This is a genomic window from Streptomyces sp. NPDC101393 (assembly GCF_044767385.1).
Taxonomy (GTDB): domain Bacteria; phylum Actinomycetota; class Actinomycetes; order Streptomycetales; family Streptomycetaceae; genus Streptomyces.
The window spans coordinates 169,330-225,571 of sequence record NZ_JBIWNU010000011.1; the positions used below are offsets into that span (position 1 = coordinate 169,330).

Consider the following 56,242-nt stretch of genomic DNA (forward strand, 5'->3'; position numbering starts at 1 on the left):
CGGCCGGTCCGCGCACCCTCGGTCTCCATGACTGGCTCCCCTCGCGGTCGCGTCTCGTCTCTCACTGCGACGAGGCGGAGGCTAACGGCTCGTCCCCCGGGGCGCGACCGAATTCCTCGCCCATGAAGCACCCGTGAAGCTGAACCTCGACACGCGGCTCCTCATTCGGCGGCCAGGCACTCCCCCCTCAGGCACAGCTCATTCGCCACGCGCTCCCTCACTCACCGAGCGTCCGGCGAGCATCAACGACACGAGAGGCGTGACGGGTAGTCAGTCCGCCAGTCATCTCCGCGTGAGTGAGTGAGTGAGTGAGTGCACCCGCCTCGCATCGGACCGTGATTCCGCAGCTGGATGTTCACGACGAGCGGGCGTGACGCAGGCAGGACGCGACGACCACGAACGGCCACAGGGACTGAGCGGTCGTCAGGACGCGTTCAGCGACACCGGCGGCTCCGTGCCCCTGCAGCTCGATCAAGAAACTCGCCGCACCCAGCCCCATCAGCGCAGTCGCCGTGATCGACGCCGCGGGCCGCAGTGCCCACGGCGGGCCTTTGGCGCGGGTTGCGGCCAGGACCGGCCATACCGCCAGGAGCGTGAAGCCGACCCCCACCACGAAACCGTGCCGGAGGGAGCCACCGCTGGTGGGTTCCGGCGACAGGGCCACCACGATGGCCGCCAGGCCACCGGCCCCCAACGCCAGACGCCCGGCGAGTGAAGCTGCCCGCAGCCCCCAAGCGGTGACCAGATGACAGACACCGAGGGCGATCAGCGCGCCGTTCAGGACCCACTGTCCGCCGGCGCCGTCGGCCCCCAGCAGGCTGATGGTTTGCGTGACGGGCTCGTAGCCGGGCCCGTGGAGCTGCTCCGCGATCATCCAGGCACCGACCAGGACGACCGGAGCGCACCCCGACGACAACAAGGCCCACCAGGGAACAATCCACATCAAGACACCATAAACCACCTGCTCCTGCGTCCTCCCCTGCACACGCAGTGAGCGGCCACAAGGTCAGCTGTCGGCGGCGAGCCGCGGCCCGCCGCGTGCAGGGCGCGGCGGCGTGCCCGTCGTCCGTGAGATCGGCGACGGTCAGGCTGCGTGGACTGCCGGGACGCGGAGGCTCCCGTACCCCAACTCGTCGGCGGACAGCAGGCAGCGGGCCGCAGACGACGGAGATCTCGGGCACCCCGGACATCAGGGGTGTATCGCGGCCCCGCTCGTGGGGCGCCGGTTCGTGGCCGGTTCCCGGTCGCTAGACTTGCTAGGTACAAGCAATATGTTTATCGGGTGACCGGACGGAAGTATGGGGGAACACGTCGATGGGCGACGGCACAGCCCGTCCCTGTGAGCGGACGGGGCCGCAGATCACGGCCGCGTCGGGGCTGGACGAGGCGGCCGCGGGGCTGGGTACGGAGATCGTGCGCTTCGCGCGGCTGATAGCGGCGTGGAAGCAGCGCACCAAGAGGGACACCGGGGCGGCCGACCGGGTGTTGCTGGCCAGGCTCGTGGTGGGCGGTGACCGACGGGCGACCGATCTGGCCGCCGACGCGTTCCTGGATCTCTCGACGGTCAGCCGGCAGGTGCGCTCGCTCGTGGAGCGGGGTCTGGTGGCCCGGCGGCCGGATCCGGAGGACCGTCGCGGGACGCTGCTGACCGCCACCGCCGCGGGACGCGCCGCCTTCGCGAGCTACCGGCGTCAGCGCGACGCCGAACTGGCCGCCCTTCTGGAGCTGTGGCCGCCGCAGGACCGGGCCGATCTGATCCGGCTGCTGGGCCGGCTCAACGAGGACTTGGCAGAACAACACGCACGGCAGATCCCCGGGGGCGACCAGGGCGCCGCCGGGGAGCAGGGAGACACACACGTATGAGCGCATCCACGTCGCCGCCCGCGGCGGAATCCAAGGAGATAGCCGGGTCGGGCGGGCTGACACACCGCCAGATCCTCACCATCCTCAGCGGCCTGATGCTGGGGATGTTTCTTGCGGCCCTCGACCAGACCATCGTCAGCACCTCGATCCGCACCATCGCCGACGATCTGCACGGCCTGAGCGAGCAGGCGTGGGCCACCACGGCCTACCTGATCACCTCGACGATCGCCACGCCGCTGTACGGCAAGCTGTCCGACCTGCACGGCCGCAAGCCGTACTATCTCGCCGCGATCACCATCTTCGTGGCGGGGTCCGTGCTGTGCACCTTCTCCACCTCGATGACCGAGCTGGCCTCGTTCCGCGCGGTGCAGGGGCTGGGTGCCGGTGGTCTGATGTCGCTGGCGCTGGCGATCATCGGTGACATCGTCCCGCCGCGCGAACGTGCCCGCTATCAGGGCTACATGCTCGGTACGTTCGCCACCTCCAGCGTGGCCGGACCGCTGATCGGCGGTGCCCTGGCCGGCCAGGACCAGATCCTGGGCATCACCGGCTGGCGCTGGGTCTTCCTCGTCAACGTGCCGATCGGCATCATCGCGCTCTTCGTCGTCGCCAAGGTGCTCAACATTCCGCACACCCGGCGCGATCACCGCATCGACTGGTGGGGCGCGCTCACCATCGCCGTCGGTGTCGTGCCGCTGCTGCTCGTCGCGGAGCAGGGGCGCGAATGGGGCTGGGGCTCGACCGAGTCCATCGTCTGTTATGCCGTCGGCGCGGTCGGCGTCATCGCCTGGATCTTCGTCGAGCGGTGGATCGGCGATGACGCGCTCATCCCGATGCGGCTGTTCCGCAACGGCACCTTCAGCATGACGAGCCTGCTGTCCGTGCTGATCGGTATGGGCATGTTCGGCGGGATGCTGATGATCCCGCAGTACCTCCAGATCGTGAAGGGCGCCAGCCCCACCAAGTCGGGTCTGGAAATGCTGCCGTTGATGGCGGGCATGATGATCTCCTCCATCGCCTCGGGGCAGATCACCGCCAAGACCGGCCGCTACAAGATCTTCCCGATCATCGGCACCGCGCTGATGGTCGGCGCGATGCTGCTGTTCCACTTCCGTGTCCAGTGGGACACCCCGCTGTGGGAAACCATGATCTACATGCTCGTCTTCGGCCTCGGCCTGGGCGGTTGTATGCAGACTCTGGTGCTGGCGGTGCAGAACGCGGTGCCGCCGCGGGACATGGGTGTGGCGACCGCCTCCTCCACCTTCTTCCGGCAGATGGGTGCCACCGCCGGTACCGCGATCTTCCTGTCGGTGCTCTTCAGCACGGTCGGAGACAAGATCGGCTCGGCGTTCAAGGACGCCGCGAAGACCGAACGTTTCCAAGCGGCCCTGCACGATCCTTCGGTGCTGCACGACCCGGCGAGCAAGCCGGTGCTGAGCATGCTCAAGGGGTCCGGCGGCGGCAGCTCCTCCGGGGTGCTCAGCGACTCGTCCTTCATCCAGCAGCTCGACCCGCGGCTGGCCGAGCCCTTCAAGCGCGGCTTCGCCGATTCGATGCACACCGTCTTCCTGATGGGTGCGCTCGTCGTCGCGCTGGCCTTCCTGCTGGTGCTGTTCGTCAAGGAGGTGCCGCTGCGGCAGATCTCCGGTCTGCAGGCGCGTGAGCAGGCGGACGCGGAAGCGAAGGCGGACGCGGAAGCGAAGGCGGGGGCGGACGGCAGCGCGTCGGGTGCGGAGCGCGCCGACGTACCGGCCGCCGACGCCGCGGCCGGTGACACCGCTGCGCAGGCTCCCCTGGACGCGGTCCCGGTGGTCCCCGCCGGTGGGGTCCCGGGCGGCCCGGCGGTGCACGGATCCGTACGGGACGGCAACGGCAGTCCGGTGGCGCAGGCCGTGGTCACCCTGATCGATGTCGGCGGCCGGCAGCTCGGCCGGGCCTCGACCACCGCCGACGGCGGCTACGAGCTACCCGTTCCGGGCGCCGGCACCTATGTGCTGATCGGCTCCGCGGGTTCCCGGCAGCCGCAGGCGGCGACCGTCGTCGTGGCGGACGAGCCGGTGCGTTTCGAGCTGACGCTGAGCGGGTCGGCGGGGCTGTCCGGCGAGGTGCGCGAGGCCAAGGGCGATGATCCGGTGCCCGGCGCGCTGGTCGTGGCCACCGATGTGCGGGGCGAGGTCGTGGCCTCGGGACTGGCCGGCCAGGACGGCGGATTCAGCTTCGGCGAACTGGCCCCGGGCAGCTACACGCTGGCCGTCAGCGCCGAGAGCCACCGCCCCTCCGCCCTCCAGGTGGAGGTCGTCTCCGGCAGCCGTAACTGGTACGAGGTCCGGCTGCGGCACGGCGCGCGGGTGCGCGGTGTGGTCCGTGCGGCGAGCGGCGGTCCGGTCGAGGACGCCCGGGTGACCCTGCTCGACCCGGCCGGCAATGTCGTCGGCTCGGCCACCACCGGCCGTGACGGCGAGTACGTCTTCACCGACCTCGACGGCGGTGAGTTCACGGTGATCGCCAGCGGCTATCCGCCGGCCGCCCGACCGCTGCGTCTGGACGGCGCGGGGCACAACGGGTTCGACATCGAGCTCGGGCACGATCCGGTGAACTGACGGTTCCTGTGTGAGCAGCGGAGCGCCCGGCCGGGGATTCCCGGCCGGGCGCTCCGCTGTCGGCGGCCGGTGCGGGGAGGATCCCGGCGTCCGGACATCGCCGTGCGCACAGCACACCTCCCGCGTGAACACGCTGGCCATGTTGACTTCGCCCGCGCACACCGCCCGGCCGCCATGGTCACCTCGTCCACCGGGACCGCCGCCGCACCGGGACCGATACGGCGGCGGTCGTCGCGGCTCAGTCGTCCGAGAGCTTGAGGTTCGGTACGCGCCAGGCGGCGATCGCGACGGCGATCATGGTGACGACCGCGCCGGCGAGAAAGACGACCTGCATCGCGCTGACGTAGCCCTCCAGGAAGGGCCGCGCGAGCCGGGCGTCGAGGGTGTGCAGGAAGGCGGAGTCCTCCACGTTCACGGTGCCGTCCGGGGCCAGCACCCCCTTCAACGCGTCCGCGTTGCGGCCCTGTTGGGCGAGGTCGCGCAGCTGCGGCTGCTGGAGCACGGTGGCCAGTCGTTCGCTGATGCGTGAGCCGGCGAGGGAGAAGAGGACGGAGAGGAAGGCGGCGGCGCCGACGGTTCCGCCGTTGGAACGGAAGAAGTTCACCGCGGCGGTGGCGGCGCCCATGTCGCGACCGGGGACCTCCGACTGGGCCAGCGTGGTCATGGTCTGCATCGACGCGCCGAGCCCCGCGCCCATAAAGAGCATGCCGATGGAGACGTGCCACATGGGGCTGTCGGCGCGCAGGGTGGCGTACGCCAGCATGGCGGCCGTGATGCAGACGACGCCGGTCACCAGATGGACCTTGAAGTTGCCGGTGCGGGATATGAGGCGGCCGACGACCAGGGTGACCGCGACGTTCGCCGCCATGGTGGGCAGCATGGCGAACCCGGCGGTCATGGGGCTCATCCCCTGCACCAGCTGGAGGTAGAGCGGCAGCGTCGTCATGGCGCCGAACATGCCGATACCGACGAGGAAGTGGAGCACGGTGCCGAGCCGGAAGGATCGGGTGCGGAACAACCGGAGCGGCAGCAGCGCGGCCTCCCCCATCCGGCGTTCGACCAGGAAGAACACGACGAGCCCGACGGCTCCGACGGCGTACGTCGTCAGCGCGGGCGCCGAGCCCCAGCCCCAGCTGCGGCCCTGTTCGGCGACGGTCAGCAGGGGGACGACGCCGAGGGCGAGCGCGGCGGCGCCGCCGTAGTCGAGTCGGTGCCGCACGGGCTGGTGCGGTACGCGGCGCAGCACCCGCATGATGACGGTGAGGGCAATGGCCGCCATCGGCAGGTTGATCAGGAAGATCCATCGCCAGCCGTCGGTGCCCAGCAGGGTGGCGTGGCCCGCGAACACCCCGCCGACCACCGGCCCCACGATGCTGGATCCGGCGAACACGGCCATGAACCAGCCCTGGTAGCGGCCGCGTTCGCGAGGGGAGGTGATGTCGGCGATGATCGTCATGGCCAGCGACATCAGACCGCCTCCGCCCAGCCCCTGCACCGCCCGGAAGGCGGCCAGCTGGTGGATGGATCCGGCGAAGCCGCACAGCAACGACCCGGCGGCGAAGAAGAGGATCGCGACGAGGTAGATGATGCGGCGCCCGTAAATGTCGGACAGCTTGCCGTACAGCGGTGTGGCGATGGTGCCGGTGACCAGGTACGCGGTGGTCACCCACGCCTGCGCGGTCAGGCCGTGCAGGTCGTCGGCGATGGTGCGGAGCGCCGAGGAGACCACGGTCTGGTCGAGCGCGCCGAGGAACATGCCGAGCATCAGACCGGACAGCACCACGGTGATCTGCCGGTGGGTGAGCCGGGCGGTGCGGCCGGTGTCGGCGGGTGGGGTGGCCGCTGGCTCGCGTGCGAGCGCGTCCGATGACGTCACGTCGGTTCCTTGGGTTGCTGGGGTGAGCGCTTGGCCGTCCGTCCGGTCCCGGCTCCGAGAGACGGGGGATGCAGGCGCGCCGCTCAACACCCTTACTGGATACGGGTGTTGAGCGGCACAACGCGCGACGTCGGGCCGGGAGGGCGGACGAGAGCCCCCGGCCCCGGAGGCCGGAGCCGCGGTTACGGTCCGGCCCCCGAGCGGTCCGGGGAGCGGGTTCAGCCCGCCAGTTTCTCCAGATCGGTGACGGCGCTCTCGACCTCGGGAAGGGCCAGCATCGCCAGCCGGGCCCGGCGCGTCCGCGCATGGATGGCGGTGTCGGCGAGCACGTCACGGCACACGGCGGCGATGCCCTCGGGGGAACGGTCGGTGATCTGCCGGCCGAGGCCCAGCTCCTGGGTCCGACGCGCGTTCAGGAACTGGTCGCCGAACTGCGGCAGCACGGCCGTGGGCGTGGCGGTACGCAGCGACTCGCGCACGCTGTTGAAGCCGCCGTGGGTGAGGAAGACGTCGACGGCCTCCAGCAGGATGGGCTGCGGGAGCCGCTCGGTGAGGTGGACGTGCGGCGGCAGTCCGGTGCCGTCGACCGGCATGCCGGCGGTCGCGACGACGACGGTGCAGTCATCGAGCTCTGCCGCGGCCTCGGTGATCGTCTTCAGCGTCTCGGTGGGGTCGGGGGCGTGCACGGGCAACTTGGCGGACGGGCCGCCGCCCGCCATCCGCTTGTGCATCTCGGGAAGCGCGGTCCCCATCGCCGCGAACACCAGGGGCCGGTCGGTGGGCAACTCGGCCACCCACCGCGGGAGTACGGAGGTGCGTTCCACGTTGACCGTCTGCCGGTACGCCAGGGCGCCGGGCAGGTGGTGGGCGTAGGAGAAGGCCGGGGGTACGTAGTCGATGCGTCCGTGCGCGGCGATCGCCAGGGGATCGTCGATGACGGGCAGCGAGAGTTCCCCGCGCAGGGTGTTGAGTCCTTCCACGGTGTACGCGGGGTCGAGGGTGTTGCTGGCGCCGGACGGCGTCGGCAGCTGGGGTATGCCGAGCTTCTCGGCCATCAGGACGGTGCCGAGGTCCATACCGTCGCGGAGCGCGAGGTCGGGGCGGAAGTCCTCCGCCACGGGGAAGAGCACGTCCAGCAGCTTCCTGGCCAGCGGGCCGGAGAGGATCTCCGCCATGAGGCGCTGCATCAGCTCGTGACGCTGCCCGTCGTCGAGGTCGGTGCGCTCCATGAGTTCGGCCATGCCGGTCCCGAAGGTGCTGGGAGTGAAGTCCGGCAAGGACGGCAGGACGCGGACGTCGTCGTGCTGGAACACCGCGGCGAGGCTCGGGGTGGTGACGACAAGGACGTCGTGCCCGGCGGCGGCGAGCGCCCGGAGTACGGGCAGTTGGGCGCGCCCGTGCGAGGGGCTGCCGATGGTGGTGCACAGAACCCGCATGAGGGGACCTTCCTGTTCGGTCATCGAGGGTGGAGGTGGTACGGCGGGTCGCGTCACGTACGGCGTGAGGCGACTCCGAGGGGAGGCGGGGGCGTAGCGGCGGGTGAGCCGGTCAGCCCCGGTCAGCCGGTCAGCCGGTCATGCTGAGGGTGCGGCCTATGCCCTGCCAGGCCAGTCCGGCGGCAGCGAGCCGGCCGGGGTCGAGGAAGTTGCGGAAGTCGTAGACGACGGGGCTGTGCAGTTGCCGCGCGATGGCGTTCCAGTCCAGGTCGTGGAACTGGGGCCACTCGGTGAGGACGACGCACCCGGCCGCACCCGTGGCGGCCTCCGCCGGATCGTCGACGAGCGTGAGCAGGTCGCTGAGGTCGGGCCGGGTTTCACAGAGGGCCGGGTCGTAGGCGTACAACTCGGCTCCCCGTTCGCGCAGTTGGCGGGCCAGGGCGAGGGCCGGGGAGTCCCGCAGGTCGGAGGTGCCCGCCTTGAAGGCGAGGCCGAGCAGGGCGAGGCGCACTCCGCGCAGTGATCCGTCCGGGCCGGCGCAGCCCGCCGCGACGCGCTCGACGAGCTGCCGCTGGTGCTCGACATTGGTCTCGATGGTGGCGCGCAGCAGCGGGAACTCCACGCCCGCCTGCTCGCAGACGGTCAGCAGCGCGTGGGTGTCCTTGGGCAGGCAGGAGCCGCCCCAGCCGGGTCCTGCCTGGAGGAACGCGCCGCCGATACGGGGGTCGTGGCCGATGCCGACGGTGACGGCTTCGATGTCGGCGTCGAGGCGTTCGCACACGGTGGCCAGGTTGTTGGCGAAGGACAGCTTCATCGCGAGGAAGAAGTTCGCCGCGTACTTGGTGAGTTCGGCGCTGGCGGTGTCGGTGCGCACCACCGGCGCGTCGAGCGCGGCGTAGAGTCCGGCGACCCGCTCCGCGGCGTCCGGGTCGTCGGCGCCGATCACGATGCGGTCGGGGTGCAGGAAGTCGTGGACGGCGCGGCCTTCACGGAGGAACTCCGGGTTGCTGACGACGGCGGTGTCCGGGCGGCCGAGCAGCTCCGCGACCCGCTCGGCGGTGCCGACGGGCACGGTGGACTTGTTCACCACCGCGCAGCCCGGCAGCAGTACGGAGTGGATCTCGGCGGCGACGGACTCCACGGCGGCCAGGTCCGCCGCGCCTCCGGCGCCCATGGGAGTGGGCAGGCACAGGAAGACGGTGTCCGCGTCCGCGGCGGCTTCGGCGCTGTCCTGGACGAAGCGCAGCCGTCCCGAGTCGAGCCCTTCCGCGACGAGTTCGGGCAGTCCGGGTTCCAGGATGTCGACCTGGGCCTGCCGGAGCCGTCCGACCTTGTGCGGGTCGGCGTCCGCACAGACGACGTGGTGGCCGAGGGACGCCAGACAGGCGCCGGTGGTCAGTCCGACGTAGCCGGTTCCGATGACGGCGACGTTTCTTGCGGGCACAGGCGATCACCAATCCTGCCGTGGGGGCCCTGGGCGGGCGGCCCCCGGGGGCGGGCCCGCTGCGGGGCCCCGCGCCACGGGGGTGTGCGGGGGGACCGGCAGGTGCCGGTCCCCGGTACTGCGGTGTCGCGGCACGGGCGCCGCGGCATCGACGGGTGCGGCCGGACAGCATCGTCCGACCAGGGAACATGGGAGCGATCATTCGAATGGCCGCCCGCCTCACCGAACATAAGCCACCCTCCCGAGGGTTGGTCAACGATTGATGACAACGATCGATGACTTCCGGACAGCGTCCGAACACAGGACGATGAGCCGTTGGACACGAACCGAGCAGAGGTGCGACAGGTGAAGCCGTCAGCAGAGCAGGAAGAGACCGCCATGCATCCCCAACGAGCCCGCGAGCACGGCTCGGCGAGCACCCGCTCCGCCCTGGTCGAAGCCGCGGCGGTGCGGTTCGGCAGGTACGGGTACGACGGCGCCAGCGTCCGGGACATCGCCCGGGACGCGGGCGTGGACGCCGCGCTCGTCTACCGCTACTTCGGATCCAAGGACGCCTTGTTTCAGCTGGTGTCGACCAACATCGCGCTGTTCGACCCCCTGTTGGAGATCCCGCTGGAGGAGGTTCCCGCCTGGATCTGCGACTTCGCCACCCGTGGCCCCAAGGACGACGAGGTGCCGCACCCGGTGCTGTCCGTGCTGCGCTCGTCGAGCCGCGGGGAGGCGGTCGACCGCTTCCGCGACGAGGTCGCCGAAGTGTTCACCGAGCGCTTCGCGGCGCGCCTGGAGGGGCCCGACGCGCAGGTGCGGGCGGAGTTGCTGGCGGCATGGCTGCTCGGGACCAGCCTGCTGTGCAAGGCGTTCCGCACCCCCGCTCTCGACACCGCTTCCGAGGACACGCTGCGCGCACATCTGCACACCGGCATCGCCGCCCTGCTCCGTGTCGCCCCCTCCCCCGGCGGTGGGGCGTGCTGCTGCGGCATCCCGCCCGCCGGAACCTGCTGACCTTGTCCAGCCGGCCGGCCGGCCGTCGCGGACTGGCCGAAAGGCGATGGGCGGGGACGCCGGGACGCGGGTGGAAGTGGGTCCCTGCTGCGGTGCGAGAGGGACTGGACGCGCAGCGGTTCCCCGTCCCTCGATCAGTGGCCTCGCGTCGGTCAGTTCGTCCCCCCGGCCGTGCAGCACGCACGCCCGTGCCCGTAGCGGTCCTCCCCCATGGGCGACCCCCTGTGCGTACCGCTCGGCCGTGGTCAGTCCCGGCGTTCGGGAATCGCGACGCCGGACGGTGCGTCGCTGCGTCCGTAGTGGTGGGTGGTGAGCATGTAGATGAGTCCCGTCACGACCACCAGCCCGCCGCACAGCAGCACGATGTAGTTGTCGTACCAGGGATCTTCCGGCGTGCGGGCCCAGGCGATGTTGATGATGGCGAAGATGCCGTAGGCCAGCGCACCGGCGTTGACCAGCAATCCCCATCTGCCCAGGACGAATTCACCGGCGGGCTTCCAGCCCTTGAGGCGGGCGCGGAGCGCGGCCAGAACCACCATCTGGAACGATCCGTAGATGCCGAGGATGGCGAAGGACACGATTTTGGTCAGGGCGTCGGCGGACACGAGGGAGCCGAAGGCGATCAGTGCGGGGATGACCGCCGCCGTCAGCAGCGCGTAGCCGGGGACCGCGCGGGCATGCGAGAACCTGCGGAGCAGCTGGTGGCCGACGATCATCTTGTCGCGGGCGTAGGAGTAGATCAGCCGGCCGGCGGCGGCCTGCAGGCTGATGGTGCAGGACAGGAACGAGATGAGCACCACGCCCATGACGAGCCGTGCCCCCACCTCGCCCATCGCGTCGTACAGCAGGTTCACGACGGGGTCGGTGTCCTCCCCGGCGATCACCGCCCGGTAGTCGGTCACGGACAGGAGCAGTGACAGGCAGGTGAAGGTGGCTGCCGCGCCTCCGACGTAGATGGTGCGGCGCATCGCCTTGGGGATGACCCGGCCGGGGTGCGCGACCTCTTCGGCTGTGTCGCCGCACGCCTCGAATCCGTAGTACTGGTAGAAGCCGATGATGGCGGCGGCGAGAAACGCGGGCGCGTAGGAACCGTCGCCCTGGGTCCCGTAGGTGTCGAAGATGACGCCCAGGTTGTGTTCGCGGTGGGTGACCAGCAAATAGATGCCCACGATGAGGGCGCCGATGAGCTCCGCACTGAAACCGATCATGGCGGCCCAGGAAAGGGCTTTCGTGCCCGCGTAGTTGATCAGGACCGCGACGATGATGAGCGCGACCGTGCACAGCACCGTGGTGTGCACGGTGGGTTCGAAGCCGATCAGGATGGCGATGTAGGGACCGGCACCGTAGGCGACGCTGGTGATGGTGACCAGCAGTGCCCACATGTAGACCCAGCCGGTCATCCACGCCCAGCGTTTGCCCCACAGTCGGCGTGCCCACGGATAGACGCCGCCCGCGATGGGGTACTGCGCGACCACCTCGCCGAAGACGAGCGCGACCAGGAACTGACCGGCTCCTGCCATGACGAACGCCCAGATCATCGGCGGGCCGCCGGTCGCCAGTGCCGTGGCGAAGAGGGTGTAGGTGCTGACCACCGGGGAGAGGTAGGTGAAGCCGAGGGCGAAGTTGGCCCACGGCCCCATGTCCTTGCGGAACTCGGAGCCCTGCTCGGGCTCGGCGCCTGCGGCCCCCTCCGCGGCGGGGGCGGTTGAGCCCGTCATCGGAGGTCCGCGCCGTGTCCGCCGCCGGACCGCCGCGGTCCGCCGGGTGTCCTCACCGTCGGACGATCGGGGACATCCACGGCGTTCACCTCACGGGGATTCACGGCCCGGCCCCGAAGCGCGGCCGGCTCATCGCCTCCATACATCTCGGTTGTCGTCCCCTCCACATCAGCGATCCGCGCACCGGCCGGACACCGGAGCGAGCGCCATCCTCGCGCTCCGTACCGCTCCTTCTCGCGGTACGCACCGGGCCCTTACCCACCCGGGAGCGAACATCACACGGGCGGACCAAGGAGGAGCTGCCGCCCGTCTCCGCGGCCCCGCCGCTTCACACCAGTAGGTCAGTGAGAGCGGGCTCGGGCGCACGCTTCGGGCGTGGAAAAGAACATGACGGGAGGTCAGGCCCTGTCGTGGCCGGGTGGGTTCCCCCCGGTGCGGTCGCCGGTCAGGCGGCCCAGTACTCCTGCTCGGGTCGTCCGGTGGCTCCGTAGCGGAGGTTCATCCGGAGCAGACCCGAGGCGACCAGTCCCGCGAGGTAGCGTTGCGCGGTGGCGCGGGAGACCCCGATCAGCTCGCCGACCTCTCCCGCCGACATCGGTGTCCCGGAGTTCCGTACGGACGACAGGACCGCCCCGCCCGTCACGGTGCGCGAGGCAGCAGAGCGGCTCGAACGGTTTCCCGGCCGGGTGCCCGCGGTGCCCCGCAACGCGGCGAGCGCACTCTCCCGCATTCCCTGATCGACCGTCTCCACATCGGTCAGCTGCCCGAACCGGGCATAGCACCGCAGTTCTCCGCCAGGAGATCCGGCGGGAACGGTTTGATCAGATAGGCCGGCGCTCCCGCGGACACCGCGCGGCGCACCGCCGCGCCCTCGGCGGCGCGGAGCACGGTCCCGGCCGGGCGGGAGTTCCTCGCGCGCCTACGGCGCTGTGTGCCGCAGGCGCAGTTGCATCCAGCAGGAGAGCCGGTCGTCGGGGTGCTTCAGGTCCAGGCCGAAGAGTTCGCGGGCCCGCCGCAGCCGGTACTTGAGCGTGTTCTGATGCACCGTCAACTGCCGGGCCGCCTCGCCGACGTTGCCCACCGCATCCAGCCAGGCGGTGACGCTGGCGGCGTAGTGGGTGCCGCGGTCCCGGTCGTGGGCGAGCATCGCGTCGATGCCCGGGTGCCGCAATCGCGGGTGGCGGGCGAGCTCGTCGGCGAGATGCGCCAGCAGCACCCGGGCGTGCACATCGGCGAGGGCGGCCACCGGGGGCGCGTCAGGGTCGGCGGTGATCACCCGCAGGACGTCGTCCACCTCGGCGCGCAGGCCCGGCAGCTCCGCGGCGTCCGCGGCGGGTCGGGAGATCGCGGCGTACAACGCGGCGGCAGGCGGGCGGGAAACCGCCGCCAGGCTCTGCTCGGCGAGGCGCAGCAGAGCGGCGGGGGTCTCCCCCGAGAGCAGCACGTACGTGGCGCGTGGGCCGGTGGCGACGGACGCGGCAGGTCGTAGGGCGGCCCAGTGCCGGCCGAGTGCCGCTCCGGCACGGGCCAGCAGCGGTGCCGGGTCCGGGTGGTCGGCGGCGGGGGCGTAGCCGAGCAGGGTGAGCCCGGTCCCCGGGGGCAGGCCGAGGCGGTAGGCGGTCTCCTCGGCGTCGGCCGCGCCGTCCAGCGCGGCCCGCAGGGACTGCTCCCTTGCGTGCAGCTCCAGGGCCGCCGCACTGCGGCGGCGCAGCATGTGCAGCGCGGCGGTGCGGGCGCCGTCCAGCAGCGCCCGCTCTCCGGCTTCGTCCAGCGGGGCCTCGTTCTCGATCGCCCAGACGGTGCCCAGCGGCATGTCTCCGGCGAGTACGGCTGCGGCGGCACGCGGGAGCTCGTCCTCGGCGAGGCCGGGGAGCCGGACCACGCCCGGGGCGGTCAGCACCCGCCGGTACTGCGCCTCCTGCTCGTGCAGGTCGGGGACCCGGCGCTCCAGGATGCCGCGGCGGCGCAGCTCGTCGATCCGCTGGCCGGGGAGGGTGGAGTAGGCGACGACCCGGTGTTCCAGGTCCTCGATGGCGACGGAGCCGCCGATGACGGCAGCCATGGCGTCCGCGAGCGCGAACAGCTCCTCGCCGGTCTTCGGCGGATCCGACAGGTTCATGGCCGGATTCTAGGCGGCTGCGACAAAGGCATCCGAGGTGCGGGCCCGGAGCATGGTGCGCAGCCTCCGCACCAGGCCGGAGTACCACCGCAGCGCAGGGAGCACCGATGACCGTCCAGGCCACGCCGCAGGAGCTGCTCGGGCTCTTTCCGCCGGGCAGCTCCGTTGACGCCGACGGAGGCCTGGTGGTCGGAGGCTGCCCGGTCGGCGAGCTGGCCGAGCGCTTCGGCACCCCGGCGCTGCTCGTCGACGAGGTGTCGCTGCGGGCTCGGGCCCGGCGGTACGCGGACGGCCTCGCGGCACGCTGGCCGAACTCGCGGGTGGCGTTCGCCTCCAAGGCCTTCCCCTGCACGGCGGTCTACCGGCTGCTGGTGGAGGAGGGCCTGAGCATCGACGTCGCGAGCGCCGGCGAGCTGACCCTGGCCCTGGCCGGGGGCGCGGACCCGGCGTCCCTCGTGCTGCACGGAAACGCGAAGACCGAGGCCGAGCTGCGGATGGCGGTACGGGCCGGTGCCGGGCTGATCGTGGTCGACAACTTCGACGACATCGACCGGCTGGAGCGCATCGTCCCCGAGGTGCGCGGTGCGGGGGGCGAGCAGGCAGTTCTGGTCCGGGTCACCCCCGGGATCCGTCCGGACACCCACGCGGCCGTCTCCACCGGCCAGGAGGGGTCCAAGTTCGGCCTGACCGTCCCGCAGGCCAAGGAGGCGATCGCCCGGCTGCGCGGCAGTGACCGCCTTCGGCTGGAGGGGGTTCACGTCCACATCGGTTCGCAGATCCTGGACGCCGAGCCGTTCGGCCGGGCTGTGGAAGCGGCGGCCGGACTCGGCTCGTTCGCGGTGTACGACCTGGGCGGCGGCCTCGGCGCCCGCTACACCTACGACGACCGTCCGCCGAGCATCGAGGAGTACCTGGACACCCTGGTGGGCGCGGCCCGCCGGATGCTGCCGGGCGACGCGGAGATCGTCATCGAGCCCGGCCGGTCCCTGGTCGCCGAGTCCGGGGTGTCGCTCTACCGGGTGGTGACGGTCAAGCAGGGCGAGCCGGTCTTCGCCGCGGTGGACGGCGGCATGGGCGACAACTTGGAGGTCTCGCTCTACCAGCAGCGCTTCGAGGCCACCGTGGCCACGCGGTTCGGCGGCGGCACCCCGCACCATCTGGTCGGCCGGCACTGCGAGTCCGGCGATGTGCTCAGCACGGCGGTACCGCTGCGCGACCCGCGGCCGGGCGACCTGGTCGCCGTGCCCGTCACCGGCGCGTACACCTTCTCCCTCAGCAACAACTACAACGGCGCGCTGCGCCCGCCGGTGGTCTTCGTCCGCGACGGCGAGGCCCGCGCGGTGGTCCGCCGTGAAACGTACGACGACCTTCGCCGCCGCGACCTGCCCTGACCGGGCCCCTCCCTCTCGCTCCCTTCCCCCTCACCCGGATAGAGGTCTTGATGCCCCCTCAGTCGACGCTGCGCCGGCAGTTGCTCCGCCGCCGGCCGATATCCGCGCCCTCGGGGAGCGGCTTGCACCGCACCATCGGGCCGTTCCAGCTCACCATGATCGGGGTCGGCGGCACCATCGGCACCGGCATCTTCTTCGCGCTGAGCGCGGCGGTTCCCGAGGCCGGGCCCGGGGTGGTGCTGTCCTTCCTGATCGCCGCGGTCACCGCCGGGCTCACCGCCCTGTGCTACGCCGAACTCGCGTCCGCCGTGCCGGTGTCCGGCTCGTCCTACTCCTACGCCTACGCCACCCTGGGCGAGTTCGCGGCGTGGGCGGTCGGCTGGTGTCTGCTGCTGGAGTACGCGGTCTCCGGCTCCGCCATCGCGGTCAGCTGGGGGCAGTACCTCAATGATCTCACCCAGCGGCTGTTCGGCTTCGCGATGCCCGCCACGATCTCCGCTCCACCGGGCAGCGGCGGCTACGTCAACCTGCCGAGCGCGGTCCTGGTCGGGCTGTGCTGCCTGCTACTGGTCCGCGGAGCGAAGGAGTCCGCTCTGGTCAACACGGTGATGGTGCTGCTCAAGCTGGCCGTGCTGGTGCTGTTCGTGGCGGTGGGGGCCACCGGCTTCCACTCCGCCCACCTGCATCCGTTCGCCCCGATGGGCGCCGCCGGGATCGGCACGGCCGCCTCCACCATCTTCTTCTCCTTCATCGGCCTGGACGCGGTGTCCACCGCCGGCGAGGAGGTCCGCAATCCGCGCCGCACCCTGCCGATGGCCATCATCGGTGCCCTGTGCGTGGTCACCGCGATCTACGTCGCGGTCGCCCTGATCGGCGTCGGCGCCCAGCCCTGGACCAGGTTCCGCGGCCAGGACGCGGGCCTGTCCTCGATCCTCGCGGAGGTCACCCACGCGGGCTGGCCGGCGTTGGTGCTCTCCGTGGGCGCGGTGATCTCCATCGTCAGCGTCACCCTGGTGGTGCTCTACGGGCAGAGCCGCATCCTCTACACCATGAGCCGGGACGGGATGCTCCCCTCCGTCTTCGCCCGGGTGAACCCGCGCAACGGCACCCCTGTGTTCACCACGGTGGTGGTGAGCGTGTTCGTCGCGACGCTGGCCGCGGTGGTCCCGCTGGACGTGCTCACGGACCTCACCAGCATGGGCACTCTGGTCGCCTTCGCCGTGGTCTCGCTCGGCGTACTGATCCTCCGCCGGACCGCACCGGACCTGGAGCGCGGCTTCCGCGTCCCGGGCTACCCGGTGGTGCCGCTGCTGTCCCTCGCCGCGTGCGTCTACCTGATCACCGGTCTGTCGCGGCTCACGTTCCTGCTGTTCGCCGCCTGGCTGGCCCTGGCACTGGCCGTCTACCTGCTCTACAGCCGCAAGCACTCACAGCTCGAGACTCCCGCCCCGACGGCCCCCACGGCCCCGGATGCCCCGTCGCGCACGACCAGTTCGCCGTAGCCGCGCGGTCGCCGTCGGCCGAGCGCGCCGATACGGCCGGGCGGAGGGCGACTTCACCGGGTGGTTCCGGTCGACCGGGCGGCGAGGACCGTGCACAGCGCCGCCAGCGGGAATTCCGCGCCGATCGCCATGGCGAGGGCACCTGCCAGTTCCGCGCCCGGGGCTGCGGTGGCCATGTCGATGCAGGCGTCGGTGACGAGAAGGAGGGCCGCGGCGGCCGCCGGGGCGCGGTGACGGGGGTCGCCGCGCAGCAGGCGGGTACCTGCCGTCAGGAGGCAGGCGGCCTCCAAGGCGTCCAGGGCCACCCAGGCCGCCGCCTCCTCGGGTGGGAGGGTGCCCGCGAGGTAGCCGAGCCACGGCAGCAGGGCGAGGCCCGCGCCCGCCAGGACGCGTCCGTACCGGCGCCCCACAGCCGTCCCGTGCGAGACGTAACGGCTCTGCCGGCAAGGGGAGTTGATAGCGGTGGATGTCACGGAGGATGCCTCTTTCGGCTGTCGCGAACCCGTCCGTCGGGCTCCCGATCAACACTCCGGTTCCGGGCGCTTCCCGTCAGTAACGTCCTTTGCCGACTTGGGGTGGCACCAGCTACACCCTCGTTCCGGACACTGGCTTCATGGCCCGCGTCCGATGCCGCCCTCTATCTTTTGATCATGACCATTCCGCCCCGGCTCCACCGCGCTCTCGGGCGACTCCGACGCGACACCGGCTTCCTCGCCACCGGGGTGCCGCTGCACCTCCTCACGCCGCTGCTGCTCTGGTGGATCGTGATCCTGGTGAGCAGGACCGTGGCGGGGACCTCGTCCGACGCCCCGGTGATCCTCATAGCCCCGGCAGTCCTGCTGGGCATAGCGGGATACGCGCTGACCGAGGCCCAGCGCCGGCGGTTCCGGGCGCTGTGCGGGGTGGATCTGCCGCGGCTGCGCTTCGCGCAGGCCAAGCGGCAGTTCGGCTACCACGTGCTGGTCGGGCCGCTGCTCGGACTGCTGGAACTCCTGCTGCTGGCCCTGCTGTCGGCGGGACTCGCGGCGGCGTCGGTGCTGGTGTGGGTCTGGCTGGTGCCGGCCCAGTGGCGCATCGAGCACCCCGGCTACACCACCCAGGCCACCTACCTCACCGCGCTGGGGCTCGCGATGCTGGCCGCGTTTCCGGTACTGGCCGCGGGGCTCGTACGGTGGGAGATCCTGGTCGGGCGGGCGGTGCTGGGCGTCAGCCGGTCCGACGAGCTGGCACGGCGGGTCGAGGACCTCACGGAGAGCCGGGCCGGCGCGGTGGACGCGGCGGACGCCGAACGGCGGCGTATCGAAAGGAATCTGCACGACGGAGCGCAGCAGCGCCTGGTGTCCCTCGCGCTGAACCTGGGCCTGGCCAAGGCGACGCTGACGGATCTGCCGCCGGAGGCGCGGAAGGTCATCGAGGCGGCGCACCGCGAGGCGAAGGACGCGATCGACGAGCTGAGCAGCCTCGTACGCGGGCTCCATCCGGCGGTCCTGGACGAACTCGGCCTGGACGCCGCACTGTCGGGGCTCGCGGCCCGCTCCCCACTGCCCGTCCGACTACGCGTCGACCTGCCGGGGCGGGCCGAGCCGGCAGTCGAGGCCGTCGCCTACTTCGTCATCTCGGAGGCGCTGACGAATGTCGCCAAGCACGCGAGGGAGGCGACCCGGGCCGATGTGACGGTCACGCGCCTGGGCGGGATACTTCGGGTGGTGGTCGCCGACGACGGTGGGGGCGGAGCCGACCCGTCGCGGGGAAGCGGCCTGACGGGTCTCGCCCAGCGGGTGCGGTCGGTGGACGGAACCTTCCGGATGAGCAGCCCCGCGGGGGGCCCGACCATGATGAGCGTGGAGCTGCCGTGCCCGATGTGAGACGCGCCGTGATCGCCGAGGACTCCGTCCTGCTGCGGATCGGACTGGTCAAGGTGCTGGAGATGGCCGGGTTCGAGGTGGCGGCCGAGGCAGGGGACGCGCAGGGACTGCTGACGGCGGTCGAGGAGCACCGTCCGGACATCGCGGTGGTGGACGTCCGGATGCCGCCCGGATTCACGGACGAAGGGGTGCGGGCAGCGCTGTCGATCCGCCAACAGTGGCCCGGCACAGCGGTGTTGCTGCTCTCGCAGTACGTGGAGGAGCGGTACGCGGCCGACCTGCTCGCCACCAACACGAGCGGCGTGGGCTACCTCCTCAAACAACGGGTCGCGGATGTCGAGGAGTTCATCGAGGCGCTGCGGCGGGTGGCCGCCGGCGGCACGGCGCTGGACCCGCAGGTGGTCGCCCAGCTGCTGGTGCGGCGGTCGAGCGATCCCCTCGAACGGCTCACCGGACGCGAGCGCGAGGTGCTGGCCCTGATGGCCGAGGGCCGCTCCAACGCGGGCATCGCCGCACAACTGGTGGTGAGTGACAGCGCGGTCGCCAAGCACATCAACAACATCCTGGCCAAACTCGACCTGCCGAGGGCGGATGCGGACCACCGGCGGGTGCTGGCGGTACTGCACTTCTTGGGAGTGGGCAGCTAGAGCGGTCGCCGGCTGGGCCCTCTCCTCCTTTCGCCGCCTACGCGCGGCCCGTCCTCCCGGCCGTCACCGGCGTTGCCCGCTTCAGGTGGTGACCGGCGGCGCCAAGGTCGCGGGCGTGGGGCCGTCGGGGCGGACGGTGATGCCGTACACCGCCTTCGTGGGGGTGGAGGAGAAGGCCAGGCTGTGGGCGGGCAGCAGGTGTTCGAGCAGGACGGTCGCTTCGCGGAGCGCGAATTGCAGGCCGAGGCAGGCGCGGGGGCCGATACCGAAAGGGAAGTAGGCGCCCGGTTGGGTGGGGCGGCCGTCCGCGGCGAGGAAGCGCCGGGGGTCGAAGTGCTCCGGTTCCGGCCACAGTTCGGGATCGCGGTGGGTGAGGTACGGGCAGACCAGGATGTCGGTACCCGCCTCGACGGCGTAGCCGGCAAGGGTGTCGCCCTCGGTGGCGTGGCGGGGCAGGATCCAGGCGGAGGGGTAGAGCCTGAGCGTCTCGTGGATCAGAGCCTGGAGGGCCTGGCGGCGGTCGGCCGTTCCTTCGGCGCCGGCGGCGAGTGCTTGTCCGCGGGCGGCGGGGTGCCGGTCGAGGAGCAGGTAGAGCCAGGTCAGGGTGGTGGCGGTGGTTTCGTGCCCGGCCACGAGGAAGGTGACCAGCTCATCGCGGATCAGCCGGTCGGTGTACTCGGGGCGCTCGGTGGCGGCGTCGATCAGGACGTGCAGCAGGCCGGGACCGTCGGGGCCGGCCGTGCCGCTGCGGGCGGCCTCGATGGCGTGCAGGGCGACCGTATCGATCCGGGCGAGATCGGCGGCCACCGCGTCCTGGGCATCGCTGACATCGGCGGGCAGAGTCGGAAGGGCGGCCGTCACGGCTGCCACGGCGCCGAGTTCGCGCTCGGTCCCGTCATCGAGGGGGTGCCCGGTAAGGGAGCGCCAGATGGCGTCCAGGGCGAAGCGGCGCATCTCCCGCCCGACATCGATGACCTCGCCGGTACGGGCGTACCCGGCCCAGCGCCCGGCGGTGGTCCGGGCAGCCTCGGTGATCCGCTGTTCGTAGCGGCGCATGCCGGTGCCGGTGAACTGGGACTGCAGCAAGCGTCGCTGCTGCTTCCACTCCGCGCCGGTGGCGGCGAGGACGCCGTCGCCGATCAGCACGCGGGCGCGGTGGGAGCGCTTGACGTACCGCTCCGGGTGCCGGGCCAGGACGTGCTGGACCGCCTGGGGGTGGGTGACGAGAACGGTGCGGGCCGGTCCGAGCCGGAACGCGGCGACGCCGCCTACCCGTTCGCGCACTTGGGACAGCAGCTCGACGAGCTCCCCTCCCCCGGCACTCCACCGTTCCACGAGTCCGGGCTCGGCTTCGGGGACGGGACGCCTCGTTCCCGGAACGTACGGAAGGGAGTCGAGACCGGCTTCGGTGTCCATGTGTCTTCTCCTGGTCAACCGCTGGGCTGGGCCGCGGCGGAGGGCTGATACCACGGACTGTACGGGAGCGGACACAGCTGGTGACAGTCCGCCTAGGCTCAGCCGCTGCCAGGGCATGACCCCGATCCCGCCACCCCGCCCCGGACTGCTTCCGGTACGCCGGCCGCCGATCGCTATCAGCCGACGCCAACTCCGGTTCCGGTTCCGGTTCCGGTTCCGGTCGCAGGGCGCGGCCGGTATTCGGCGATGATGACGCCGGAGGCCGTGGTGGTCACGTCGGCGGCATCGAAATCGGTGGGGCTGAAGCCGTCGGCGAAGAGGCGGCGTCCGGACCCCAGGACGACCGGGTGGAGGCACAGCAGGTAGGCGTCGATGAGGCCGAGCGGGGAGAGGGACCGGATCAACGCGCCGCTGCCCATGATGTGCAGGTCGTTCCCCGGAGCCTTCTTGAGTTCGGCGACGGCCGCGGGGACGTCGCCGCCGATCAGGGTGGAGTGGGGCCACGGCAGCGGCTCGGTGAGCGTGTGGGAGGCGACGTACTTGGGGGCGTTGTTGAGGGCATCTCGGAACGGGCTGTCCTGGGTGTTCCAGTGGCCCAGAACGTCCTGGTAGGTGCGGCGGCCCAGGAGATACCCGCTACTGGCGGACAGTCGCTGCCCCCATGCCCTCGTGACGGCTTCGTCGCCGCCCCGTTCAGCCGCCCAGCCCCCGTGGGTGAACCCGTCACGGGTGTCCTCATCGGAGCGGCCGGGTCCCTGCATGACGCCGTCCAGGGTGACGTGGTTGATGACGACGATTCTCATGGCGCTCCTGTCCACTGGTGACACACGACCGTACGGGCACGATCAGCCTGGCCCCCTCGTGGCCGGCCCGGCCCGTCCTCGTCACGGTCACTTCTTCGATCGGTGCGTACAGGGGGCCGCGGTCATGGCTGCGGCTCACCCCACGTGATCTCAGACTGCGGATCATGGAGAAACTCATCGGCCGCTGCCGCCCTCCCGGCAAACGGCGGACGACGGACGGCAGACGGCAGACGGCAGACGGCAACCAGAGCGCCTCTCCGGAATCGATGAGTTCCGTCGTCCGGCCGGTCTGTACTCCCGGCACGTAGACCACGTGACCGCTGCGTTGACCACGCGAACGCGACGTGGTCATGCGACATACACGGCAAGTTTGCGTGGAGACCTACCCGACGGTCGAGATCTGACGGCCGGCGGGCCGCACCGCCCCACACGGCGGTGCACGCGGAGAGCCCTTCCACCAGGCAGCTATCCGGCTCGGGAAGTGCCCGAAGTGCCCCCCGGAAGAGAGTGTGGAACCGTGAAAGAGCCGGGCAGTGCCCGGTACGGGACCAGGCGGTCCAGCGGGGGTTCCGCCCAGGAGGTGGCGTCATGCCCGACCAGGCCGGCGGGAGCACTCCGGAGGAACGGGCCGCGCGGGGAAGGGCCGCGCGAGCGCAGGCGCCGCGCTCCTCCCACGCGGAATACCGGCCCTCGGCGACCCGGCCGGACCCCGTGGACATCATCGAGGCGCAGTCGGCCGCCCGGCTGCCGGGCCTCGTGCCCATCCGCTACGGCCGGATGCTGGAGTCCCCTTTCCGCTTCTACCGAGGCGCCGCCGCCCTCATGGCCGCCGACCTGTCCGGCACTCCCCGCACAGGAATGACCACGCAGGTGTGCGGGGATGCGCACCTGCTGAATTTTCGGCTGCTCGCCTCGCCCGAGCGGAAACTGGTCTTCGACATCAACGACTTCGACGAGACCCTGCCGGGCCCGTGGGAGTGGGACGTCAAGAGGCTGGCCGCCAGCCTGGCCATCGCCGGACGCGAGAACGGCTACACGGACGCCGAGCGATCCTCCGTCGTCCGCGCCACCGTCCGGTCGTACCGCGAGGAGATGCGCCGCTTCGCCGGCCTCGGCAACCTCGCCGTCTGGTACACCCAGGCCGACAGGGAGCAGCTGCAGGCCCTCGCGGACGAGAAGCTGGGCGCGCGGGGCCGCAAACGGACCCAGCAAGCCATGGCGAAAGCCCGTACCCGCGACGGTCTCCAGGCCTTCGAGAAGCTCACGGGGGTGTTCGACGGCCGGCGCAGGATCGCCGCCGACCCACCGTTGATCGTGCCGCTCCAGGATCTGCTCCCGGGCGTCGAGCGTGACGCCGTGGAGGGCCAGCTGCGCGAACTGATCGAGCGCTACAGTCACAGCCTGCAGTCGGACCGCCGCCATCTGCTTCAGCAGTACCGGATCGTCGACATGGCTCGCAAGGTCGTCGGCGTGGGCAGTGTCGGCACGCGCTGCTGGATCATCCTCCTGCTGGGCAGGGACGACCAGGATCCGCTGCTGCTGCAGGCCAAGGAGGCCGACCAGTCGGTGCTGGCCCAGTACGTCGGGCTCAGCGCCTACGACAACCAGGGCGAACGGGTCGTCTCCGGCCAGCGCCTGATGCAGGCCGCGAGCGACATCTTCCTGGGATGGGAGCGCGTCACCGGCCTGGACGGACGTCAACGCGACTTCTACGTCCGTCAGTTGCGGGACTGGAAAGGCATCGCCGAACCCCAGCTCATGGAGCCGCGGGGCATGCGCGTCTTCGGTGAACTCTGCGGCGCCACTCTTGCCCGCGCGCACGCCCGCTCCGGAGACCGCATCGAGATCGCCGCCTACCTCGGCGGCGGCGATGTCTTCGACCGCGCGCTCGCCGTCTTCGCCGAACGCTACGCCGACCAGAACGAACGCGATCACCAGGCCCTCGCCGACGCCGTGGACGCCGGCCGGGTCTCCGCCGAGGCCGCCTGATTCCCCGCGCGACGCGAGGCGCGCACCGGACGCCCGCAGAGCACCGCACCCGGCGGGCGGTGGAGCGACGGACGCGAAGGGCCCGCCACAGGCCCGAGCCATTCGGGTGACGTGATGCCGTGGGCCCCCGGAGCCGCCACCCGGCACCGGCGCCGGTCGGCCGCCGAAGTGTTGCGGATGCGCGACAAGCGCAGAATGAAAAGACCCGCTCTGCCGTCCGGAGGGCGGACCAGCCACGATGCGCTGCGGGCGGAGGAACGGTGCCAGCAGATCGGCCGAGTGACGCGGATACCGGTAGTGCGCTCCGGTCGGAGCCCGGCTCCCTGCTGGAACACGTGCCCGTCGCCGTATTCGGCATCGATGACGAGGACCGGATCTGCTACTGGGGCCCCGGCGCGTACGACCTCTTCGGCCACCAGGCCACGGATGTGCTGGCGAAGCCCGGCGCCGTACTCTTCGCCGACTCCTCCGACGACGAGACCGGCGCCTGCTCCCGTATGGCCGCGCGGGGACGGGCCCAGGGGTACTGGCGCGGTCGCCTGCTCGCCCGGCACCGGGACGGGACGGACTTCGACTGCGGGTTCCGGGTCTTCCCGGTGGCCGGCGTAGAAGAGCGTTCGGTCGTCATGGTGCTGGCCAGCCGCGGCGACGAACTGGACCGGGTGAAGACCAACCTCGCCTTCCTCGACGCGCTCTTCGCGACCTGCCCCATCGGCCTGGTCATCCTCGACGAGGATCTGCGCTACCTCCACCTCAATCAGGCCCTCGCGGACATGAACGGGCTCCCCATCGAGGAACACCTCGGCCGGCGCCTCACCGAGATCATGGTCACCTCGGAGGGCGGTGAATACGAGCGCATGCTGCGCACCGTCGTCGCCGAGGGGCGGACCGTGGTCGGGGTGCGGGTGGGCATGCGCACCCTCGGCCACCCGGACCGGGACCTGGTGCTGTCCGTGAGCTTCTTCCCGCTCACCGGGGCGGTCGGCACTCTCCAGGGAGTGGGCGGACTGCTGGTGGATGTGACCGACCGGGAGCAGGCGATCGTGGAGGCGACCGCCACCCGTCAGCGGCTGGCGCTGCTGGACCGGGCCTCCGCCCGGATCGGCACCACCTTGGACCTGCAGACCACGGCACAGGAACTGGTCGACGCCTCCGTTCCGGATTTCGCGGACGGAGCGGCCGTGGAGCTGGTGGACTGGCTGGACGAGGGGGAAGCGTTCGACCCGGCGCTCCCGGTGATCACGCGCCGGATCGCCTCCGGCACCGTCCTGCCCGCCCCCGCGACGGAACTGGTGAGCGGCCTGGACGTCGTGCACTATCCACCGGGCTCCGCCATCCACCAGATGCTGCGCACCGGCCGCCCGATCGCCGTGCCGGTGAACCAGGAATTCATGGCCCGCACGATCATGGACGAACACCGGGCCCGCGTGATGGCCGAGAGCGATGTGGCCTGCCTTCTGCTCGCCCCGCTCATCGCCCGGGGAACGGTCCAGGGCATCGCCATCTTCGGCCGGTCGACGGCCCGAGCGACCTTCAACGAGCAGGACCTCGGCCTGGCAGGCGAACTCGCCTCCCGGGCAGCGCTGTGCCTGGACAACGCGCGCCTCTACAGCCGGGAGAGAAATATCGCGCTCACCCTTCAGCGGGCGCTGCTGCCCAGCTCGCTGGGGACCACCCCGTATCTGCACGTCGCGCACCGCTATCTGCCCGGCGGCCGGGTCACGGACGTCGGCGGTGACTGGTACGACGTGATCGCGCTGCCCGGCAACCACGTCGGCCTGGTCGTCGGCGATGTCATGGGGCACGGCGTCTCCGCCGCCGCGTCGATGGGCAGGCTGCGGATCACCGCCAAGGCGCTGGCCCGGCACCACCAGGAACCGGACGAGCTGGTGGCCGAACTCGACCTGTGCGCCCAGGAGGCGGGCATCGAACTCGCCACCTGCCTCTACATCCGCTACGACCCCGCCACCGGACGCGCCAGGATGGCCAGCGCCGGCCATCCGCCGCCTCTCGTCCTGGGGCCGGACGGCCGGACCGATGTCATCGACGAGGTGCTGGGGGTCCCGCTCGGCGTCGGCGGCTCACCGTTCCGGACCATCGAGGCCCAGCTGCCCGACGGCGCCACGCTCGTGCTGTACACCGACGGCCTCATCGAGGCACGCGGCCGCGACATCGACGAGGGCCTCCAGGCGCTCCGTTCGGAACTGGGCCACGTCCCGCACTCGTTGGAGGACGCCGCGGACCAGATCCTCGAACGCCTCGTGCCGAGCTCCCCGGCCGACGACACCGTGCTCCTCCTCGCCCGGGTCCACCGCCTTCGGTCGTGACCGCCGGTAGCCCGGTGGTCGGTGGTGGGTGACCGGCAGCCGGCATCCGGTGGTCGGCAGCGCGCCCGCCAAGACGATGCCATGCGCCAACTGCCGCACGACCAGCGGGCATTGGTCACCTCGACAGGCAGTCAGGCCATCGCGGGGCCGGCCCACGAAGAGCGCGCCGCAGCCGCCCGAGAGCGCGGCCCGCCATGCGTGCGACAGGTGCGCCCTGCGCAGGGCTCGACGACTGCCGGTCTGCGGGAGTGCCGACTCCGGCCACGTGACCGGGACCACAGGGCGGCATGCCGGGCGAGCGGAATGCGGTAACCGCAGGGACGGTTGTGCCCCTACGTACTCATTGCACTTTGCACATACCTTCCGGTAGTCACCAGGAGCCCTCCGTGAACGTCACCGCCTCCTCCGCCTCCCGCGCGGCCGAGATCCTGTCCCGGCCCGTCCCGCTGAACGGCCTGACCGTCCCGAACCGCATCGCGATGGCGCCGATGACGCGCATGTTCTCCCCGGGCGGCATTCCCGGTGAGGACGTGCGCGCGTATTACGCCCGCCGCGCCGCCGCGGGTGTGGGCCTGATCATCACCGAAGGGACCTACGTAGGCCACGATTCGGCCGGGCAGAGTGACCGGGTGCCGCGGTTCCACGGCGAGGAGCAGCTGGCCGGGTGGGCGAAGGTCGCCGACGCCGTGCACGAGGCGGGCGGCACGATCATGCCGCAGCTGTGGCATATCGGCATGGTGCGCAACGCGGGCGACCCGCCCTACGCCGACGCCCCCGCCATGGGCCCCTCCGGCATCCGCGTCGACGGCACCCCGAACGCCGGCACGGCGATGAGCCGGCGTGACCTGGACGACGTGATCGGCGCCTTCGCCGAGGCCGCCGCGGCCGCCGAACGCATCGGTTTCGACGGCGTCGAACTGCACGGCGCGCACGGCTACCTCGTCGACCAGTTCCTGTGGGCCGGGACGAACCACCGAACCGACGCCTACGGCGGCGACCGTGTGGCCCGTACGAAGTTCGCGGCAGAGATCGTGGCCGCGGTCCGCGAGAGGGTCTCGCCCGACTTCCCGGTGGTCTTCCGCTACTCGCAGTGGAAGCAGGAGGCCTACGACGCGCGGCTCGCCGAGTCCCCGGAGGAGCTGGAGGCGATCCTGAACCCGCTCGCCGCGGCCGGCGTCGACGCCTTCCACGCCTCCACCCGCCGTTACTGGATCCCGGAGTTCGAGGGCTCGGACCTGAACCTGGCGGGCTGGACCAAGAAGCTCACCGGCCGACCCACCATCACCGTCGGCTCGGTCGGCCTCGACGGTGACTTCATCCGCGGTTTCCTGGGCGAGGGCGCCCCGGTGCAGAACATCGACGACCTCCTGGACCGCCTGGAGCGCGACGAGTTCGACATGGTCGCCGTCGGCCGCGCGCTGCTCCAGGACCCGGAGTGGGCGGCGAAGGTGCTGGGGGGCCGCTTCGATGAGCTCAAGCCGTACGACGCGGCGGCGCAGAAGACGCTGCGCTGACCTCCGGCAAACGCTGACGGGCCGCCCCCCCCGGAGCAAGCCCCCGCGGTGCCGCAGCCCCGGGTGCCCGGCCGTTTCGTCTCACGGTCGGGCACCTCGGCGTCGGGCCCGGCGGAGCGGGGCGGGCGGAGCGGGGCGGGCGGAGCGGGGCGGGCGGAGCGGGATCCTCTCAGCGCGCCGTCTCCGTGCCCTCGTGCATCAACCCGGCCGGACCGACCCCCCAGTCAGGCTCGGAGCCCGTCGGCACCCCGCGCTAGTCCGGCCTGACCGCTTCCAGCAGGTCGACGCAGCGCCCGAGCAGGCCGGTGAGTGATTCCCGCTCCTCCGCGGTGAATTCGGCAGCGAGGGCGCGCTCGACGCGTACGGCGCGGGCGTCCGCATCGGCCATGACCGCCTTGCCCTCCTCGGTGAGGCTGGTCTCCAGCACATTCCGGTGCCACTGATGCGGGGTGCGCTCGATCAGTCCGCGTTCCTGAAGGTTCTTCAGCACGGTGTTCATGGTCGGCGGCGTCACCGCGCACGCCCTGGCGAGCCCGGCGGCCGAGATGCCCGGCCGCTCCGCGAGGACCAGCAGCGCGGCGTACTGCGGGACGGTCAATCCGGCCGGCTTGAGCACCGCGTGCTTGGTCGCGTTGAGCGCCTTCTCGGCGCGCTTGATGTGCGAGCCGAGACGCTCGGCGGCGGGCATCGACGTCATCTCCGCATGGTATCGGCCGTACCCGGCCAAGAACCCTGGCCACCGTTAGCCCCCTTCTCGAAGACAACACCTACATCCTCATTAATGTCTTGCCGGACATTAGAACTCTAACTACTCTTTCGACTCGACCGCTCGCCGAGCCGACCGAGAGAGACACCCCATGCCCCGCACGCTCCCCCTGGCCCTCGCGGCCCTCGCCCTCGCCGCCACGCTCCCGTCAGCCGACGCGGCCCAGGCCGACCCGGGCACCGCTCCCGCCCCGCGCAGCCCCGTCCACGCGGTCCACGACCTGCCGGACCACCGCGCCTACCCGGAGGGCATCGCACGGGACCCGCGGACCGGAGATCTCTATGTCGGGTCCTTCGCGACCGGCGCCGTCTACCGCATCACCCCTGGTCAACGGAGTGCCACAACCTTCCTGCCGGCCGGCGCGGACGGCCGGGCCACCGCCAACGGCCTGAAGGTCGACCGCGCCGGGCGCTTGTGGGTGACCGACTCCAGCGCCGGTGTCGCCGTCTACGACCTCCACCGGCGCACCCTCCTCGCCCGCTTCGACGTCGCGGGCGACGCCCCGTCCTTCGTCAACGACCTCACGATCGCCCCCGACGGCAGCGCCTACCTCACCGACAGCAGAAGAGCCGTGGTCTACCGCGTCACCCGGGACGAGCTGGACCACGCCTCGGCGGGCAGCGGGCTCGGCACGCTCACCACCCGCTACGACCTCTCCGGCGCCCTCACCCCGCACGCCCCCGACGCGTACACCCTGAACGGCATCGTCGCCGACCCCTCGGGCCGCTACCTTCTGACGGTCGACTCGACGGCCGGCGACCTGTTCCGCCTGGACCTCGCCTCCGGCGGAATCCGCCGGGTCACCCTCCACGGCGGCAGCATGCTCCTCGCCGACGGTCTCGACCTGCGCCACGGCATCCTCCGGGCGGCGCACAACACCCGCAACGCGGTCAGCCGTTGGCGCCTGTCCCCCGACAGGACCACCGCCCGGATGACCCGCGAGGTGACCGACCCGTCCCTCCAGGTCCCCACGACGCTCGTACGCCAGGGCGGCCGCACCCTGGTGGTCCGCTCCCAGTTCGACAAGGGCGGTCCCATGGGCCCCGGCACCCCCGAAACGCCGTTCACCATCGCGGCGGTGGACGGCATCTGACGCCTGACGGAAAGCGGCTGTCCGTGCACGCGGTACGTGTACGGACAGCCGCCTCGGCCCGGCCGACGGCTCACACGAAGGCGCTCTGCCCGGTGACGGCCTTGCCGACGATGAGGGTGTTCATCTCGCGCGACCCCTCGAAGGAGTAGACCGCCTCGGCGTCGGCGAAGAGCTTGGCCACCCCGTACTCCAGGACGATGCCGTTGCCGCCGAAGAGCTCACGCGCCCAGGCCACCACCTCACGCATCCGCGTCGTGGTGAACGCCTTGGCCAGCGCGGCCTGTTCGGCGGTGTCACGGCCCTCCTCGGAGAGCTGCGCCAGGCGGGTGACGACGCCGAACATCGCGGTGATGTTGCCCAGCATCTTCACCAGCAGGTCCTGGATCATCTGGAAGCCGCCGATGGGCTTGCCGAACTGCACGCGCTCGGTGGAGTACTGGCGGGCCAGCTCGTAGGCGCGCACGGCGATGGCGAGGGCCTGCCATGCCACACCGCCGCGCGTCATGCGCAGCACCTCGGCGGTGTCCCGGAAACTGTTGATCTTCTGCAGCCGGTTGCTCTCGGGCACCCGGACGCCGTCCAGCACGATGTCGGCGTTCTGCACCGTACGCAGGGCGATCTTGCCCTCGATCTTGGTGGCGGTGAAGCCGGGGGTGCCCTTCTCGACGACGAAGCCCTTGACGTTGCCGTCGGCCTCGTCCCGTGCCCAGACGACGACCAGGTCGGCGAAGGTGCCGTTGCCGATCCAGCGCTTGGCACCGTTGAGCACCCAGGAGTCACCCTCGCGGCGGGCGGTGGTGCGCATGCCGCCGGCCACGTCCGAGCCGCCCTCGGGCTCGGTCAGGGCGAAGGCGCCGATCTTGCGGTAGGCCACCATGTCCGGCATCCAGCGATCGCGCTGCTCCTGGCTGCCGCCGCCGTGGATGCTGCCCATCGCCAGGCCGGAGTGGACTCCGCCGGCGACCGCGAAGGACGGGTCGATGCGGTTCATCTCCAGGTTCAGGAAACCGTTGAACAGGGCACTGCGGCGCTCGTGGCCGCTGCTGTACTCCGGGTACATCCGGCCGGCGAGGTCGAGCTTGGCGAGCTTGTCGAAGACCTCGAAGGGGAACTCCGACTTCTCCCACGCCTCGTCCGCCAGCGGGGCCAGTTCCTGCTCCAGGAACTCGCGGATCTCGGCGAGTTCGGCGCGCTCGGCGTCGCTGAGCAGTTCGGCGAAGCCGAAGAAGTCGGGGTTGGTGTTGACACGTCGCGTCATGGGAGGGACCTGCTTTCGTGTGCGTGGCGCCGCCGGTGGGCGTCGCCGAGGAGTGGTGGCGCCCACCGGGTTCGGTGCGGAGGGTGCTGGCCTTCCGGTGCCTGCCGATGGATTGCGGTGCGGGAAACGGGCGGTGACGGTTCGTCAGTCGACGACGGCGCGGTTGACGGCGATCTGCTGGCGGTCGCGGCGTTCGGCGCGGGCGCGGTAGGCGTCGGGGCCGGTGCCGTAGGCGGCCTCGGTCTGCGCGATCACCCGGGCGATGCCCTCCTTGGTGATCCCGGACGAGCCGTCCTCCTGGTCCAGGCCCTTGCCGAGGTGTTCGATCATGTGGCGGATCCCGCCGGGTCCGCCGCCCAGGTGATAGCTCTCGAACGGCCCGACGGTCGCCCAACGCCCCCCGAGAGAGGCCTTCACGACGGTGTCCAATTCCTGGGCGGTGACCACGCCCTGGCTCACCAGGCGGAAGGATTCCTGGAGCACCACCGACTGCAGCCGGTTGGCCGCGAAGCCCTCGATCTCCTTGTGCAGGCGGACGGGCGTGCGACCCACTGACCGGTAGAAGTCCGTGGCGGCCGTGACGTTCCGCTCGTCCGTCCGCGCGCCCGGCACGATCTCGACGAGGGGGACGACCTGCGGCGGGTTGAACGGGTGGGCGATCAGCAGCCGGGCGGCGATGTCGTCGGGCAGTGTCCGCGCGATGGCGGAGGCGATGATGCCGGAGCTGGAGGAGGCGAGGATCGCGTCGGCGGGCGCGGCGGCCGCGATGTCGGCGAACACCTCCTGCTTGAACTCCAGGCGTTCGGGGCCGTTCTCCTGCACCAGGTCGGCATCGCGCACCGCGTCCCGCAGGCTCGGGCAGACCTCGATGCGAGCGCGCAGCTCCTGCGCGGTGGTGTCCAGGCTCCCGGCCAGCATCGGCAGCGCGTCGGTCAGCGACTGCTCCAGATCGGGTCGGGGGTCGGTCAGGCGGACGGTGCTGCCGTGGGCGGCGAACAGGGCCGACCAGCCCAGGCCGATGGTTCCGGCGCCGACCACGGCGACGTCCTTGATGGTGTGGTTCCGCATGGCGGTGTCCTCCGGGACAGGTGCGGCTCGCGGTGCGGTGTGCGCACCGCGCGGCTCACGCCAGGTAGTTGTGGACGGGGGCGATCCCGGCGAGGGTGAGGTCGGCGACGATGTGGCTCGCGGAAACGATCTCCAGGACCGGGAGGTCGGCGAGCGGCGCCAGCACATGCGCGAACAGCTGGAGCCGGGCCGGACCGGTGTGGGCCTCCTTGACCACCACATCGGTGATCTCGGTGCGCACCAGATCGGCGACCACCGGCCGCTGGTCGTAGCCGAGGACGAACTTGAGCATGTACGTCGGTACGGTGATCTGCGACCGGGCCTCGGCGAGGTCCATCGGGTGGTGCTTGTAGCCCATGGTCGCCGTGGCGACCCGGACCGATCCCTGGTCCAGCGTCCCCAGCAGGGCGCCCTCCTCGACCGAGAGCGCGGGCCGGGCCATCACCTTGGGATAGGCGCTCACCTCACGGCCCGAGGCGGTGGCGGCGAAGCTGTCCAGATACATCGCGTGCAGGTACTCGCCGCGTTCCCGGCCGAGCCGCACCGGGATGGCCTGCCCGCCTTCGACGTAGGGACCGAAGGCCGTGACCTCGCCCATCTTCATGATTTCGAACCGGACCAACGGCTCGTCGATCTCCAGCGGTTCGGGCACCACGGCCCGCAGTGCCGCGGGGTCGGTGCGGTAGACGATGCTGAGGTACTCCCGGTCGGTGAACCGGGGGGTGGCCGGTGCGTACGCCGGCCGGGTCAGCGGCGTGATCAGCGCGTTCCGTACATCTTCGGTGCGCATGGCTGCCTTCTTTCCGATCGTGCTCAGCGTCCGGTCCACCGGGGGGCGCGCCGCTCCGTGAAAGCGGCGATGCCCTCGGCGACGTCGTGCGACCGGGCGAGAGCGCCGGTCTCCTCGCGCTGCGCGGCGAACGCCTCGCGTTCGTCCCGGCCGTCGGCGAGCCGGACCACCCGCTTCACGGCGGCCAGGGCCAGCGGTGCGTTCCGCGCGACCTCCTCCGCCAGGGCGAGGGCTGTGCCGCGTGCCTCGCCGGAGGGGCAGACCTGGTTGACGAAGCCCAGTTCGGCGCCGCGGGCCGCGGTGACGGTGCGGCCGGTGAGCAGCAGTTCCATGGCCAGGTGGTGAGGGATGCGCCGGGGCAGGCGGATGGCGCCTCCGCCGCCGGCGATCAGGCCCCGCTTGACCTCGGGGAGGGCGAAGGCCGCGTCCTCGGCGGCGACGATCAGGTCGCAGGAGAGTGCGATCTCGAAGCCGCCCCCCATCGCGAAGCCCTCCACCGCGGCGATCAGCGGCTTGCGGGTCTCGGCCTCGACGATGCCGGCAAATCCCTTGCCCGGGGCCTCGGATGACTCGCCGCGGGCTGCGGCCTTGAGGTCCATGCCGGCGCTGAAGGTGCCGCCCGCGCCCTGGATGACGCCGACCCGCAGCTCGGGGTCGGATGCGAGCAGGTCCACGGCCTCGGCGATGCCCTGGGCGACCGCGGCGTTCACCGCATTGCGGGCCTGGGGACGGTCGATGGTGACGACGAGGGTGTGGCCGACGGTCTCCGTGCGGACGGCCGGGGCTTCCTGCGGGCTGCTCATGAGCGGTTCCCTTCGAGTTCGGCGAGGATCTCCTCGGTGTGCTGACCGGCCAGCGGGGCGAGCCGGCGCACGGAGCCGGGCGTGGCGGAGAAGCTCATCGGGATGCCGATGACGCGGACGCTGCCCTCGGTGGGATGCTCGGCGACGTCGAGCAGGTGCCCGCCGCGCACGTAGGAGTCCTCGGCGGCTTCGTCCAGGCGCAGGACGGGGGCGAAGGGGATGCTGTGCTTGGTGCACACCTCCGCCCACTGATCGCTGGTCAGGGCCGGGGTGACCGTGTCGAGCAGCTCCAGGAGGTCGGCGGCGTCGGCGGGGACGTCGATCTGCTCGCCGGCCACCCGCGGGTCCTCCGCCAGGTCGGGCCGTCCGACGGCGTGGAAGCAGTCCCGGAAGTTCTGCGCGCTGTAGGGGACGACCATCGCGTAGCCGTCCTTCGTGGGCCGGGCGCGGTGCCCCTTGAGCAGGGAGTTGGGGAAGCCGGTCGCGCCGAGCGGCGGGTCGAAGCTGTGTCCGGCGAGGTGCTCGACGAGGTTGAAGGCCAGCAGCGTGTCGGTCATCGGGACCTCGACGAGCTGGCCCTCGCCGGTCAGTCGCTGGTGCACGAGGGCGGCGAGCGCCGAGTAGACGATGGTCAGTGCCGCGACCTTGTCGGCGAAGATGCTGGGCAGGACGGCGGGCACTCCGATGTCGCCGGCCCGCTGCGCGATGTCGACCAGCCCCGACGCGGCCTGCACGGTCTCGTCGTAGGCGGCCAGCCGGGCGCGGTCGGAGTCCGGGCGGAAGCCCTGCGCGTGGACGTAGACCAGGCGGGGGTTGGCCTCGCGGATGCTGTCGTGGTCCAGTCCGAGGCGGCGCAGCGCGTCGATGCGCATATTGCAGATCAGGATGTCCGCGTCGGCGATCAGTTCAAGGGCCCGGAGCCGGTCGGCTTCCTCCTTGAGGTTCAGGTTGATGCTGCGCTTGTTGCGGTTGACGTTGAGATGCAGTGGCGGCATGCCGGGAGTGCGGTGGGTCGTGCCGTTCCGCACGTTGTCCCGCGGCGACTCGATCTTGATCACGTCGGCACCGAGGTCACCGAGTATCTGGGCCGCGTACGGGCCCATGACGACGGTGGCCAGGTCGATGACGCGGACGCCGGTCAGCGGTCCGCCGGCCGGGACCGTCGCTCCGCTCTCGCCTGTGGCCATGATTTCTCCTCGTGGAAATCGGGTGGTGCCGGACCGTTCTCCGGCACATCCTTTTCGCTCCACCCGCCACACTAGGAAGACCTCATTGCCTGAGGCAATCAATCGGTGTCATCAATGCACGAAAAGCGGCGTGACCGCAGCGGTCACGCCGATCCCAGAAATTCAGCGAAGCCCGGGGAGCACCGCCGCGTCAGAAGACGCGCTCGATCTGCTCCACGAGTCCATGCAGGTCACCGCTTGCTTCAGCACGGTCATCGAGCCAGATCAGGCCCGTCGCGAGCATCGGGCGGAAATCACTGAACGGGAGAATTACACAATCGCCGATATCCATCTGACGCATGGGGCTCTCGGCATCCATCATGGTGATGGAAAAGGCGGAACCATTGGCGACAATTTCACGGACACTGCCATAGTCGGCGCTGTCGATCGTCATACGCCGATTGATTCCGGACGCGGCCAGACGTACGGAGATCTGCTCGAAATAGGTGGGCATCGCCCCCGGCGCGACCGTGACGTACGTGAGATCGAGGAGTTCCGACAGGGCCACCGATTCACGTGAACCGAATTGGGCCGCCGGCAGCGCCGCGCCCAGCGGCTCCTCGAACACCTGCCGCACGCGGACGCCGGGCGCATGCACGGGAAGATGGACCACCGCGAGGGCCAGCCGGCCGCGCCGGACCGCGGCCAGCAGCTCACTGCTCCCGCCAGGCCAGCGTTTGATCACGTACTCCTCGGCACAGTTCTCCTCAAGCGCCTTGAGCCGTTCCCGGACGCTCGGATGAATGCCCGGAGCGATCCCCATGTAGACCGTCCGGCGCTCCTCGCCCACCGCCTGCTTCAACTGCCAGGGAATACCGTCGAACGAGGAGAGCACGTCCTTCGCGATCGGCAGCAGGGCCGCACCGCCAGGCGTCAGCCCCACCCGGTGGGAGTCACGCTCGAACAGCGCCGTGCCCAGTTCCTGCTCCAGATCCCGGACACGCCGGCTCAGCGGCGAGGTCGCCATGTGCAGCTGGCGGGCGGCCTTCGTGAAGCTGAGGTTCTCGGCCACCGCGACGAAATAACGCAGGTGAAAGATCTCCATTTCACGTCACCCTACGCGCCCGCCGACGGCCCCGGACCGGTGGTGCCGCAGGACAGCCCTGCTGAAGGCCCGTCTGGAGGACACCGGCAGCCGCACCGACGGTGACGCCCGCCGTGAGGCTCCAGGCGCCGCATTCTGCGGGACCTGCCGTGAGCCAGGTCTGCGGGCCGGGATGCCGGAGCCGACGTCACGGCGCGATCGCTCGACCTGGCCGACGGGCTGCGCGACCGCGAGCAAGGCGGGTTCAGCTCTCCCCGGGATTCCACCAAAACCACCCGCACCACCTGCAGTTGGCGGATCCTTTCCTACGGCCCTTGTCAAGAACAGCGCGACCGAGGGCCTCTCCTGGTGCAACCGAGACGGCTCCGAAAGGCATCGACAGAATGACGCGTTTACCGGACGAGAAGGACGCGACGGCCGGCGGGTACTCCCGCCGCAAGGCCCTCAAGATCGGCATCGGTATCGGCGCCGCCGTGGGGGCGGGGATCGTCGGCCCGGGTGCCACGGCAGCGAGGGCCGGCGGGCCGGGCGACCCGACCAGCCCGACCCTCGCGACCAAGGTGAGGAATCTGAGCGGCCCGGCCGAGACCGGCCCGTTCGCCTCGCCGTGGACCGACCTCGGCATTCCCGCGCTCTGCCCGAACGGCACCATGTTGTTCGTCGGCGGAGACACCTTCAACGGCGATCACGTACCGCGGCCGGGCGAGGGTGCCGACGACTGGCGCGCCCCAGTCGGCCTGCGCTCCAACAGCGCCGACCTGAACAACCTGCGTATCGACGGCAGCGTCGGGGGCAAGCACGCCAACAGCCTGGTGGACGAGCCGCACAACCCGGTCGGCGACAAGGCCACGACGGCGATCCCGTCCGATGTGTTCGTCGTCGACGGCGTGATGTACATGCACCTCATGCGCGGCGTCATCTACGACACCCACCACACGGACTTCTGGCGCTCAACCGACAACGGCGAGACCTGGGAGTACCTGTGCCAGTGGCCGGGTGACCTGCACGGCGGCCAGTTCCAGCAGAAGACGTACGCCGTGGCCGACGGCGACTACTGCTATGTCCTGTCCACGGTCTTCAACCGCGACGTGGAATCGGGGATGCTGCTGCACCGGGTGCGCAAGGACAGCCTCGGCAACGCGGACGCCTACGAGCCGTGGGGCTACGCCGACGGCGGCTGGCGGTGGGGCGCGCCCCCGACGACGGTCTTCGGCACCCGCAAGTGGGGCGAGATCTGCTTCCGCGCGATGGACGGCAAATACGTCCTCACCTGGCTGAACATGAACGCGCTGTCGATCCGGGCAATGGTCTTCCCGCTCCCGACGTCGGACCTGACCAGGACGCTGGAGCAGACCATGATCCTGCCCGGCAGCCCGGGGCAGGAGGCGGCCAACCTCGTCGCGAGCCCGTACGGCGGATTCGTCATCCCCGGCTCGACGTTCGGCAACTTCCATATCGTCGTCAGCCAGTGGTACGACCCGTGGAACTACCGGATCATGCAATACAAGATCAACATGCTGTCCTGAGCCGGGCCACCCCCTCGGGCGTCGCCCTCCGGCGGCGCCCGGTTGTCCGGCCAGGCGCCGCATCGGCCGACCGCGAGGGGGCGAGGTCGTACGGCGGGGTGTCAGGGGGGCGGGTCGATTACCTCCGACGTAATCGACGCTCCATCAGCACCCCGACAAACCGGGGCCCATGACCACCACCCCCGCGGATGCCACCCGCGCCACCGTCCAGAAGTTCCTCACCCTCCGGCTCGCCGGGGACACCGCAGGGCTCACCGCGCTCTTCGCCGACGACGTCGACTGGCTGCTCGCCGAGAACCCCGGGGTCCCGTGGATCCGCCCCCGCTCCACCGCGGCCGAATGCGCCGCCCAGGCCCAGGAGTTGGCCGAGCACGCCGTGCCGGAGGACGCCCGCGCGTCCGTCGACACCTTCCTCGTCGACGGGGCCGACGCCGTCCTGATGGGCCACGTCTTGGGGACCGTCCGCGCCACGGGCAAGTCCTTCGAAGGCCCCTTCGCGCTGCGCCTCACCGTTGAGGACGGCCGGATCGCCCGGCACCACCTGTACGAGAACAGCCTGTCGATCGCGGCGGCGTGCGCTCCCTGACACCCTGGCCTCGGGTGGGGCACGTGCCACGCCACGAGGGCCGGCGGCGCCAGGTCGGACACCCACGTCGGGTCGATGGGTGGCTCTGCAGCCGAGTAGCGATACCACCTGTCTACCGGGGCGTTGGGGTTGGTCGTGCGGGCTATCGTCAAGATCACGACGCCCTCGCCGCCTGGCCGGTCGATGGCGATGCCCCCGGAACGCGAGGAGAATGCCAACATGTCCGAGAACAGCGGCGACGCAAAGGTGGCCGAGCAGTTTCTCGCCGCCTACAGCGCCCATGACTGGCAGGCACTTCGCGCCCTCTTCGCGGAGGACATCGCCTGGACCATGCCTGGCGCCGGGACCATCTCGGGAACGGTTCACGGCATCGCCGCCGCCCTCGACAGGGTCCAGGAGATCGTTGGCCGTGGCCTGCGGACCCAACTGCTCCACCTCCTGGTCGGCCGGCACGGTGTCGCCCTGTCACTGCGCAACACCGCCGTGGCTCCCGACGGGCGCACGCTCGACGAGCATCTGGCAACTGTCCTCACCATCCGCGAGGGCAAGATCGCCGCCATCGACAGCTACCTCTCCGACGTGGACGGGATGAGCGCCTTCTTCCGCTAGGTCTGTCGTGTGGATCACGCCGGATCAGGGACCCCGCGAGCCCGGCGTGATCAATCGACAGACAGGTGTATGACGCAGATCAGCCTCCGGCGCCGGCCGCGCTGCGGATGGGTAGGACTGGGTGTGCCGTCGCCCCGTGGCGGCGCGCTCCACATCGCGGAGGTGCAGATGACGCAAGGCCCAGGAACGACCCCGTACCCGATCCCCCACGCGGTCCAGGAAGCCTACGGCCCGGCCGATCTCAGCTCGACGTCCCTGTTCGGCGGGGGATTCATCAACTTCGGCCACTGGCAGGACATCGACCTCGACCAGCCGTTGACCGACCATGACCGGATCAGCAGCCAACAGGCCCTGTACCGCCACGTACTGGCCACCCTGGCACCCGCACCGGAGCCACGGGCCCTGGAGGTCGGGTCGGGACTGGGCGTCGGCTGCGCCGTGGCGCTCAAGGAGTACGGCTTCGCGCACATCACCGGCATGGACATCCATCCGCAGCAGCTCAAGCGGGCGGAACAGGCCAACGCCGAACTGCTGGCCCGCCGCCCCGAACGGCTGCGCTTCGCGCGCGGCGCGGCGGAAAGCATGCCGTTCGCGGAGGGCGAGTTCGACTGCCTGTACAGCGTGGAAGCCGCCCAGCACTTCCGTGACCTCGACGCGTTCGCCCGGGAGGCCGCACGCGTGCTGCGGCCCGGCGGCCGCGCCGTCATCGCCAGCTTCTTCGTCCCCGACGGCGACCCGGCCCGACCCGGGCGGCTGGCCGAACTGCTGGACACGTACACCACCGGCCTGGACGTCGCGCACAGCATCCCGCAGCTCACCAGCAGCCTTGAACGAGCCGGCCTGACCGGGGTCCGTGCCACCTCGATCGGGGCGTCGGTTTGGCCCGGCTGGGACCGCTGGCTGGCTCGCATGTGGGAGCCCGGCGCCTGGCCGCGCAACTTTCTGCGGGCCTACCGTGAAGGCACCCTCGACTACTTCACGGTCACCGCGCAACGACCCACGCCGTGACCGGTGGTCCGGCCGCGGTCGTCGCGGGGCCGGAGATGCTGCCTCGCCGGCCGGTCACCGCACCTGAACCGCCCCGGCCCGTAGGGGGACCCGGTCACCGCCGGTGTGCGGCGCGTCCTGACGGGCCGTCATTCGCGTGCTCGGAGGTACGCGTCCAGCTCGGCGGAACCGGCCAGCATCGCGCGCCCGCGGGCGGACAGCCGGCCGTGCCAGTCGCGCAGGGCGGCCTCCAGGGGCTCCAGCCCGCCGGCCGTGCGTACCTGGGCGATCAGCGGGGCGATCTGCTCCAGCAGATAGCCGCCCCGCCTGAGCTGGTGGGCCAGCCGGGCGTCCCGCACGTCGGCCTCGTCGTAGACGCGGTATCCGGTCCGCCCGTCGCGCCGCGGGCGGACGAGTCCGGCGTTCTCCCATTTGCGCAGCGTCGCGGACCGGATCCCGAGCCTCTCTGCCAGCGGCCCGATGAAGGTGCCGCCGGGGCCGGACGGCGCGTCGCCCCCTGACACCGCGTCGGGCCCGGACGGCGCGAGGGGCTCCAGGTCGCGGAGGGCGCTCTCCACGGCCTGGAGTGTCCGCCGGTCCTCAAGGAGTTGGGCGTGGCTCTCGTCGATGAGGCGGAGCGCCTCATCGACCACACCCTCGTTCACCGCCCGCATGATCGCCGTCGAGCTCTGGTGGCCGTGGCCGGGCACCAGGGCGAGGAAGGTGCGCAGAGCCCGCGCGTGCAGCGGGGTGTAGGTGCGGTAGCCGTGGGGTGTGCGCTCGGCCGGCGGAAGGATGCCGGCCTCCTCGTAGTTCCTGACCGCCTGCGTGGACAGGCCGTGACCGCGCGCCAGGTCAATCGGCCGGAGCCGCTCGCTGCTTTGAAGGTTTCGCCCCATGATCCTGCCAATATTGCGAGAAAGTTTCCACCGAAGGTTCAACGATACCGTTGAAGGCATGGCTACTGACATCAAGGAATCCGCCGATGCCGTCGAGGCCGCCGCCGTCATGAAGCTGCTCCCGGGCCGGCCGCGGCTGCTCGCCCTGGGCGAGCCCACCCACGGCGAGGACACTCTGCTCGACCTGCGCAATGACCTCTTCCGGCAACTCGTCGAGCAGGAGGACTACCGGACGATCGCGATCGAGAGCGACTGCATGGCGGGCCTGGTCGTCGACGACTACGTCACCTCGGGCACCGGCACCCTCGACGAGGTCATGGAGCGGGGCTTCAGCCACGGGTTCGGCGCGTCCGAGGCCAACCGCGCACTCGTGCGCTGGATGCGTGCGTACAACGACGGCCGGCCCGCGTCCGAGCGGCTCCGCTTCGCCGGTTTCGACGGCCCGCTGGAGATCACCGGTGCCGCGAGCCCGCGCCAGGCCCTCACCGCACTGCACGTCTACCTCGCGGCCCGGGTGGACACGGATCTGCTCCCCTGCACCGCGGAGACGCTCGACCGCCTGCTCGGTGCCGACGACCGGTGGACTGGTCCCGACGCGATGATGGACCCGGCCCGGTCCGTGGGGCGGTCGGCCGCGGCCAAGGAACTGCGGCTGCTCGCCGACGATTTGGTGGCGCTGCTCGACGCGCAGACGCCGCACCTGATCACGACGACCTCGCGAGACGACTGGGACCAGGCGCGCCTGTACGGGCGTACCGCCACCGGCCTGCTGCGCTACCACTTCTGGATGGCCGACACCGCACCGAGCCGCATCTCGCGGCTGTGCGCGCTGCGGGATGCGATGATGGCTGACAACCTCCTGGCCGTCGCCGCTCGGGGCCCGGCACTCCTCCACGCCCACAACTCCCATCTCCAACGGGAGAAGAGCTCGATGCAGACGTGGGAGGGGCCGGTGGAGTGGTGGAGCGCCGGCGCACTCGTGAGCGCCCACCTGGGCGAGGAGTATGCGTTCCTGGCCACAGCCCTCGGCACGATCCGGCACCAGGGAGTGGGCACTCCGCCGCCGGACACCGTCGAAGGCCTTCTCTACGCGCTCCCGGAGGACAGCTCCCTCGTCGATGCCCCCCGGCTGGCCACCGCCCTCGGCGACGCGCGGCCCGCCCCCCGGGTGTCCCCCTACTTCGGCTACGCCCCGCTCGACCCGGCCCACCTGGCCGGCAGCGACGGGATCGTGTTCGTCAAGGACGTCCCGCAGAGCTAGGGACTGCCGTTCGGATCACGCCGGGCTTGCATCGTCCGGCCTGGTCCGAACGAGCCGCCCCGGCGGACACACCCTGGCCTCCCCCGGCCGCGGCACGGCCCCGCCGCGGCACGGCCCGCCCGTCGCCGGGGCCGTCAGATCTCGGGGAAGGTTTCGGGCACCCCGAGCGTCCCGGCCACGGCGCGCCAGATGGCCGCTTCGGCGGTCGCCAGGTCGATCCGGGGGTCGCCCAGCATCAGGCGGATACCGAACCCGTCGCTCAGGGCGAGCAGCAACGTACTGGTCCCCTCGACGTCGCAGTCGGCGAACTCACCGGCCTCGATGCCCCGCCGCAGCGCCTGGCCGATCCAGGTGTGCAGCTGGTCGTAGAGGTCGACGGCGAGGTGCTGGGCGGTGTCGTCGCGCAGGGCCCTGACCCACAGCTCCTGCCACAGCCGCCAGTCCTGTTGGAGCTCGGCGTCGGTGGGCAGCATGTTGTGCAGGATGCGGGCCAGGACCACGGAGGCGGGCACCGTGTCGGCGTCCCGTTCCAGTTCGGTGCCGGTCTGCCCGAAGGAATGGGTCATGGCCTCCGCGAAGAGCCGTTCGCGGTTCTCGAAGTGGTAGTGCAGCAGGGCCGTGGAGACCCCGGCGCGTTCGGCGACCATGCGCATACGGATCTTTTCGAACCCGACCTCGGCGATCACTTCGCACGCGGCGGCGAGAATCCGCTGCCGCGTTTCGAGAGTGCGCTCGTCCTTGGCCACGTGAATTGCTCCCCGGATCGGTATCGGTCTCCTCCGCGGGCCCACCGGCCCGTCTCATGCCATCTTCCCGCATGGCCGCCCGCGGTCCGCCGCCGCCGGGTCGGTCACCCATGGGTCCGGTCGGTCATCCATAGGTGTGGAAGCCCCGGCCCGACTTTCGGCCGAGCAGGCCCGCATCGACCATCCGGGCCAGCAGCGGCGGGGGCGCGTAGCGCGGCTCGCGGAACTCCTCGTACAGCGACTCGGCGATGGCCTGTGTGGTGTCGAGACCGATCAGGTCGGCCAGGGCCAGCGGTCCCAACGGGTGGGCGCAGCCCAGCCGCATCGCCCGGTCGGTGTCGGCCGCCGAGGCCGCACCGGCCTCGACCAGCCGCACGGCGTCCAGCAGATACGGCACGAGCAGGGCGTTGACGATGAAGCCGGCGCGGTCCGCGGCCTGGACGACCTCTTTGCCGAGGACGTCGGTGGCGAAGGCGCGGGTCCTTCGGGTGGTGTCCTCACCGGTCAGCAGGGAGGGCACCAGCTCGACGAGCGGCAGCACCGGAACGGGGTTGAAGAAGTGCAGGCCGATGACCTGCTGGGGGCGTGCGGTGGCGGCGGCGAGCCGGATGACCGGCAGGGACGAGGTGTTGGTCGCGAGGATCGCGTCCGGGCGTCGTACCGTCGCATCCAGCCGCTCGAACACCGCCACCTTCGCTGCCTCGTCCTCCGCGACGGCCTCGATGGCCAGGTCGCGGTCGGCCAGGGCGTCCAGGTCCGTGACGACGGTGACGCGGCCGAGCGCGGCGTCGCGGTCGGCGGCGGTGAGTTTCCCGGCGGCCGTGGCGCGGTCGAGGGAGCCGGTGATCCGGTGCAGTCCGGCGTCCGCGGCGGCCCGGCCCGTTTCGACGACGATCACGTCCCGGCCCGCACGGGCACACACCTCGGCGATCCCGGATCCCATCAGGCCGCAGCCCACGACCCCGATCCGTTCCACAGCGCTTGCGGGCATCGGTCCTCCTTGATCGGTGTGCCGGGCGGCCGAGGGGTCTCGGCCGCCGCCCCGTGACGCCGGGTGGTGTGCGCTGGGGGGGGAGGGTCCGGCGTGTCCCGGCCCGAGGACGGGACACGCCGGAGGGGTCAGTCGGCGATCGGTATCTGAAGGACGCCGGTGCCCCGCTTGACCAGTTCGCCGGCGATGATCAGTCGCTGGATCTCGGAGGTGCCCTCCCAGATCCGGTCGACCCGCAGCTCCCGGTAGAGCCGCTCGACGGGGTAGGAGCGGTCGTAGCCCCGGCCGCCGAAGATCTGCACACAGCGGTCGATGACCCGCCCCGCCGCCTCGCTCGCCGCGAGCTTGGCGATGGCCGCCTTGGCGTGCAGTGTCTTGCGGTCTGCGCTGCCTTCGGTCACCTCCCAGGCGACCTGGTGGGCGTAGGCCCGGTTGACCGCGATGTCCACCGCGCAGTCCGCCAGCATCCCCTGCACCAGCTGGAAGTCCGCGATCGGGGAACCGAACTGCTTGCGCTCCACCGCCCAGTCACGGGCCAGCCGCAGGGCACGCTCGGCGGCGCCCGTCGTGCGGGCGGCGATCATCAGGCGTTCCTCGGTGAACCAGGACCGGGTGATGTCGTAGCCCTTGCCGAGCCCGCCCAGCACCGCGTCTTCGGACACCGCGACGTCGGTGAAGGTGAACTCGGGGTGCTCGTAGACGAAGGTGTGCATGAAGCGCGGCACCCGGGTCATCTCGATGCCCGGCGTGTCCTTGTCGACGAGGAAGAGGGTCGGTTCCCGGTCCGGGCCCGCCGCGGAGAGGACGATCATGAAGTCGGCGTGGTCGCCGACGGTGACGAACCACTTCTCGCCGTTGAGCAGCCAGCCATCGGCGGTCTTGGTCGCGGTGGTCGCCAGGTTCTGCGGGTCGGAGCCCGCACCGGGTTCGGTCACCGCGTAGCAGTCGCGGCGCTCGCCGCGGATGACGGGTTCGAGGTAGCGCGCGCGCTGTGCGGGGGTGCAGAAGCGCAGGGCGTTGGCGGGGCGCCACACGGTGTCCCACAGGGCGCCGGTGAGTTGCCCCAACTCCTCCTGGACGATGGCCTGTTCCAGGATGGTGAGCCCGGCGCCGCCCCACTCCTGCGGCATGTTGACGGCCTGCAGGCCACTGGCGAGGACAGCCTCGCGGATCTCGGCGTGTGCCTGCTCCGGGAGGCCGTTGTTCTCCTCACAGTCGACTTCGTACGCGGTGAGGGTTTCGGTGAGCTCGCGCGCGGTGCGCTTGAGGCCCGCCTGGCGGGGGGTGAGACGGAAGTCCATGTCAGTCCTCAAAGGTCGGTGGCGAACCGTGGTCCGGTCGTGGGGCGGGGGTCAGGCCTGCGGCAGGCTGAGGGCGCGGGTGCCGCGCTTGATGAGCTCGTTGGCGATGATCAGGCGCTGGATCTCGGAGGTGCCCTCCCAGATCCGGTCGACCCGCAGCTCCCGGTAGAGCCGCTCGACGGGGTAGGAGCGGTCGTAGCCCCGGCCGCCGAAGATCTGCACACAGCGGTCGATGACCCGCCCCGCCGCCTCGCTCGCCGCGAGCTTCGCCGTCGAGGCCTTGGCGTGCAGCGTCTTGGGGTCGGTGCCCGGCTGGTCGGCCTCCCAGGCGACCTGGTGGGTGTAGGCGCGGTTGACCGCGATGTCAACCGCGCAGTCCGCCAGCATCCCCTGCACCAGCTGGAAGTCCGCGATCGCGGAGCCGAACTGCTTGCGCTCCAGCGCCCAGTCGCGGGCCAGTTGGAGGGCGCGTTCGGCGGCGCCGGTGGTGCGGGCGGCGATCATCAGGCGTTCGTCGGTGAACCATTCCTTGGTCAGTTCGTATCCGTTGCCGACGCCGCCGAGGACATCGTCGTCGGGGACGAAGACATCGGTGAAGGTGAACTCGGGGTGCCCGTTCACGGCGGAGTGCATGAAGCGCGGCACCCGGGTCATCCGCACGCCCGGCGCCTGCTTGTCGACGAAGAAGAGGGTGGCCGCCCGCTCCGGGCCGGCGTCTGCCTGCACGAGCAGGAAGTCGGCGATGTCACCGCAGGTCACGAACCACTTCTCGCCGTTGAGCAGCCAGCCGCCGGTGGTGCGGGTGGCGGTGCTGGTACCCGACGAGGGGTCGGAGCCGGCGCCCGGTTCGGTGACCGCGAAGGCGTCGAAGCGCTCGCCGCGGATGACGGGGAGCAGGTACTTCTCCACCTGCGCCTCGGTGCCGTACGCCAGGACGTTGGCGGGGCGCCAGGGGATGTCCCACAGGCAGTTGGTGACCTTGCCGAATTCCTCCTCGACGATGACCTGGTCGAGGAGGGAGAGTCCCGGGCCGCCCCACTTCTCGGGCATGTTGATGGCGTAGACGCCGGCGTCGATGGCCGCCCGGGTCAGCTCGCGGACGGTTTCGGCGGGCAGCGGCCCGCCGGCCTCCTCGGACTGCTCCTCGTACGGGAAGAGCAGCTCGGTGTAGGCGGCGGCGCGGGCCTTGAGATCGGCCTGTCGGGGGGTGTAGCGGAAGTCCATGGTGTCCTCCGGGACGGCGTGCGGGGTGTCAGGCCAGTACGGCGCGGGCGTCGAGGGCGATCGCACCGTCCGGGCGGACGAGCAGCGGGTTGACCTCGATCTCCGTGATCTCGGGGTGGGCGGCGGCGAGCGTGGTGATGCGTTCGATGACAGCTGCCGCGGCGGCGATGTCGACGGCGGGCCGGCCGCGAACACCCTTGAGGAGAGCGGCGGTTCGCAGTCCCTCCAGCAGGTGGGCGGCGCGGTCCGCCGGGACGGGCGCCAGGGCGAACGCGACGTCGTGCAGGGCCTCGGTGAGCACACCGCCCAGGCCGACCATGGCGACCGGGCCGAACCGGGGATCGTGGTTGACGCCCACGATCAGTTCGACACCGTCCGTCGTGTCGGCCATCGCCTCGACCGAGTAGGAGGCCGCGCCGAGCCGGGCGTGCATCTCCCGGTAGGCGGCGACCAGGGACGGCCGGTCCGGCAGCCCCAGGGCGACCCCGCCGGCGTCGGACTTGTGCAGGAGGTGCAGCGCCTTGAGGACGTACGGACCGGAGAACTCCTCGGCGGCGGCGTGCAGTTGGGCCTCGTCGGTGATCTCCCTGGCCTCCGGGAACGGCACCTGGGCTTCGCTCAGCAACGTGCGTACCCCGTGGTAGCCGGCGTCGCGCAGCGGGGGTGCCGCCGCCGGGAGCGGTCGGACACCGGGCGGTACGGCGTCCTCGGCGGTGGTCATCGCGGCCAGCGCCCTGGCCGCGTCCTCGGTGGACGCGAAGACGGGTATGCCCGCCTCGATCAGCGTCCGGCAGCTGGGCGCGTCCGGGAACATCGACTGCACCACCAGGGGCTTGGCCCCGCTCGTCGCCTGCCCGGCCATCTGGTGTGCCGTCTCCAGCTCGCCGGCGGCGAGGGCGCTCCCGCCGCCCGTGGTGCCGATGTCGGCGGACGGGCCGCCCAGGCCGCCGGTCGCCGCGGAGTAGCCGCCGAAGTACCCGGTCAGCAGGACGGAGTCGACCTCCTCCAGGGCGAGCAGGGCGCCGACGGTGTCGCCGTAGGAGTGCGGGTTCTGCTCCCCCATCCCGGCCAGGTCGACCGGATTGCCGACGGCGGACTGGTCCCACAGCAGTGTCCGGAGGCGTTCCTGTGCGGCGGTGCCGAGTTCGGGTACGGCGAGTCCGGCGGCCTCGGCGGCGTCGGCGGCGATCGCTCCGTGGCCGCCGCCGTCGGTGCACACCGCGGTGCGGCGCCCGGTGGCGCGCGGGCCCGCGTGCAGCGCGGCGAGGACGACGGCCATTTCGTGGGGTGTGGCGACCAGTTCGACGCCCGCGTCGCGGCAGGCGGCGGCCACCACATCGGCGGAGGTGGTCAGGGCGCCGGTGTGCGACTGGGCGCTGCGGGCGGAGGCGGTGCCGCGCCCGGCGGTGAGCAGGACCACCGGTTTCCCCGCAGCGGCGGCCGCTTCGGCGAAGGCCCGGCCGTCGCCGAAGTCCTCCGCGTAGACGGCGATGACCTCGGTCGCGTCGTGCCGGGCGGCGTCCTCGACGAGGTCGACGAGGGTGACGTCGGCCTGGTTGCCCAGCGAGACGAAGCGGGAGAAGCCCAAGCCGTGCGGGGCGCAGCGGAGTTGGAGTTCGAGCGCGAGATTGCCGCTCTGGCTCAGCAGCGCGATTCCGCCGGGTGCGAAGCGGTCCGAGGCGAGATACAGCTCCGTGGTGTTGTCGGCGATTCCGAGGCAGTTCGGTCCGACGAGCACCGCTCCGGCGGCGCGTACGCGCCGGGCGATCGCCTGTTGGCGGGCCAGCCCGAGCGGGCCGGTCTCGGCGAAGCCGGCGGTGATGCCGACCAGGGCACGGGCCCCGCAGGCCAGGGCGTCGTCGACGGCGGCCTCGAAGCCGGGGCCGGGCACGGAGATCACCACGAGTTCGACGGGTTCGCCGATCGCGGCGAGCGACGGGGCGGCGGTGCGCCCCAGGACCGTGCCGCCACGGCGGTTGACCAGGTGGACGGGGCGGCGGTCGGGTGCCCGCAGGGCCTGGGCGGCGACCGCGTGGCCGTACTTCGCCGGGTCGTCACTGGCTCCGACCACCGCGACCGACTTGGGGTCGAACAGGGCCGACAGATCGCGTCCCATCATTACCTCTCCAACTTGAGCGCGGAGTTGGGGCAGGACTCGGCGGCGGCGCGGGCGGCGTCCTCGGGGGCGCCCGGCGCGGGTTCGGCGACGACGGTGGCGTAGCCCCACTCGTCGATTTCGATGAGGTCGGGGGCGGGTTCCTGGCAGAGGCCGTAGCCCTGGCAGCGGGTGGAGTCGAGGAGGAGTTTCACGGGTGTTCCTTTCAGCGCGGGCAGGGGGCGGAGGTTCGCCGGTGGGCGACGGCGGGGAGGGCCACCCCGGGGACGGCCACGGTGAGCCGGTCGCCGGATCCGGCGGATGCGGCGCAGGCCGGACAGGGGGCGTCGAGGTGGGAACGGACGAGGTGGGGGAAGGACCGCAGCAAGCTGCCCGCGGTGCCTGCCGCGGCGTCGAGCAGACCGCAGGCGCCGCGGCCGGGCAGCGAGGTGGACCAGCGCTCCAGCCGCCCGGTGATGTCGGGGGTCGCGGTGCCTGTGGTGAGGGCGGCTACGGCCTCGCTGATCGCGCCGGTGCCCGCCACACAGACGCCGCACTGCCGGGAGCTCTCGGCCGCGAGATGGCTGAGGGCGGCCCGTGCGAGGGCGACGGGACATTCGCCGGGGCCGAGGAAGCGGATCGCGCCGCAGCCCAGTGCCGTGCCCGCGGCGGCGAGGGCGTCGGGGTCGATTGCGAGGTCGAGGGAGCTGGGCCCGATCAGCCCGCCGAACAGTCCGCCCAGGAGGGCTCCGGTGGGCTCGGGGGTGCCCTGGTCCCGCGCCAGTGACCGCAGCGTGCGGCCGTAGGGAACTTCGGCGAGCAGGGGGTCCGCGTCGCCGCCGGCGAGCGTCATCAGGGTGGTGCGGGCCGTGCGGTGCCCGTGGTCGGGCCGTGCGGCGAGGAGGGCGATCCGGGCGAGGGTCTCCACGTTGGTGACGAGGGTCGGGGCACCGCCGACGCCGCGTTCGTAGGGGCGGGGCGGTTTGGCGGTCGGAAGGGCCGGGCCGCCGTCGATCCGGCGGACCACCGCGGTCTCCTCCCCCGCGACGTAGGTGTGCGGAGTGCTGACGATCTCCACCGGCAGCCGCGGTGCCCGCTCGGCGAGTGCCTGGCGAACCCGTTCGGCTGCCGTGGCGTCGGAGAGGTAGACATAAGCCCGTTCGGCGCCGGTGATCTCCGCGGCCCGCACGAGCCCGTCCAGGACCAGGTGGGGCCGGGCCCGGAGCAGCCAGCGGTCCTTGACCGAACCGGGCTCGCCCTCCTCGCCGTTCGCCACGACGACGGGCGGGCGGCCGGCGTCGCGGACGGAGCGGAGCTTGGCGGCGGTGGGGTAGCAGGCGCCGCCCCGCCCGCGCAGGCCGGCCTCCGCGATCCGGTCGAGGAGTTCCGCCGCCCCCACCGTGTCGCGGTAGCCGCCGGTGCCGGTGTAGGCGTCGATGTGCTCCGTGACGCCCGGTGTGAGGCCGAGCGCGGACGGGGTGCCCGGTCGTGTCAGGGAGGCGATCCCGGTCATCCTCGGTCTCCGTCCGGTGAGGCGGCGCGCAGGGTGCGTACCGCGCTTTCCAGGGCTGTGCGGTCCGCGGCCGTCCGGCCGTACCCCGGTCCGGGGAGGCCGATCAGCATGCGGTGGTGGTCGAGCACGACCTCCGCGGCGAGGAGGGCGGCCCGCGGGTCTCCGGGGCGGGTGCCGCCGGCGACCGCCGTGACCAGGTCGGTCACCTCGGCGAGGTAGCGGAGCCAGCTGCGCTGGGTGCCGTGCAGGACGAGTCGTTCGACGCGGCGCCGTTCGGCCCGTGCCGCTTTTGGCGGCGCGGTGCTCGTGGGCCCGGCGGCGGTGCGCAGGGCGGCGACGGTGGCGGGCAGTTCCCGTTCGGGTTCGGGGGTGAGCCCGAGCCAGACCAGGCTCCGACGACCGCTCATGCGTGCCTCCGGGAGAGGAGTGGGGTGACCGGCACGGATCGGGCGAGGTGTGTGGGGTTCTGCCCGTGGTTCGGTGCCGGAAGGGGGTGCCGTTGCGGGTGACGGCCGGCGGACCGGGGCGCGCCGCGCCCGCTCGCCGCCGGTGTTCGCCGTGGCGGAGCGCCAGGAGCAGCGAGACCACTAAACTAACTAATCAATTAGTCAGGACGCAAGTCTTGACTTCCCCGAAACCCGCCAGCAATCTGACTGACTAATTAGTCAGCGCGGGATCCGATACGTCGGCCACGGGCGTACACACCGCCCCGGCAGCCTCGATCCCCCCGCCCCGCGCGGCATGGAGGAGCTACCCGATGCACCCCGAAGCCACCACGGCACCATCGAATCAGGACACTGTCGGGCAGGCGCTGCCCGGCCGCTACTACACCGACCCGGCCGCCGCCACCGCCGAGACCCGGCACATCTTTGCCAGGTCCTGGCAGCTGGTCTGCCACGAATCCGACCTCCCCGGCCCCGGGGCGCGGCTCGCCGCCACCGTCGCCGACCGCGAGGTCCTCGTCGTCCGCACCGAGGACGGCGGCCTGGCCGCCCATCTCAACGTGTGCAGGCACCGCGGCACCCGCCTGGTCACCACCCCCGAGGCATCCGGCAAGGCCATCCGCTGCCCGTACCACGGCTGGACCTACAAACTCGACGGCCGCCTGGTCGGCGCGCCCGAGGCGCGGCAGATCCCCTGCCTGGACAAGCCGGCACTCGGACTCTTCCCGGTGCGCGTCGAATCGTTCCTCGGGTTCGTCTTCGCCAACCTCGATCCGGACGCCGTCCCGCTCGCCGAGCAGTGCGCCGGGCTGGCGGAGGCCGTCGGCCACTACGCGGGGACCGACCTGGTGCCGGTGGGCCGCAGCCGGATCCACGACCTGGCCGGGGCGGAGGTCCAGGAGGCCAACTGGAAGGTCGCGGTCGACAACTACCTGGAGGGCTATCACGTCCCCGTGGCCCACCCCGGGCTGATGCGGCTGCTCGACTACCAGGGCTACACCAGCGAGATCGGCGAGTCGTACGTGCTCTTCGCCTCGCCGCTGCGCGACAAGCCGTCCGCAAACTGGGCCGAGCGGCTCTACCAGCGCGTCGCCTCCCCCATGCCGGGGCTGACCGAAGCGGACCGGCGGATCTGGCGGTACGCCGTGATCTACCCCAACACACTCATCGACTTCTACCCCGACCATGTGCTTGCCTGGACCGCCATACCGACGGCCGTCGACAAGGTGGCCGTCCCGGGCGCTTTCTACACCCGCCGCGGGACGAGTCCGCGGACCCGGCTCGCCCGTCGCCTCAACATCCACATCGGCTGGATCACCAATGACGAAGACGCCGAATTGGTGGCCCGGGTACAGAAGGGCCTCGGTACCCCGGGCTTCGAGCCGGGCCCCCTGTCCCGCCGGGAGGCAGCGGTCGGCTGGTTCGCCGACCGGGTACGCGCCGACATCGGCGACGCGGTGGGCTGAACAGCCCCGGTGAGGCAGCGCCACGAGCCGCCCCCGCGGCGCACGCCCGCACCGCACCGCTCGCCCCAGCCGACTGGTCCCGCACGGAGGACAGGGCCTCCGCGCCCGTGTGACCGCGCCCTGAAGCAGCGCTCATCCCCTACGGAGAGGACACCGATGTCCCCCGAGGCACACCCACCCCCGTCCCGGCGCGGATTCCTGCGCGCGGGCGCCGCCGCCTCCCTCGGCCTCGGCGTGGCCGGCTGCGGCTTCCTGCCGGAGAACCGGAACGCCTTCGGAGATCCGGACGAGCCGATCACCGTCCGGGCCGACGGCGATCTGGTGTATTTCAACTGGGCCGACTTCGTCGCGCCGGCCGTCTTCGCCGGGTTCGAGAAGGAGTACGGCGTCAAGGTCATCCAGTCGAATTTCGACTCGATGGAGGGCATGGCCGCCAAGCTCAACGCCGGGAACCGCTACGACATCATCTTTCCCACCGCGAAGTGGGCGCAGCGCCTGACCGACGGCGGCCGGCTGCGCCGCATCGACCACTCCCGGCTGCGCCACGCCGATGCCGTCTTCGGGCGGTACCACTACTTCGCGGACCCCTGGTACGACCGGCACTCCGCGCACACCGTTCCGTTCACCATGTACAAGACGGGCATCGGCTGGCGGAAGGACCGGATCGGCCACCACCTCACCGGTTCCTGGGACGACCTGTGGAACGACCGGGCCAAGGGTCACGTCTTCGTCCTCGACGACCGCGACGAGGTGCTCGGCATGGCCGCGCTCAAGCTCGGCCTGGACCTCGACACCTCCGACGACCGCGATCTCGGCCGTATCACCCGGGCGCTGCAGAGCCTCCGGCCCCGCCTGCGCGGCTTCTCCAGCGACAGCTACAACAACCTGCTCAACGGCAACGCGGCGATGACCCAGGCCTGGAGCGGCGACATGGCCGCCATGCTCGGCCAGGCCAAGGACCCGTCCGTCCTGGGCTTCGAGGTGGCACGGGAGGGCGCGCCGATCAACTCGGACTGCTACGCGATACCCGCCAACGCCCGTCACCCCGGCACGGCGATGCTCTTCATCGACTACATGCTCCGACCCGAGAACGTCCGCCGGAACATCGAGTACATCGGATATCCCATGCCGGTCGGCGGCAGCGAGGACGTCTACGCCGCCCTCGTGAAGCCGTTCCCCCAGTGCCTGGTCTCCCCCGACGACCTCAAGGCCGACCTCTTCTTCCGCAACGCCTCCTCGAAGGGCGAACAGGCCCGCGATACCGCCTGGACCCACGTGAAAGCCGGCTGACATGGCACAACGCTCCCCCTCCGGGTCTCCCCCACCGCCACGCGGGCCCTCGGCCTCCGGCACACGGCTGTGGACCTGGCTCATGCTCCCCGGCACCCTCTGGATGACCGGATTCCTGATCGCCTCCCTGATCCTGGTGGCCACCCTGGCCCTGGGCACCACCGACCCCCTCGGCAACCCGCGCTTCGGGCTCAACTTCGACAACATCGCGGCGATGGCCGATCCCGCCTACCGCATCGTGATGCTGCGCTCGCTGGGCTTCGCGCTGATCGCCTGTGCCGTCTGCCTGGTCGTGGCGTACCCGGTCGCCTACTCCATCGCCCTGCACGGCGGGCGGTTCAAGAATCTCCTGATCGCCGCGATCGTCGTGCCGTTCTTCGCCAACTATCTGGTGCGGATGTACGGCTGGTCGGTGGTGCTGTCCGACGGCGGGCCGGTGCTCAAGGCGCTGCGGGCCGTCGGGCTGGCCGACGACGGCACCAAGATTCTGCAGAGCGGCGTCGGCGTCATCGCCGGGCTCGTCTACGGCTTCATCGTCTTCATGATCATTCCGCTGTACGCGGCACTGGAGCGGATGGACCTCTCGCTGATCGAGGCGGGCCGCGACCTCTACGGCGGCCCGTTGCGGACCTTCTTCTTCGTCACCCTCCCCGCGACCCGGCAGGGCGCCGCCGCGGGCGCCGTCCTGGTCTTCCTGCCCGCCATGGGGGACTTCGTGAGCGCCCAACTGATGGGCGGCCCGGACCAGATCATGATCGGCAACCTGATCCAGGACAAGTTCTTCCAGGGCCAGAACTGGCCGCTGGGGTCCGCCCTCACCATGCTCATGATGGCGGTGCTGTTCATCGGGATGCTCGGCTACCTGCGCCGCACCCGCAAGGACGAGGCGGAGGCCACCCGATGACGCTGCGCGCCCCGCACCGACGGCACCGCCGCGGCACCGACCGCAGGCCCCGGCTGGCCCTCGCGGTCACCGCCGTCTTCTTCCTGCTGCTCTACCTCCCCATCGGGGTGGTCGTCCTCTTCTCCTTCAACGCCCAGAAGTCCCTCACCGTCTTCAAGGGCTTCAGCTTCCGCTGGTACACGGCCTTCTTCCACGACAACGTGCTGATCGAGTCGCTCGGCATGAGCCTGCGGGTCTCCCTCGTGGCCATGGCGGGATCGGTGATCCTCGGGGTCGCCCTCGCGCTGGGCCTGGTGCGCTGCCGTACCCGGCTCGGATCCCTGGCGGGCCTGGTCATGCTGGTCCCGCTGATCACCCCGGAGATCGTCACCGGCGTCGCCGCGATGCTGCTGTTCAAGGGCATGGACATCACCCTCTCCTCCGGCACCGTCATGCTCGCGGAGATCACCTTCTCCATCTCCTATGTGACGGTGATCCTGCGCTCGCGGATCGCCGCCCTCAACCCGGAGGTCGAAGAGGCCGCGATGGACCTGGGGGCCACCCGCTGGCAGGCTCTGCGCCTGGTCACGCTGCCCGCCCTGCTGCCCAGCATCCTCGCCGCGGCGGTCCTCGTCTTCGCCCTCGTCTTCGACGACTTCGTGCTCGCCTACTTCACCACCGGCGTCGATCCGCAACCGCTGTCCGTCCGCATCTACTCCGCGATCCGGTTCGGTGTGCAGCCCACCATCAACGCCGTCGGCACCCTGATGCTGGCCGGCTCCATCGGCCTGATCGCCCTCGCGCTGGCCATCCCGCGGCTTTTCGGCCGCCGCGGTGGCCTCGACCTGCTCTCCGGGAAGTGACACCCATGCCCTCCTCCGACGCCACCTCCGCCGGCCCGGCACCGGCCGACGCGCCACCCGCGGTCCGGCTCGACCACGTCAGCAAGACCTACGGCGGTTCGTCCGCGGTCAAGGACCTCTCGCTGGACATCGCACCCGGCGAGTTCTTCTCCCTGCTGGGCCCGTCCGGCTGCGGCAAGACCACCTCGCTGCGGATGATCGGCGGCTTCACCGACCCGAGCGCCGGCACCATCCTGCTGAGCGGCGAGGACGTGACCGCGCTCCCGCCCGACAAGCGCAACGTCAATACGGTCTTCCAGAGTTACGCGCTCTTCGACCATCTCTCGGTGGCCGACAACGTCGCCTTCGGGCTCAAGCGCAAGGGCGTGCCCCGGGCCGAGATCCGGGAGCGGGTCGCCACCATGCTGGAGCGGGTGCAGCTGGGCGGGCTCGGCAGCCGCAAGCCCGGCACGCTCTCGGGCGGACAGCGGCAGCGCGTCGCTCTCGCGCGTGCCCTCGTCAACCGCCCGCAGGTCCTGCTGCTCGACGAACCGCTGGCCGCCCTCGACCTCAAGCTCCGGCGGCGCATGCAGGTCGAGCTCAAGCAGATCCAGCGCGAGGTCGGCATCACCTTCGTCTTCGTCACCCACGACCAGGACGAGGCCCTGACCATGTCCGACCGGCTGGCGGTGATGAACGATGGTCGCGTCGAGCAGTGCGGGCCCCCGGAGGACGTCTACGAACGCCCCGCCAGCCGGTTCGTGGCGTCCTTCATGGGCACCTCCAACCTCGTGCCCGGCACCTACCGCGCCGGCCGGGTGGTCCTCGACTGCGGGCCCGCGCTCCCGGTCGGCACCCGCGACGGCATCGCCGACGGCAGCGGCGTCAGCCTGTCGATACGGCCCGAGAAGATCTGGCTCTCCGACTTCGAACCGGGCATGGCGCTGGTCAGCGGCGTGGTGCGGGAGACCGTCTACTCCGGCCCCACCACCACGTATCTCATCGAACTCGCCCCCGGCGTCACGGTGTCGGTGCTGGAACAGAACACCGACCGCTCGCGCATGGAGGACCGCTGGAGCGGCGGCGAAAGCGTGGAGATCGGCTGGAAGCCCGAACACTGCCTGGTCCTGGACTGACCGCGCCCACCGCAGCCGCCCCACCCACAGCGAAGGAACGCCCCTGATGAATCACGATGTCATCGTGCTCGGCGCCGGCCTCGCCGGTCTCGCCGCGGCACGGGACCTGAGCGCGGCCGGCGCCGACGTCCTGGTGCTCGAAGCCCGCGACCGGGTAGGAGGACGCGTCGAGCAGACCGTGCTGCCCGACGGCCGGCTGGTCCAGCTCGGCGGCGAGGTGGTCGGCCGGGCCCACACCGCCTACCTCGCCCTGGCGGCGGAACTCGGCCTGACCCTCGTCCCCAGCTACGTCGCCGAACCCGGCCGGATGTCCCGGGCCACCGCGGAAGGGATATCGGCCGGCGACCCGCCGCACTGGTTCGGCCCCGGCGACCAGGCCGTTCAGGAGCAGGTCACCGCCGCCTTCGTCGCCCTGGCACGGACCGTCGACCCGCAGGACCCCTGGTCGCACCCGAACGCCGAAGCCCTGGACCGCCTGTCGGTCGGCGACTGGCTGCGCGCGGAAGGAGCGAGCCCGGCCGTCGTACGGCTCTGGGAGATCGGCCAGCTCGCCCTGGCCAGCGGTTCGTACGAACGCACCTCCCTGCTCGCCGCGCTCCGCAAGCACGCCGTCGTCCCCGGGGACGACCCCTATGCCTACGAGGACTGGGAAGGCCTCCGGGTGGCTGAGGGGTCGGCGACCGTGGCGCTGCGGATGGCCGAACAACTGGGCCGCCGCATCCGGCTGGACGCGGCCGTCGACGAGGTCACCGTGCGCCCGGGAAACTGCCGGGTCCGGCTGGCCGACGGGGCGACGCTGACCGCGGACGCCGTGGTCAGCGCCCTGCCGGTCGGCCCGCTCCGCTCGATCGGCATCACCGGTGTCTCCGCCGCCCGGCTCGCC

General features: G+C 71.4%; 49 protein-coding genes (2 of these 49 running past the window's edge). 22 read left to right on the plus strand and 27 right to left on the minus strand.

Annotated features, from left to right (window positions below; genetic code table 11):
- Positions 1-29: the beginning of a DinB family protein gene (locus tag ACIRQ7_RS31365; protein WP_404265996.1), read on the minus strand. It extends 694 nt beyond the left edge of the window; only the first 29 of its 723 coding nucleotides appear in the window; it begins with the start codon at positions 27-29; the stop codon falls past the left edge of the window.
- A 326-nt stretch (positions 30-355) separates the two neighbouring features.
- Complete coding sequence (locus ACIRQ7_RS31370; protein WP_404265997.1) at positions 356-943, minus strand: DUF998 domain-containing protein; 588 nt, start codon at positions 941-943, stop codon at positions 356-358.
- Positions 944-1,314: 371 nt separating this feature from the next.
- Between ACIRQ7_RS31370 and ACIRQ7_RS31375 the strand changes: the two genes are divergently transcribed.
- Positions 1,315-1,863: a MarR family winged helix-turn-helix transcriptional regulator gene (locus ACIRQ7_RS31375; protein ID WP_404265998.1), complete on the plus strand. Its 549-nt coding sequence runs from the start codon at positions 1,315-1,317 to the stop codon at positions 1,861-1,863.
- A complete protein-coding gene (locus ACIRQ7_RS31380; RefSeq protein ID WP_404265999.1) occupies positions 1,860-4,463 on the plus strand; it encodes an MFS transporter in 2,604 nt (867 codons plus the stop codon). Before ACIRQ7_RS31375 ends, ACIRQ7_RS31380 begins: the two co-directional genes overlap by 4 nt.
- A 238-nt stretch (positions 4,464-4,701) precedes the next feature.
- Here ACIRQ7_RS31380 and ACIRQ7_RS31385 read toward each other — a convergent pair whose 3' ends face one another.
- The 3 genes from ACIRQ7_RS31385 to ACIRQ7_RS31395 form a co-directional block, all read right to left on the minus strand.
- Positions 4,702-6,339: an MDR family MFS transporter gene (locus ACIRQ7_RS31385; protein WP_404266000.1), complete on the minus strand. Its 1,638-nt coding sequence runs from the start codon at positions 6,337-6,339 to the stop codon at positions 4,702-4,704.
- Positions 6,340-6,557: 218 nt separating this feature from the next.
- Positions 6,558-7,775: a glycosyltransferase gene (locus ACIRQ7_RS31390; protein WP_404266001.1), complete on the minus strand. Its 1,218-nt coding sequence runs from the start codon at positions 7,773-7,775 to the stop codon at positions 6,558-6,560.
- Between the two features lie 130 nt (positions 7,776-7,905).
- The gene (locus ACIRQ7_RS31395; protein WP_404266002.1) at positions 7,906-9,219 is read right to left on the minus strand and encodes a UDP-glucose dehydrogenase family protein; all 1,314 of its coding nucleotides are present in this window, start codon (positions 9,217-9,219) and stop codon (positions 7,906-7,908) included.
- Between the two features lie 378 nt (positions 9,220-9,597).
- On the opposite strand from ACIRQ7_RS31395, the gene ACIRQ7_RS31400 reads away from it, so the two are divergent.
- Positions 9,598-10,221 (plus strand): TetR/AcrR family transcriptional regulator, encoded by a 624-nt coding sequence (locus ACIRQ7_RS31400; RefSeq protein WP_404266003.1) that lies wholly within the window; start codon positions 9,598-9,600, stop codon positions 10,219-10,221.
- A 245-nt stretch (positions 10,222-10,466) separates the two neighbouring features.
- On the opposite strand, the gene ACIRQ7_RS31405 is transcribed toward ACIRQ7_RS31400, so the two are convergent.
- The 3 genes from ACIRQ7_RS31405 to ACIRQ7_RS31415 form a co-directional block, all read right to left on the minus strand.
- Complete coding sequence (locus tag ACIRQ7_RS31405; protein ID WP_404266004.1) at positions 10,467-11,939, minus strand: APC family permease; 1,473 nt, start codon at positions 11,937-11,939, stop codon at positions 10,467-10,469.
- Between the two features lie 445 nt (positions 11,940-12,384).
- Positions 12,385-12,669: a helix-turn-helix domain-containing protein gene (locus ACIRQ7_RS31410; protein WP_404266005.1), complete on the minus strand. Its 285-nt coding sequence runs from the start codon at positions 12,667-12,669 to the stop codon at positions 12,385-12,387.
- Positions 12,670-12,858: 189 nt separating this feature from the next.
- Positions 12,859-14,058: a PucR family transcriptional regulator gene (locus ACIRQ7_RS31415; RefSeq protein ID WP_404266006.1), complete on the minus strand. Its 1,200-nt coding sequence runs from the start codon at positions 14,056-14,058 to the stop codon at positions 12,859-12,861.
- 107 nt (positions 14,059-14,165) lie between these two features.
- Here ACIRQ7_RS31415 and lysA point away from each other — a divergent pair, with 107 nt between their 5' ends.
- Positions 14,166-15,449 (plus strand): diaminopimelate decarboxylase, encoded by a 1,284-nt coding sequence (gene lysA, locus ACIRQ7_RS31420; RefSeq protein WP_404266007.1) that lies wholly within the window; start codon positions 14,166-14,168, stop codon positions 15,447-15,449.
- Positions 15,450-15,499: 50 nt separating this feature from the next.
- A complete protein-coding gene (locus ACIRQ7_RS31425) occupies positions 15,500-16,951 on the plus strand; it encodes an APC family permease (RefSeq protein ID WP_404266008.1) in 1,452 nt (483 codons plus the stop codon).
- Between the two features lie 53 nt (positions 16,952-17,004).
- Here ACIRQ7_RS31425 and ACIRQ7_RS31430 read toward each other — a convergent pair whose 3' ends face one another.
- Positions 17,005-17,424: a hypothetical protein gene (locus tag ACIRQ7_RS31430; protein WP_404266009.1), complete on the minus strand. Its 420-nt coding sequence runs from the start codon at positions 17,422-17,424 to the stop codon at positions 17,005-17,007.
- Positions 17,425-17,601: 177 nt separating this feature from the next.
- Between ACIRQ7_RS31430 and ACIRQ7_RS31435 the strand changes: the two genes are divergently transcribed.
- Positions 17,602-18,816, plus strand: a complete 1,215-nt coding sequence (locus tag ACIRQ7_RS31435; protein ID WP_404266010.1) for a sensor histidine kinase — start codon at positions 17,602-17,604, stop codon at positions 18,814-18,816.
- 8 nt (positions 18,817-18,824) lie between these two features.
- The gene (locus ACIRQ7_RS31440; protein ID WP_404266119.1) at positions 18,825-19,463 is read left to right on the plus strand and encodes a response regulator; all 639 of its coding nucleotides are present in this window, start codon (positions 18,825-18,827) and stop codon (positions 19,461-19,463) included.
- 81 nt (positions 19,464-19,544) lie between these two features.
- Here the strand turns inward: ACIRQ7_RS31440 and ACIRQ7_RS31445 are convergent, their stop codons facing one another.
- On the minus strand, positions 19,545-20,879 hold the full coding sequence (locus tag ACIRQ7_RS31445; RefSeq protein WP_404266011.1) for a cytochrome P450: 1,335 nt from the start codon (positions 20,877-20,879) through the stop codon (positions 19,545-19,547).
- 176 nt (positions 20,880-21,055) lie between these two features.
- Complete coding sequence (locus tag ACIRQ7_RS31450; protein WP_404266012.1) at positions 21,056-21,682, minus strand: dihydrofolate reductase family protein; 627 nt, start codon at positions 21,680-21,682, stop codon at positions 21,056-21,058.
- Between the two features lie 588 nt (positions 21,683-22,270).
- On the opposite strand from ACIRQ7_RS31450, the gene ACIRQ7_RS31455 reads away from it, so the two are divergent.
- The 3 genes from ACIRQ7_RS31455 (at position 22,271) to ACIRQ7_RS31465 (ending at position 27,512) form a co-directional block, all read left to right on the plus strand.
- The gene (locus tag ACIRQ7_RS31455; RefSeq protein WP_404266013.1) at positions 22,271-23,671 is read left to right on the plus strand and encodes a DUF2252 domain-containing protein; all 1,401 of its coding nucleotides are present in this window, start codon (positions 22,271-22,273) and stop codon (positions 23,669-23,671) included.
- Between the two features lie 260 nt (positions 23,672-23,931).
- On the plus strand, positions 23,932-25,998 hold the full coding sequence (locus tag ACIRQ7_RS31460) for a SpoIIE family protein phosphatase (RefSeq protein ID WP_404266014.1): 2,067 nt from the start codon (positions 23,932-23,934) through the stop codon (positions 25,996-25,998).
- Positions 25,999-26,384: 386 nt separating this feature from the next.
- Positions 26,385-27,512 carry an NADH:flavin oxidoreductase gene (locus tag ACIRQ7_RS31465; RefSeq protein ID WP_404266015.1) on the plus strand — a complete coding sequence of 376 codons (1,128 nt, stop codon included), beginning with the start codon at positions 26,385-26,387 and terminating at the stop codon, positions 27,510-27,512.
- Positions 27,513-27,765: 253 nt separating this feature from the next.
- Here ACIRQ7_RS31465 and ACIRQ7_RS31470 read toward each other — a convergent pair whose 3' ends face one another.
- A complete protein-coding gene (locus ACIRQ7_RS31470; RefSeq protein WP_404266016.1) occupies positions 27,766-28,209 on the minus strand; it encodes a MarR family winged helix-turn-helix transcriptional regulator in 444 nt (147 codons plus the stop codon).
- Positions 28,210-28,369: 160 nt separating this feature from the next.
- Here ACIRQ7_RS31470 and ACIRQ7_RS31475 point away from each other — a divergent pair, with 160 nt between their 5' ends.
- Positions 28,370-29,371 carry an SMP-30/gluconolactonase/LRE family protein gene (locus tag ACIRQ7_RS31475; RefSeq protein WP_404266017.1) on the plus strand — a complete coding sequence of 334 codons (1,002 nt, stop codon included), beginning with the start codon at positions 28,370-28,372 and terminating at the stop codon, positions 29,369-29,371.
- A gap of 70 nt (positions 29,372-29,441) precedes the next feature.
- Here ACIRQ7_RS31475 and ACIRQ7_RS31480 read toward each other — a convergent pair whose 3' ends face one another.
- The 6 genes from ACIRQ7_RS31480 to ACIRQ7_RS31505 form a co-directional block, all read right to left on the minus strand.
- Positions 29,442-30,629: an acyl-CoA dehydrogenase family protein gene (locus ACIRQ7_RS31480; protein WP_404266018.1), complete on the minus strand. Its 1,188-nt coding sequence runs from the start codon at positions 30,627-30,629 to the stop codon at positions 29,442-29,444.
- Between the two features lie 144 nt (positions 30,630-30,773).
- Positions 30,774-31,697: a 3-hydroxyacyl-CoA dehydrogenase NAD-binding domain-containing protein gene (locus ACIRQ7_RS31485; RefSeq protein WP_404266019.1), complete on the minus strand. Its 924-nt coding sequence runs from the start codon at positions 31,695-31,697 to the stop codon at positions 30,774-30,776.
- Between the two features lie 55 nt (positions 31,698-31,752).
- Positions 31,753-32,487 (minus strand): acetoacetate decarboxylase, encoded by a 735-nt coding sequence (locus ACIRQ7_RS31490; protein WP_403669101.1) that lies wholly within the window; start codon positions 32,485-32,487, stop codon positions 31,753-31,755.
- A gap of 23 nt (positions 32,488-32,510) precedes the next feature.
- Positions 32,511-33,290 carry a crotonase/enoyl-CoA hydratase family protein gene (locus ACIRQ7_RS31495; protein ID WP_404266020.1) on the minus strand — a complete coding sequence of 260 codons (780 nt, stop codon included), beginning with the start codon at positions 33,288-33,290 and terminating at the stop codon, positions 32,511-32,513.
- Positions 33,287-34,477: a CaiB/BaiF CoA transferase family protein gene (locus tag ACIRQ7_RS31500; protein WP_404266021.1), complete on the minus strand. Its 1,191-nt coding sequence runs from the start codon at positions 34,475-34,477 to the stop codon at positions 33,287-33,289. The genes ACIRQ7_RS31495 and ACIRQ7_RS31500 overlap by 4 nt, the downstream gene beginning before the upstream one ends.
- Positions 34,478-34,667: 190 nt before the next feature.
- On the minus strand, positions 34,668-35,561 hold the full coding sequence (locus ACIRQ7_RS31505) for a LysR family transcriptional regulator (protein WP_403669109.1): 894 nt from the start codon (positions 35,559-35,561) through the stop codon (positions 34,668-34,670).
- A 383-nt stretch (positions 35,562-35,944) separates the two neighbouring features.
- Here ACIRQ7_RS31505 and ACIRQ7_RS31510 point away from each other — a divergent pair, with 383 nt between their 5' ends.
- The 4 genes from ACIRQ7_RS31510 to ACIRQ7_RS31525 all read left to right on the plus strand — a co-directional run bounded on the left by ACIRQ7_RS31510 (position 35,945) and on the right by ACIRQ7_RS31525 (position 39,290).
- Entirely contained in the window at positions 35,945-37,087 is a 1,143-nt protein-coding gene (locus ACIRQ7_RS31510; protein ID WP_404266022.1) for a DUF4185 domain-containing protein, read from the plus strand.
- A 169-nt stretch (positions 37,088-37,256) separates the two neighbouring features.
- Positions 37,257-37,673, plus strand: a complete 417-nt coding sequence (locus ACIRQ7_RS31515; protein WP_404266023.1) for a nuclear transport factor 2 family protein — start codon at positions 37,257-37,259, stop codon at positions 37,671-37,673.
- Positions 37,674-37,892: 219 nt separating this feature from the next.
- A complete protein-coding gene (locus ACIRQ7_RS31520) occupies positions 37,893-38,282 on the plus strand; it encodes a nuclear transport factor 2 family protein (RefSeq protein WP_404266024.1) in 390 nt (129 codons plus the stop codon).
- Positions 38,283-38,351: 69 nt separating this feature from the next.
- On the plus strand, positions 38,352-39,290 hold the full coding sequence (locus ACIRQ7_RS31525) for a methyltransferase domain-containing protein (protein WP_404266025.1): 939 nt from the start codon (positions 38,352-38,354) through the stop codon (positions 39,288-39,290).
- A 128-nt stretch (positions 39,291-39,418) separates the two neighbouring features.
- On the opposite strand, the gene ACIRQ7_RS31530 is transcribed toward ACIRQ7_RS31525, so the two are convergent.
- Positions 39,419-40,168, minus strand: coding sequence for a TioE family transcriptional regulator (locus ACIRQ7_RS31530; protein WP_404266026.1), 750 nt, complete (start codon positions 40,166-40,168; stop codon positions 39,419-39,421).
- A gap of 58 nt (positions 40,169-40,226) precedes the next feature.
- On the opposite strand from ACIRQ7_RS31530, the gene ACIRQ7_RS31535 reads away from it, so the two are divergent.
- Positions 40,227-41,429 carry an erythromycin esterase family protein gene (locus tag ACIRQ7_RS31535; protein ID WP_404266027.1) on the plus strand — a complete coding sequence of 401 codons (1,203 nt, stop codon included), beginning with the start codon at positions 40,227-40,229 and terminating at the stop codon, positions 41,427-41,429.
- 134 nt (positions 41,430-41,563) lie between these two features.
- On the opposite strand, the gene ACIRQ7_RS31540 is transcribed toward ACIRQ7_RS31535, so the two are convergent.
- The 8 genes from ACIRQ7_RS31540 to ACIRQ7_RS31575 form a co-directional block, all read right to left on the minus strand.
- Positions 41,564-42,175 carry a TetR/AcrR family transcriptional regulator gene (locus tag ACIRQ7_RS31540; RefSeq protein WP_403669126.1) on the minus strand — a complete coding sequence of 204 codons (612 nt, stop codon included), beginning with the start codon at positions 42,173-42,175 and terminating at the stop codon, positions 41,564-41,566.
- Between the two features lie 124 nt (positions 42,176-42,299).
- Positions 42,300-43,166: a 3-hydroxybutyryl-CoA dehydrogenase gene (locus ACIRQ7_RS31545; RefSeq protein WP_404266028.1), complete on the minus strand. Its 867-nt coding sequence runs from the start codon at positions 43,164-43,166 to the stop codon at positions 42,300-42,302.
- A 128-nt stretch (positions 43,167-43,294) separates the two neighbouring features.
- A complete protein-coding gene (locus tag ACIRQ7_RS31550; RefSeq protein WP_404266029.1) occupies positions 43,295-44,467 on the minus strand; it encodes an acyl-CoA dehydrogenase family protein in 1,173 nt (390 codons plus the stop codon).
- 51 nt (positions 44,468-44,518) lie between these two features.
- Positions 44,519-45,757: an acyl-CoA dehydrogenase family protein gene (locus ACIRQ7_RS31555; RefSeq protein ID WP_404266030.1), complete on the minus strand. Its 1,239-nt coding sequence runs from the start codon at positions 45,755-45,757 to the stop codon at positions 44,519-44,521.
- On the minus strand, positions 45,720-47,810 hold the full coding sequence (locus ACIRQ7_RS31560) for an acetate--CoA ligase family protein (protein WP_404266031.1): 2,091 nt from the start codon (positions 47,808-47,810) through the stop codon (positions 45,720-45,722). Before ACIRQ7_RS31560 ends, ACIRQ7_RS31555 begins: the two co-directional genes overlap by 38 nt.
- A complete protein-coding gene (locus ACIRQ7_RS31565) occupies positions 47,810-48,001 on the minus strand; it encodes a ferredoxin (RefSeq protein WP_404266032.1) in 192 nt (63 codons plus the stop codon). The genes ACIRQ7_RS31560 and ACIRQ7_RS31565 overlap by 1 nt, the downstream gene beginning before the upstream one ends.
- 11 nt (positions 48,002-48,012) lie before the next feature.
- Positions 48,013-49,299: an NADH-ubiquinone oxidoreductase-F iron-sulfur binding region domain-containing protein gene (locus ACIRQ7_RS31570; RefSeq protein WP_404266033.1), complete on the minus strand. Its 1,287-nt coding sequence runs from the start codon at positions 49,297-49,299 to the stop codon at positions 48,013-48,015.
- Positions 49,296-49,706, minus strand: coding sequence for a hypothetical protein (locus ACIRQ7_RS31575; protein WP_404266034.1), 411 nt, complete (start codon positions 49,704-49,706; stop codon positions 49,296-49,298). The genes ACIRQ7_RS31570 and ACIRQ7_RS31575 overlap by 4 nt, the downstream gene beginning before the upstream one ends.
- 350 nt (positions 49,707-50,056) lie before the next feature.
- Here ACIRQ7_RS31575 and ACIRQ7_RS31580 point away from each other — a divergent pair, with 350 nt between their 5' ends.
- The 6 genes from ACIRQ7_RS31580 to ACIRQ7_RS31605 form a co-directional block, all read left to right on the plus strand.
- Positions 50,057-51,208, plus strand: a complete 1,152-nt coding sequence (locus ACIRQ7_RS31580) for an aromatic ring-hydroxylating dioxygenase subunit alpha (RefSeq protein ID WP_404266035.1) — start codon at positions 50,057-50,059, stop codon at positions 51,206-51,208.
- 156 nt (positions 51,209-51,364) lie between these two features.
- Entirely contained in the window at positions 51,365-52,498 is a 1,134-nt protein-coding gene (locus tag ACIRQ7_RS31585) for a spermidine/putrescine ABC transporter substrate-binding protein (RefSeq protein ID WP_403669149.1), read from the plus strand.
- Between the two features lie 82 nt (positions 52,499-52,580).
- On the plus strand, positions 52,581-53,402 hold the full coding sequence (locus ACIRQ7_RS31590) for an ABC transporter permease (protein WP_404266036.1): 822 nt from the start codon (positions 52,581-52,583) through the stop codon (positions 53,400-53,402).
- Positions 53,399-54,244 (plus strand): ABC transporter permease, encoded by an 846-nt coding sequence (locus tag ACIRQ7_RS31595; protein ID WP_404266037.1) that lies wholly within the window; start codon positions 53,399-53,401, stop codon positions 54,242-54,244. The genes ACIRQ7_RS31590 and ACIRQ7_RS31595 overlap by 4 nt, the downstream gene beginning before the upstream one ends.
- 5 nt (positions 54,245-54,249) lie before the next feature.
- The gene (locus ACIRQ7_RS31600; protein WP_404266038.1) at positions 54,250-55,359 is read left to right on the plus strand and encodes an ABC transporter ATP-binding protein; all 1,110 of its coding nucleotides are present in this window, start codon (positions 54,250-54,252) and stop codon (positions 55,357-55,359) included.
- 46 nt (positions 55,360-55,405) lie between these two features.
- Positions 55,406-56,242, plus strand: the 5' portion of a protein-coding gene (locus ACIRQ7_RS31605) for a flavin monoamine oxidase family protein (RefSeq protein WP_404266039.1). It continues 477 nt past the right edge of the window; only the first 837 of its 1,314 coding nucleotides appear in the window; the start codon lies at positions 55,406-55,408; its stop codon lies beyond the right edge, outside the window.

What these genes read in the sequence shown, in the direction of transcription:
- ACIRQ7_RS31590 (WP_404266036.1), top strand. Translation starts at nt 52,581, where the DNA reads ATGCTCCCCGGCACCCTCTGGATGACCGGATTCCTGATCGCCTCCCTG.
- ACIRQ7_RS31545 (WP_404266028.1), bottom strand. Translation starts at nt 43,166, where the DNA reads ATGCCCGCAAGCGCTGTGGAACGGATCGGGGTCGTGGGCTGCGGCCTG.
- ACIRQ7_RS31580 (WP_404266035.1), top strand. Translation starts at nt 50,057, where the DNA reads ATGCACCCCGAAGCCACCACGGCACCATCGAATCAGGACACTGTCGGG.
- ACIRQ7_RS31510 (WP_404266022.1), top strand. Translation starts at nt 35,945, where the DNA reads ATGACGCGTTTACCGGACGAGAAGGACGCGACGGCCGGCGGGTACTCC.
- ACIRQ7_RS31495 (WP_404266020.1), bottom strand. Translation starts at nt 33,290, where the DNA reads ATGAGCAGCCCGCAGGAAGCCCCGGCCGTCCGCACGGAGACCGTCGGC.
- ACIRQ7_RS31455 (WP_404266013.1), top strand. Translation starts at nt 22,271, where the DNA reads ATGCCCGACCAGGCCGGCGGGAGCACTCCGGAGGAACGGGCCGCGCGG.
- ACIRQ7_RS31405 (WP_404266004.1), bottom strand. Translation starts at nt 11,939, where the DNA reads ATGACGGGCTCAACCGCCCCCGCCGCGGAGGGGGCCGCAGGCGCCGAG.
- ACIRQ7_RS31410 (WP_404266005.1), bottom strand. Translation starts at nt 12,669, where the DNA reads ATGCGGGAGAGTGCGCTCGCCGCGTTGCGGGGCACCGCGGGCACCCGG.
- ACIRQ7_RS31480 (WP_404266018.1), bottom strand. Translation starts at nt 30,629, where the DNA reads ATGACGCGACGTGTCAACACCAACCCCGACTTCTTCGGCTTCGCCGAA.
- ACIRQ7_RS31425 (WP_404266008.1), top strand. Translation starts at nt 15,500, where the DNA reads ATGCCCCCTCAGTCGACGCTGCGCCGGCAGTTGCTCCGCCGCCGGCCG.
- lysA (WP_404266007.1), top strand. Translation starts at nt 14,166, where the DNA reads ATGACCGTCCAGGCCACGCCGCAGGAGCTGCTCGGGCTCTTTCCGCCG.
- ACIRQ7_RS31375 (WP_404265998.1), top strand. Translation starts at nt 1,315, where the DNA reads ATGGGCGACGGCACAGCCCGTCCCTGTGAGCGGACGGGGCCGCAGATC.
- ACIRQ7_RS31485 (WP_404266019.1), bottom strand. Translation starts at nt 31,697, where the DNA reads ATGCGGAACCACACCATCAAGGACGTCGCCGTGGTCGGCGCCGGAACC.
- ACIRQ7_RS31450 (WP_404266012.1), bottom strand. Translation starts at nt 21,682, where the DNA reads ATGAGAATCGTCGTCATCAACCACGTCACCCTGGACGGCGTCATGCAG.
- ACIRQ7_RS31490 (WP_403669101.1), bottom strand. Translation starts at nt 32,487, where the DNA reads ATGCGCACCGAAGATGTACGGAACGCGCTGATCACGCCGCTGACCCGG.
- ACIRQ7_RS31400 (WP_404266003.1), top strand. Translation starts at nt 9,598, where the DNA reads ATGCATCCCCAACGAGCCCGCGAGCACGGCTCGGCGAGCACCCGCTCC.
- ACIRQ7_RS31370 (WP_404265997.1), bottom strand. Translation starts at nt 943, where the DNA reads ATGTGGATTGTTCCCTGGTGGGCCTTGTTGTCGTCGGGGTGCGCTCCG.
- ACIRQ7_RS31470 (WP_404266016.1), bottom strand. Translation starts at nt 28,209, where the DNA reads ATGACGTCGATGCCCGCCGCCGAGCGTCTCGGCTCGCACATCAAGCGC.
- ACIRQ7_RS31570 (WP_404266033.1), bottom strand. Translation starts at nt 49,299, where the DNA reads ATGACCGGGATCGCCTCCCTGACACGACCGGGCACCCCGTCCGCGCTC.
- ACIRQ7_RS31415 (WP_404266006.1), bottom strand. Translation starts at nt 14,058, where the DNA reads ATGAACCTGTCGGATCCGCCGAAGACCGGCGAGGAGCTGTTCGCGCTC.
- ACIRQ7_RS31435 (WP_404266010.1), top strand. Translation starts at nt 17,602, where the DNA reads ATGACCATTCCGCCCCGGCTCCACCGCGCTCTCGGGCGACTCCGACGC.
- ACIRQ7_RS31575 (WP_404266034.1), bottom strand. Translation starts at nt 49,706, where the DNA reads ATGAGCGGTCGTCGGAGCCTGGTCTGGCTCGGGCTCACCCCCGAACCC.
- ACIRQ7_RS31515 (WP_404266023.1), top strand. Translation starts at nt 37,257, where the DNA reads ATGACCACCACCCCCGCGGATGCCACCCGCGCCACCGTCCAGAAGTTC.
- ACIRQ7_RS31560 (WP_404266031.1), bottom strand. Translation starts at nt 47,810, where the DNA reads ATGATGGGACGCGATCTGTCGGCCCTGTTCGACCCCAAGTCGGTCGCG.
- ACIRQ7_RS31595 (WP_404266037.1), top strand. Translation starts at nt 53,399, where the DNA reads ATGACGCTGCGCGCCCCGCACCGACGGCACCGCCGCGGCACCGACCGC.
- ACIRQ7_RS31600 (WP_404266038.1), top strand. Translation starts at nt 54,250, where the DNA reads ATGCCCTCCTCCGACGCCACCTCCGCCGGCCCGGCACCGGCCGACGCG.
- ACIRQ7_RS31535 (WP_404266027.1), top strand. Translation starts at nt 40,227, where the DNA reads ATGGCTACTGACATCAAGGAATCCGCCGATGCCGTCGAGGCCGCCGCC.
- ACIRQ7_RS31390 (WP_404266001.1), bottom strand. Translation starts at nt 7,775, where the DNA reads ATGCGGGTTCTGTGCACCACCATCGGCAGCCCCTCGCACGGGCGCGCC.
- ACIRQ7_RS31445 (WP_404266011.1), bottom strand. Translation starts at nt 20,879, where the DNA reads ATGGACACCGAAGCCGGTCTCGACTCCCTTCCGTACGTTCCGGGAACG.
- ACIRQ7_RS31475 (WP_404266017.1), top strand. Translation starts at nt 28,370, where the DNA reads ATGCCCCGCACGCTCCCCCTGGCCCTCGCGGCCCTCGCCCTCGCCGCC.
- ACIRQ7_RS31380 (WP_404265999.1), top strand. Translation starts at nt 1,860, where the DNA reads ATGAGCGCATCCACGTCGCCGCCCGCGGCGGAATCCAAGGAGATAGCC.
- ACIRQ7_RS31525 (WP_404266025.1), top strand. Translation starts at nt 38,352, where the DNA reads ATGACGCAGATCAGCCTCCGGCGCCGGCCGCGCTGCGGATGGGTAGGA.
- ACIRQ7_RS31505 (WP_403669109.1), bottom strand. Translation starts at nt 35,561, where the DNA reads ATGGAGATCTTTCACCTGCGTTATTTCGTCGCGGTGGCCGAGAACCTC.
- ACIRQ7_RS31585 (WP_403669149.1), top strand. Translation starts at nt 51,365, where the DNA reads ATGTCCCCCGAGGCACACCCACCCCCGTCCCGGCGCGGATTCCTGCGC.
- ACIRQ7_RS31550 (WP_404266029.1), bottom strand. Translation starts at nt 44,467, where the DNA reads ATGGACTTCCGTCTCACCCCCCGCCAGGCGGGCCTCAAGCGCACCGCG.
- ACIRQ7_RS31520 (WP_404266024.1), top strand. Translation starts at nt 37,893, where the DNA reads ATGTCCGAGAACAGCGGCGACGCAAAGGTGGCCGAGCAGTTTCTCGCC.
- ACIRQ7_RS31530 (WP_404266026.1), bottom strand. Translation starts at nt 40,168, where the DNA reads ATGGGGCGAAACCTTCAAAGCAGCGAGCGGCTCCGGCCGATTGACCTG.
- ACIRQ7_RS31500 (WP_404266021.1), bottom strand. Translation starts at nt 34,477, where the DNA reads ATGGCCACAGGCGAGAGCGGAGCGACGGTCCCGGCCGGCGGACCGCTG.